The sequence below is a fragment of the Curtobacterium sp. PhB191 genome (assembly GCF_004346515.1).
Lineage (GTDB): Bacteria > Actinomycetota > Actinomycetes > Actinomycetales > Microbacteriaceae > Curtobacterium.
On the sequence record NZ_SMBV01000001.1, the window covers coordinates 169,356 to 226,258 of the forward strand.

53 protein-coding genes (2 of these 53 cut by a window edge) are annotated in these 56,903 nt (G+C 71.6%); 21 read left to right on the plus strand and 32 right to left on the minus strand.

Going from position 1 to position 56,903, the window contains the following annotated elements; all coding sequences use genetic code 11:
* Position 1, plus strand: a 1-nt sliver of a protein-coding gene (gene nagA / locus EDF48_RS00815) for an N-acetylglucosamine-6-phosphate deacetylase (RefSeq protein ID WP_131877537.1). The gene continues 1,166 nt to the left of window position 1, outside the view; just 1 of its 1,167 coding nucleotides falls inside the window; the start codon falls outside the window, past its left edge; only part of the stop codon is in view: it crosses the left edge, with 1 base visible at position 1.
* On the opposite strand, the gene EDF48_RS18965 is transcribed toward nagA, so the two are convergent.
* The 5 genes from EDF48_RS18965 to EDF48_RS00835 all read right to left on the minus strand — a co-directional run bounded on the left by EDF48_RS18965 (position 2) and on the right by EDF48_RS00835 (position 5,569).
* Positions 2–304: a hypothetical protein gene (locus EDF48_RS18965; RefSeq protein ID WP_165932297.1), complete on the minus strand. Its 303-nt coding sequence runs from the start codon at positions 302–304 to the stop codon at positions 2–4.
* A 47-nt stretch (positions 305–351) separates the two neighbouring features.
* Positions 352–915 (minus strand): hypothetical protein, encoded by a 564-nt coding sequence (locus tag EDF48_RS18970; RefSeq protein WP_132099083.1) that lies wholly within the window; start codon positions 913–915, stop codon positions 352–354.
* A complete protein-coding gene (locus EDF48_RS00825; RefSeq protein WP_131877541.1) occupies positions 899–2,770 on the minus strand; it encodes an alpha/beta hydrolase in 1,872 nt (623 codons plus the stop codon). The genes EDF48_RS18970 and EDF48_RS00825 overlap by 17 nt, the downstream gene beginning before the upstream one ends.
* Positions 2,767–3,045 (minus strand): hypothetical protein, encoded by a 279-nt coding sequence (locus EDF48_RS00830; protein WP_131877543.1) that lies wholly within the window; start codon positions 3,043–3,045, stop codon positions 2,767–2,769. Before EDF48_RS00830 ends, EDF48_RS00825 begins: the two co-directional genes overlap by 4 nt.
* 67 nt (positions 3,046–3,112) lie before the next feature.
* Positions 3,113–5,569: a GH92 family glycosyl hydrolase gene (locus tag EDF48_RS00835; protein ID WP_243698003.1), complete on the minus strand. Its 2,457-nt coding sequence runs from the start codon at positions 5,567–5,569 to the stop codon at positions 3,113–3,115.
* 126 nt (positions 5,570–5,695) lie between these two features.
* Between EDF48_RS00835 and EDF48_RS00840 the strand changes: the two genes are divergently transcribed.
* Entirely contained in the window at positions 5,696–6,586 is an 891-nt protein-coding gene (locus EDF48_RS00840) for a hypothetical protein (RefSeq protein WP_131877545.1), read from the plus strand.
* A gap of 8 nt (positions 6,587–6,594) precedes the next feature.
* Here the strand turns inward: EDF48_RS00840 and EDF48_RS00845 are convergent, their stop codons facing one another.
* On the minus strand, positions 6,595–7,491 hold the full coding sequence (locus EDF48_RS00845; protein ID WP_131877547.1) for an SDR family NAD(P)-dependent oxidoreductase: 897 nt from the start codon (positions 7,489–7,491) through the stop codon (positions 6,595–6,597).
* Between the two features lie 77 nt (positions 7,492–7,568).
* Between EDF48_RS00845 and EDF48_RS00850 the strand changes: the two genes are divergently transcribed.
* On the plus strand, positions 7,569–8,144 hold the full coding sequence (locus EDF48_RS00850) for a TetR/AcrR family transcriptional regulator (protein ID WP_131877549.1): 576 nt from the start codon (positions 7,569–7,571) through the stop codon (positions 8,142–8,144).
* On the opposite strand, the gene EDF48_RS00855 is transcribed toward EDF48_RS00850, so the two are convergent.
* Entirely contained in the window at positions 8,086–8,373 is a 288-nt protein-coding gene (locus tag EDF48_RS00855) for a hypothetical protein (protein WP_123293251.1), read from the minus strand. The two genes, EDF48_RS00850 and EDF48_RS00855, sit on opposite strands and share 59 nt — an antisense overlap.
* A gap of 45 nt (positions 8,374–8,418) precedes the next feature.
* On the opposite strand from EDF48_RS00855, the gene EDF48_RS00860 reads away from it, so the two are divergent.
* Positions 8,419–9,606: an aminotransferase class I/II-fold pyridoxal phosphate-dependent enzyme gene (locus tag EDF48_RS00860; protein ID WP_131877551.1), complete on the plus strand. Its 1,188-nt coding sequence runs from the start codon at positions 8,419–8,421 to the stop codon at positions 9,604–9,606.
* Between the two features lie 9 nt (positions 9,607–9,615).
* Here EDF48_RS00860 and nagB read toward each other — a convergent pair whose 3' ends face one another.
* Positions 9,616–10,401: a glucosamine-6-phosphate deaminase gene (gene nagB / locus EDF48_RS00865; RefSeq protein WP_111085323.1), complete on the minus strand. Its 786-nt coding sequence runs from the start codon at positions 10,399–10,401 to the stop codon at positions 9,616–9,618.
* Between the two features lie 59 nt (positions 10,402–10,460).
* Between nagB and EDF48_RS00870 the strand changes: the two genes are divergently transcribed.
* A complete protein-coding gene (locus EDF48_RS00870) occupies positions 10,461–10,940 on the plus strand; it encodes an NUDIX domain-containing protein (RefSeq protein WP_123293248.1) in 480 nt (159 codons plus the stop codon).
* Positions 10,941–11,114: 174 nt separating this feature from the next.
* Here EDF48_RS00870 and EDF48_RS00875 read toward each other — a convergent pair whose 3' ends face one another.
* From EDF48_RS00875 to EDF48_RS00890, 4 genes are read right to left on the minus strand one after another with little or no spacing between them, the layout of a single operon-like run.
* A complete protein-coding gene (locus tag EDF48_RS00875; protein ID WP_131877553.1) occupies positions 11,115–12,185 on the minus strand; it encodes an ABC transporter ATP-binding protein in 1,071 nt (356 codons plus the stop codon).
* Complete coding sequence (locus EDF48_RS00880) at positions 12,182–13,072, minus strand: ABC transporter permease subunit (protein ID WP_131877555.1); 891 nt, start codon at positions 13,070–13,072, stop codon at positions 12,182–12,184. The genes EDF48_RS00875 and EDF48_RS00880 overlap by 4 nt, the downstream gene beginning before the upstream one ends.
* The gene (locus tag EDF48_RS00885; protein ID WP_131877557.1) at positions 13,069–14,046 is read right to left on the minus strand and encodes an ABC transporter permease subunit; all 978 of its coding nucleotides are present in this window, start codon (positions 14,044–14,046) and stop codon (positions 13,069–13,071) included. Before EDF48_RS00885 ends, EDF48_RS00880 begins: the two co-directional genes overlap by 4 nt.
* A gap of 5 nt (positions 14,047–14,051) precedes the next feature.
* Positions 14,052–15,194, minus strand: a complete 1,143-nt coding sequence (locus tag EDF48_RS00890) for an ABC transporter substrate-binding protein (protein WP_131877559.1) — start codon at positions 15,192–15,194, stop codon at positions 14,052–14,054.
* Positions 15,195–15,388: 194 nt separating this feature from the next.
* Here EDF48_RS00890 and EDF48_RS00895 point away from each other — a divergent pair, with 194 nt between their 5' ends.
* A complete protein-coding gene (locus EDF48_RS00895) occupies positions 15,389–15,826 on the plus strand; it encodes a YdeI/OmpD-associated family protein (protein WP_131877561.1) in 438 nt (145 codons plus the stop codon).
* Positions 15,827–15,970: 144 nt separating this feature from the next.
* Here EDF48_RS00895 and EDF48_RS00900 read toward each other — a convergent pair whose 3' ends face one another.
* From EDF48_RS00900 to EDF48_RS00950, 11 genes are all read right to left on the minus strand, one after another.
* The gene (locus tag EDF48_RS00900; protein WP_131877563.1) at positions 15,971–16,834 is read right to left on the minus strand and encodes an NAD(P)H-hydrate dehydratase; all 864 of its coding nucleotides are present in this window, start codon (positions 16,832–16,834) and stop codon (positions 15,971–15,973) included.
* Positions 16,824–17,564 carry a histidine phosphatase family protein gene (locus tag EDF48_RS00905; RefSeq protein ID WP_131877565.1) on the minus strand — a complete coding sequence of 247 codons (741 nt, stop codon included), beginning with the start codon at positions 17,562–17,564 and terminating at the stop codon, positions 16,824–16,826. Before EDF48_RS00905 ends, EDF48_RS00900 begins: the two co-directional genes overlap by 11 nt.
* A gap of 33 nt (positions 17,565–17,597) precedes the next feature.
* Positions 17,598–18,569: a hypothetical protein gene (locus tag EDF48_RS00910; protein WP_131877567.1), complete on the minus strand. Its 972-nt coding sequence runs from the start codon at positions 18,567–18,569 to the stop codon at positions 17,598–17,600.
* A gap of 286 nt (positions 18,570–18,855) precedes the next feature.
* Complete coding sequence (locus tag EDF48_RS00915) at positions 18,856–21,969, minus strand: glycoside hydrolase family 38 C-terminal domain-containing protein (RefSeq protein WP_131877569.1); 3,114 nt, start codon at positions 21,967–21,969, stop codon at positions 18,856–18,858.
* 37 nt (positions 21,970–22,006) lie between these two features.
* A complete protein-coding gene (locus EDF48_RS00920) occupies positions 22,007–22,837 on the minus strand; it encodes a carbohydrate ABC transporter permease (protein ID WP_173169120.1) in 831 nt (276 codons plus the stop codon).
* Between the two features lie 68 nt (positions 22,838–22,905).
* The gene (locus EDF48_RS00925; RefSeq protein WP_228504537.1) at positions 22,906–23,769 is read right to left on the minus strand and encodes a sugar ABC transporter permease; all 864 of its coding nucleotides are present in this window, start codon (positions 23,767–23,769) and stop codon (positions 22,906–22,908) included.
* 195 nt (positions 23,770–23,964) lie between these two features.
* Positions 23,965–25,323, minus strand: a complete 1,359-nt coding sequence (locus EDF48_RS00930) for an extracellular solute-binding protein (protein ID WP_123293238.1) — start codon at positions 25,321–25,323, stop codon at positions 23,965–23,967.
* A gap of 233 nt (positions 25,324–25,556) precedes the next feature.
* A complete protein-coding gene (locus EDF48_RS00935) occupies positions 25,557–26,399 on the minus strand; it encodes a PhzF family phenazine biosynthesis protein (protein ID WP_131877571.1) in 843 nt (280 codons plus the stop codon).
* Positions 26,400–26,521: 122 nt separating this feature from the next.
* Positions 26,522–28,969, minus strand: a complete 2,448-nt coding sequence (locus EDF48_RS00940; protein WP_131877573.1) for a lamin tail domain-containing protein — start codon at positions 28,967–28,969, stop codon at positions 26,522–26,524.
* Between the two features lie 42 nt (positions 28,970–29,011).
* On the minus strand, positions 29,012–30,010 hold the full coding sequence (locus tag EDF48_RS00945) for a hypothetical protein (protein ID WP_131877575.1): 999 nt from the start codon (positions 30,008–30,010) through the stop codon (positions 29,012–29,014).
* Positions 30,011–30,092: 82 nt separating this feature from the next.
* The gene (locus EDF48_RS00950; protein ID WP_131877577.1) at positions 30,093–31,406 is read right to left on the minus strand and encodes an ROK family transcriptional regulator; all 1,314 of its coding nucleotides are present in this window, start codon (positions 31,404–31,406) and stop codon (positions 30,093–30,095) included.
* Between the two features lie 85 nt (positions 31,407–31,491).
* On the opposite strand from EDF48_RS00950, the gene EDF48_RS00955 reads away from it, so the two are divergent.
* Both EDF48_RS00955 and EDF48_RS00960 read left to right on the plus strand, forming a co-directional pair.
* Positions 31,492–31,947: a GNAT family N-acetyltransferase gene (locus EDF48_RS00955; protein WP_111085338.1), complete on the plus strand. Its 456-nt coding sequence runs from the start codon at positions 31,492–31,494 to the stop codon at positions 31,945–31,947.
* Between the two features lie 30 nt (positions 31,948–31,977).
* Positions 31,978–32,325 (plus strand): MGMT family protein, encoded by a 348-nt coding sequence (locus EDF48_RS00960; protein ID WP_131877579.1) that lies wholly within the window; start codon positions 31,978–31,980, stop codon positions 32,323–32,325.
* A 39-nt stretch (positions 32,326–32,364) separates the two neighbouring features.
* Here the strand turns inward: EDF48_RS00960 and EDF48_RS00965 are convergent, their stop codons facing one another.
* From EDF48_RS00965 to sucC, 8 genes are all read right to left on the minus strand, one after another.
* Positions 32,365–32,790 carry a DUF805 domain-containing protein gene (locus tag EDF48_RS00965; RefSeq protein ID WP_123293233.1) on the minus strand — a complete coding sequence of 142 codons (426 nt, stop codon included), beginning with the start codon at positions 32,788–32,790 and terminating at the stop codon, positions 32,365–32,367.
* 37 nt (positions 32,791–32,827) lie between these two features.
* The gene (locus EDF48_RS00970; protein WP_243648924.1) at positions 32,828–34,750 is read right to left on the minus strand and encodes an ABC transporter ATP-binding protein; all 1,923 of its coding nucleotides are present in this window, start codon (positions 34,748–34,750) and stop codon (positions 32,828–32,830) included.
* On the minus strand, positions 34,747–36,555 hold the full coding sequence (locus tag EDF48_RS00975) for an ABC transporter ATP-binding protein (RefSeq protein WP_131877582.1): 1,809 nt from the start codon (positions 36,553–36,555) through the stop codon (positions 34,747–34,749). Before EDF48_RS00975 ends, EDF48_RS00970 begins: the two co-directional genes overlap by 4 nt.
* 545 nt (positions 36,556–37,100) lie before the next feature.
* Positions 37,101–38,735 carry a bifunctional phosphoribosylaminoimidazolecarboxamide formyltransferase/IMP cyclohydrolase gene (purH, locus tag EDF48_RS00980; protein WP_123936913.1) on the minus strand — a complete coding sequence of 545 codons (1,635 nt, stop codon included), beginning with the start codon at positions 38,733–38,735 and terminating at the stop codon, positions 37,101–37,103.
* Positions 38,732–39,325: a phosphoribosylglycinamide formyltransferase gene (purN, locus tag EDF48_RS00985; RefSeq protein WP_111085342.1), complete on the minus strand. Its 594-nt coding sequence runs from the start codon at positions 39,323–39,325 to the stop codon at positions 38,732–38,734. The genes purH and purN overlap by 4 nt, the downstream gene beginning before the upstream one ends.
* Before the next feature lie 41 nt (positions 39,326–39,366).
* Positions 39,367–41,349, minus strand: coding sequence for a DUF6350 family protein (locus EDF48_RS00990; RefSeq protein ID WP_131877584.1), 1,983 nt, complete (start codon positions 41,347–41,349; stop codon positions 39,367–39,369).
* Positions 41,350–41,453: 104 nt separating this feature from the next.
* The gene (gene sucD / locus EDF48_RS00995) at positions 41,454–42,341 is read right to left on the minus strand and encodes a succinate--CoA ligase subunit alpha (RefSeq protein ID WP_123340958.1); all 888 of its coding nucleotides are present in this window, start codon (positions 42,339–42,341) and stop codon (positions 41,454–41,456) included.
* Between the two features lie 11 nt (positions 42,342–42,352).
* On the minus strand, positions 42,353–43,522 hold the full coding sequence (sucC, locus tag EDF48_RS01000) for an ADP-forming succinate--CoA ligase subunit beta (protein WP_123671459.1): 1,170 nt from the start codon (positions 43,520–43,522) through the stop codon (positions 42,353–42,355).
* 340 nt (positions 43,523–43,862) lie between these two features.
* On the opposite strand from sucC, the gene EDF48_RS01005 reads away from it, so the two are divergent.
* The 6 genes from EDF48_RS01005 (at position 43,863) to EDF48_RS01030 (ending at position 47,181) form a co-directional block, all read left to right on the plus strand.
* Positions 43,863–44,297 (plus strand): ester cyclase, encoded by a 435-nt coding sequence (locus tag EDF48_RS01005; RefSeq protein WP_123293224.1) that lies wholly within the window; start codon positions 43,863–43,865, stop codon positions 44,295–44,297.
* A gap of 43 nt (positions 44,298–44,340) precedes the next feature.
* Complete coding sequence (locus EDF48_RS01010; RefSeq protein ID WP_131877586.1) at positions 44,341–44,634, plus strand: hypothetical protein; 294 nt, start codon at positions 44,341–44,343, stop codon at positions 44,632–44,634.
* Between the two features lie 63 nt (positions 44,635–44,697).
* The gene (locus EDF48_RS01015) at positions 44,698–45,063 is read left to right on the plus strand and encodes a hypothetical protein (protein WP_131877588.1); all 366 of its coding nucleotides are present in this window, start codon (positions 44,698–44,700) and stop codon (positions 45,061–45,063) included.
* A 92-nt stretch (positions 45,064–45,155) separates the two neighbouring features.
* A complete protein-coding gene (locus tag EDF48_RS01020; RefSeq protein WP_165932298.1) occupies positions 45,156–45,959 on the plus strand; it encodes an oxygenase MpaB family protein in 804 nt (267 codons plus the stop codon).
* Positions 45,960–45,964: 5 nt separating this feature from the next.
* On the plus strand, positions 45,965–46,573 hold the full coding sequence (locus tag EDF48_RS01025) for a hypothetical protein (RefSeq protein WP_131877592.1): 609 nt from the start codon (positions 45,965–45,967) through the stop codon (positions 46,571–46,573).
* Positions 46,573–47,181 (plus strand): FHA domain-containing protein, encoded by a 609-nt coding sequence (locus EDF48_RS01030; RefSeq protein ID WP_123293218.1) that lies wholly within the window; start codon positions 46,573–46,575, stop codon positions 47,179–47,181. The genes EDF48_RS01025 and EDF48_RS01030 overlap by 1 nt, the downstream gene beginning before the upstream one ends.
* A 52-nt stretch (positions 47,182–47,233) precedes the next feature.
* On the opposite strand, the gene EDF48_RS01035 is transcribed toward EDF48_RS01030, so the two are convergent.
* Positions 47,234–51,655, minus strand: coding sequence for an FtsK/SpoIIIE domain-containing protein (locus EDF48_RS01035; protein WP_131877594.1), 4,422 nt, complete (start codon positions 51,653–51,655; stop codon positions 47,234–47,236).
* A gap of 107 nt (positions 51,656–51,762) precedes the next feature.
* On the opposite strand from EDF48_RS01035, the gene EDF48_RS01040 reads away from it, so the two are divergent.
* From EDF48_RS01040 to EDF48_RS01070, 7 genes are all read left to right on the plus strand, one after another.
* A complete protein-coding gene (locus tag EDF48_RS01040) occupies positions 51,763–52,059 on the plus strand; it encodes a WXG100 family type VII secretion target (RefSeq protein ID WP_071404660.1) in 297 nt (98 codons plus the stop codon).
* 100 nt (positions 52,060–52,159) lie between these two features.
* Positions 52,160–52,489: a hypothetical protein gene (locus EDF48_RS01045; protein WP_123936922.1), complete on the plus strand. Its 330-nt coding sequence runs from the start codon at positions 52,160–52,162 to the stop codon at positions 52,487–52,489.
* A 2-nt stretch (positions 52,490–52,491) separates the two neighbouring features.
* Positions 52,492–54,378, plus strand: a complete 1,887-nt coding sequence (locus EDF48_RS01050; RefSeq protein WP_347812842.1) for a putative T7SS-secreted protein — start codon at positions 52,492–52,494, stop codon at positions 54,376–54,378.
* A complete protein-coding gene (locus EDF48_RS01055) occupies positions 54,375–55,238 on the plus strand; it encodes a hypothetical protein (protein WP_131877598.1) in 864 nt (287 codons plus the stop codon). Before EDF48_RS01050 ends, EDF48_RS01055 begins: the two co-directional genes overlap by 4 nt.
* The gene (locus EDF48_RS01060; RefSeq protein ID WP_131877600.1) at positions 55,238–55,918 is read left to right on the plus strand and encodes a hypothetical protein; all 681 of its coding nucleotides are present in this window, start codon (positions 55,238–55,240) and stop codon (positions 55,916–55,918) included. Before EDF48_RS01055 ends, EDF48_RS01060 begins: the two co-directional genes overlap by 1 nt.
* A gap of 5 nt (positions 55,919–55,923) precedes the next feature.
* A complete protein-coding gene (locus EDF48_RS01065) occupies positions 55,924–56,514 on the plus strand; it encodes a hypothetical protein (protein WP_131877602.1) in 591 nt (196 codons plus the stop codon).
* A 24-nt stretch (positions 56,515–56,538) separates the two neighbouring features.
* Positions 56,539–56,903, plus strand: partial view of a phosphoribosyltransferase family protein gene (locus EDF48_RS01070; protein WP_131877604.1) — the beginning only. 487 nt of this gene lie beyond the right edge of the window; the window shows 365 of its 852 coding nt (coding positions 1–365); the start codon lies at positions 56,539–56,541; its stop codon lies beyond the right edge, outside the window.

Genomic DNA, 56,903 nt, shown 5'->3' on the forward strand with positions numbered 1-56,903 from the left:
ATCAGCGCCGGACGAGTGCCCCTGCGACGAGCCGGAGCAGCAGGGCGACCGCACCGACCACGGCGGCGGCGACCCCGATGACGACGACGATCACGAGTCGGGCGAGAGCGTGCGCCTCGGTCTCGTCCTCGCGCACGCCGAGGGACGACGCACCCACGAACACGAACACCGCCGCGATGAGCAGCAGCCCCCCGATCCAGGTCGTGGCGCGCAGGGCGGCCGGTGCTGGTGGCCGGTTGCGATCGTCCGGGGTCGTCGGTCGGGCCTTGGCGCCCTCGGTCTCCCAGTCGGCGAGTTCGGTCATGGTGGTCCCCTCTGTCGGGTCGATCGTAGGGCCTGCCGGCCCGTCGGTCAGGGCAGGTCCGTGGGCCGGGGGTTCAGTGGTTCGCCGAACTTCGGTGCCTTCCCCGGCACGCAGTGCCCGTCGATGGACACGTCGGCGTAGGAGTCGAACGCCTGGAAGAAGATCGCGAACCCGTCCGGAGCGGTGCCGCGGAGGTATCCCTGTGGGTAGCTGATGACGGTTCGCCGCGGCGTGAGCTCCTCGTCGTGCTCCACCACCGCACCGTCGTACCCGATCCCGGCGAGCGCCGTCACGACCCGCTCGGCGACCTCGTCGGGCGTCCCGGGGAGCGGGAGTCTCCGGGTGCTGGCGTACGTGTACTGGGCTGCGTCTTCGCCGTCGCTGCCACAGATGAGCCATGCGGGATCGTCATCGCCCCAGCCGTCCTCGCCGACGACCGACCGGACGGCAGCGAAGACGTCCAAGACGTCCTGGTGGGATTCTTCGACGTTCATCGACGTGTCCTTCCGCATCGGGGAGTACGGGGCAACGTCGGCGCACCCGGCCAACAGCATCGTGACGGCGATCGATGCCACGACGGCTCCGCCCCACCGTTCAGAGCCTCGGGTCACCGGTGAGTCCTGTCTGCCAGCCGTACATGAGCCAATCGTCCTTCGTCTGCTGCCGCATCCGGTCGAAGGGACCGCCCTGTTCGGGGATCTCGTCGCCACGCCCCATGGCGGCCAGCGCGCTGTTGTGCTGCGCCGTGGTGCCGTCGTCGAAGTACGAGTACCGGCCGTCGCCGTTCCCACCGACGTAGGGGCCGTGCTGCGTGACGCCGTGCAGCGTGCCGTCACTGCCCCGCTGGGTCTCCGAGCTGAACTCGTGCGCGTCCCACGAGGACTCGGTCGGATCCCGCCGACCCGACAGGTTCTGGCCGGTGACGGCCCAGCCGTCCTTGGCGCCCTGGCTGGCGAAGACCTCGCCCGCCGGCACGTGCAGCGCCGAAGCCTTCGGTGCGACGTCCGTGACCCCGGCCGAGCCGAGCAGCACCACGTGGTCGGCGTGGGTCCTCGTCAACGCGATCGTCGCCACGTTCGTGCCGTAGGAGTGCCCCATCACGGTCAGGTCCGCGTCGTGCCCGGCAGCCGCTCGGACTGCGTGGAATCCGTCGAGGTCGGCCACGAGCCGGTCAGCGCCCTCGTGCGCCCGGCCGTTCGCGACCACGGCCGCGAACGACGGGTCGTCGGCCATCGGCGGGTGGTAGCCGATCCAGGACACCACGGCGATGTCACTGCGTCGGACACCACCCACGCGAGCTTGCTCGCGGCGCATGCCCCGTGCGATCGCGCTGTAGTTCTGCACCGTTCCGCGCTGGTCCGTCGCGGTGTTCATGCCCGGCACGATGACGCTGACGTGCGCGGCGCGGTCGAGGTCACCAGCGACGATCTGCGCGAGTGGTGGACGGTCGTCGACGAGTGACACGAGCGACACCGGGGTCGTGTCGAGGGTGTCCTGGATGTTCCGGTAGGCATCGCGCTGCCGCGACCACGTGGACAGCTCCGCTCGGGCGGCGGCAGCTCCGGCCGGGGTCTTCGCGGCGTCGAGCTGCTCCCGCCAGTGCGCGACCTGCCGTTCCGCGTGGGCGAGCCGGTCGACCAGCACCGTCGTGTTCGCCCGAACCCGTGCCCAGTACGCGACGCCGTTCAGGTTCCCGATCACCGTGGGCAACGCCACGACGAACGCCCGCTGGGCTGCCGACGGCGCTCCGTCCGGGCCGGACATCGCCTGCCACCACCCGGCGACGTCGGTGGCGTCGAGCCCTGCGAGACGCCGGGCGATGCGCGGGTCGTCCCGCAGCGCCGCGATGCTCTCGTGGTCGAGGGTGCCGAGCCAGGTCGTGAACTGCCCGTCGCTCATCGCCCGGGCGGCCGCAGTCGAGACCAGGCCGCCGAGCACCGCTCGGTCGTCGAGCGCAGACGCAGCCGCACGGTCCGCGGCAGCGCGTCGGGCGACGAGCTCGTCCCACTGCGCCGACAACCGCGCCTCGAGCCCCGCGAGCCAGACGCCGCTGTTCTGCACCTGCTGCAGGAGGACCTCGTCCGCCTCGACCGCATCGGGCCCGGCCGCCGTCCGGGTCGCGGCGCGGACCGCCCGCGCGTTCACCGCGATGTCGTCGGCCGTGTTCCGGAGCGCCGTCTGCAGGCGAGCGGCATCGTCCTGGATCTGCTGGACCTCGCGCGCGTAGTCGGCGAGCGCCGTCGCCGCGGCGTCCAACCGTGCGGCGACGCGGTGCGCACTCGCCGGCACCGTCGCTGCGACCGTGAGGAACTGCTGCTGCGCTGCACCCTGCCACCCGGCCGCCGCGGACTCCGCCGCGACGAGCACCTGACGGGCTCCGTCGCGGACGGCATCCGCGTGGTCGTCGTGCAGGCGCGCGACGCGTTGGATGCCGTCCGGGTCTCCGGCGGTGGGGTCGGCACTCACCGGACCCGCCGGGCGAGGTCGGCGTCGGCGCGCAGGACCGCTTCGGCAGCGGTGGTCACGTACGCGCGCAGGGTGTCCGCGTCGTCGCCGAGCGAACGGATCATCGCGTCGAGGGCCCGGGCCGACTGGACGAACGCCGACTCGACCGTCGCCGACCCGAACGTGCCGCTGTCCGCCCCGGACAGCGCACGCTCGGACCGGAAGTCACCAGCCGCCTGCAGGCCCCCTCGTGACACCGCCTGCATCGTCGACAGGTCGACCACCAGATCCCCCATGCTGCCCCTTCCGCCCTCCGGACGGGGTCAACATATCAGTACTGGAGTACGACGTGTCAAGCGGTGTTCAGCGGTCGACCGGGCGCCCCCGAGCACCGCTCGCCCACGTCGTGTCCGCCGCGTCTGCGACCCGGAGCGACAGCGCGCCACCCCGGGTGACGAAGGACGCCGGCACCCACGACTTCTCGAGGGTGCGCCCGTCCAACCGAGCACCGTGCACGTACGGCGCGGTGCCGGAGGACCGAACGACGATCCGCTCCCCGCTCGACCGCCGGATGTCGACCGTGCTGAACGTCGGGCTGCCGATGAGCATCTCCGCCCGCCCCGGCGTCTGCGGGAACAACCCGATCGACGCGAAGACGTACCAGGCACTCATCGTGCCCAGGTCGTCGTTGCCCGGCAGCCCGCTCGGCCCGGTCGTGTAGGCGTCGTCGACGACCCGGCGCACGGTCTCCTGCGTCTTCCACGGCTTCCCGAGCGCGTTGTACATCCACGGCGTGTGGATGTCCGGCTCGTTGGTCGGGTCGAACTTCGTGGCGTCGCCGCCGGTCACCGCGAACGCACCAGTGTTGTCGTGGAAGAACGCATCGAGTCGCGCGACCGCCGCGTCGTCGCCACCCAAGGCCGTCGACAGCCCCTGCACGTCCTGCGGCACGAGCCACGTGTACTGCGCGCTCGTCCCCTGTGCGAACCCGGTGCCGGTCGAGGGCGACCAGTCGGGCGTCCACGATCCGTCGGCCTGCCGCGCGGCCTGGTACCCGACGGCGGCGTTGAAGGTGTTCTTCCAGTACTCGCCACGAACGCTGAACATCCGGGCATCGGAGCGCAGCCCGAGGGAACCCGCCCAGTACCCGAGCGCACTGTCGGAGATCGAGTCCTCGAGCGTCTCGGCAGCGCCGCCCCAGCACGAGCAGTCGTCGTTCGCGGCGTACTGGCGCTGCAGGTACTCGTCGAGCGCCGGGCGTTGCGCCAGGCACTGGCCCGGGCACCCGATGTCGCTCTCGGCGTCGGCGTTCTCGACGGTCGCCTGGTGCTTCAGCGAGGCGTAGGCGGCCCGCACGTCGAAGTTCCGGACCCCCATCGCGTACCAGGTGGCGAGGGTCGCGGCCGAGGGGTCACCCGTCATCACGTGCGTCGGCGCCCCGAGGTGGAGCCAGCGGTCCCACACCCCACCGTTCTGCTGCGCGAACCGCAGCATCGACTGCGCCATGTCCCCGGCGACGTCCGGCCGCAGCAGTGCGAGCAGTTGGATCTGCGCCCGGTACTGGTCCCACCCGGAGTACGTGCCGTAGACGGCGCGGTGCCCTCGGTCCATGCGGTGCACCCGCTGGTCCGGCCCCAGGTAGCGGCCGTCGCGGTCGTTCAGCGTGTTCGGCTGCATGAGCGCGTGGTACACGGACGTGTACAGCTGGGTGGTGCGGTCCGCGGTGCCGCCTCCGACGCGCAGACGCGACAGTTCGCGGTTCCAGGAGGCCCGTGTGCCGTCCGCCACGCTGGCGACGGTCGAGCGCTGGGTCACCTCGCCGTCGCGGTTCGCGATCGCTCCTGCGGCGCTCACGTACGAGATGCCGATCTTCGCGTGCACCGTCGCACCGCGACGCGCGTCGAACCCGACCCACGCGCCGGAGCCGCGTCCGGCACGGTCGGCGCCGGTCAGGTAGCCCTCTCCACCGGAGGAGGACGTGCCTCCCGGTCGGACCGTACCGTCCTGCCAGGCGCCGGTGCTCGTGAACGCCTTGTCGAAGGTGGCCGTGAAGAACAGCCGGTAGTAGCTGCGCCGGTCGGGGTTGGTGGCCCCGCCGCCGTTCGCCCGGCGGCTGCAGAAGCCGCCGGTGAGGACGCTGCCGCTCACAGTGCGGGTGCGGGCATCGACGCGGGTGGTCGCGGCCTCGCTGCCGTTGATCGAGTTCGAGGTGCGGAAGAGCAGGTTCGCGGCCTTCCCGGCGGGGAACGCGAACTCGCCGACGCCGGCCCGGGTGGTGACGGCGAGGTCGGTGCGGACGCCGTTGTCGAGTGCGACGCCGTAGCGCCCGGGGCTCGCGGACTCGTCGTCGTGCGAGTAGCCGGCGGCGTAGACCGCGTCGGTGCTGTCGGCCGACGGCGACGTCGTGATCGGGGTCGTGACCGGCATGATCGGCACGTCACCGGCGGCCCCCGGCGCGCAGCCGGCACCGTTCAGGTGCGTCAGGCTGAACCCGCGCAGCCGGTTCACGTCGTACGAGTAGCCGTTCGCGACCGGCGTCGAGGTCTGGTCACCCGCGGTGCCGGTGGGACTCCACTGGAGCATGCCGAACGGTGCGGTCGCGCCGGGCCAGGTGTTGCCGTCGCCGCTCGTGCCGATGAACGGGTCGACGTACCGAGCCGGGTCGGAGACGGTCCTCCCCGCCTGCGCTGCCTGTTCCGAAGGCGATGCGACGGCCGGTGCCGCGACGACCCCCGTCCCGAGCAGCGCGGCGATCGTGGCCACCGCGGCGAGCGGGAGCGGGCGGACGAGCGGGCGACGGTGCACGCGAGAACGGTTCACGTCGGCGACGCTAGCCCCCTCGGACGGGGGACGCGCGATCCGTCACCGAGCCCTCTCCTGCTGTTCACCACGGTCGGCGTGTTCGGGACCCACAGGCGGGTTCGCCGCCGCTGGTAGCGTCCGGGCATGGTGTCGACGACCGACGAACCGGCCCGAGGACGCGTCCGCGACCTGCTCGGGCTGCCGTCCCCTGACGAGCTCCGTCCGGTGGCGGTCCGCCTGGAGCCGCTCGGACGCGACGGGTCGGTGCGGTGGGCACGCGTCGAGCTGGACACGGCCGACGGCGACACCATCCCGTGCTTCCTCCTGACCCCGGACCACGGCACGGGAACGGACGTCATCGCCGTCCACCAGCACGCGGGCGACTTCACCTCCGGGAAGAGCGAGGCCGCCGGGCGGGCGGGGGATCCGACTCTCGCCTACGGCGTGGTGCTCGCTCGCGGTGGGGCCCGCGTGGTCATCCCCGATCTGATCGGTTTCGAGGAACGCCGACGCGACTGGACTGACGACCCGGCGGCCGACGAACGCCTCGACGCGCTCTTCCGTGTGGCGGACGGCAGCAGCCTGCAGGCGAAGCACTCGCGTGACATCGCCACGGTGACGTCCTGGATGATCGAGACGAGTACTGCCGACACCGAACTCGGCATCGTCGGACACTCCCTCGGCGGACAGGTGGCGCTGTTCGCACTCGCCGTGGACGCCCGACTCACGCGGGGCGTGGTCAGCTGCGGACTCGGGACGCTGGCCTCGTTCGAGGACGCTCGGATCCGCCACAACCCGGCCTGGTTCGTCCCGGGACTCACCGCCGCTGGCGACGTCCCCCTGGTCGCGTCGGCCGTTGATCAACCGGTCCTCGTCGCGGCGGGACGGGACGACGGACTGTTCCCCCTCGCCGGCGTCCGGCGCGTCCTCGACGCGTTCCCTCCGGGTGTCGCGACGACCGAGGTGTTCGACGGCGGCCACACGATGCCGGCGCGCATCACGGAAGCGGCACTCCGGCACCTGCTGTCCACGTGAACGGATGATCAGGACCCGTCGCGCACCGCGACCTGGTCCACGAAGGCCCGGACTCGAGCGCGGAACGCCGGGTCCGCCGCCGGGCCCTGCACCGGCACGACGTGCAGCCGCCGGTCACCACGGCGGAGGGCAGGTCCGACGAACACCCCCTCGGTGACGTCCGGGGCGGTGGCTGCCCAGAGGGTCGAACGAGCGCCGTCCGCAGCGGTCCGGGCCAAGCTGCGTGCGACCATGCCGCCGAGGCGCTGTGTCAGGGTCTCCGCCTGGTCGTTCATCCCCGTCGCCGCGATGCCGGGGTGCGCGATCACCGACCGGATGTCCGAACCGGCAGCACGGAGTCGTTCACCGAGGTCGACGCTCAGCGCTGCGGCCGCGGTCTTGGCGTCGGTGTACACACCGAACTGCGAGTAGCCGTCCGGACCGTCGACCCCGCCCGGACCAGGCACGCGGCGGGTGCGCTGCGACAGGTTCGAGCCGACGAGCACGATGCGGGGCGACGGCCCGCCGAGCAGCGGGAGCACCGCCTCGGCGAGCACGGCGGGCCCGACGACGTTCGTCGCCCAGGTGCGCTCGATTCCTTCGTCGGTGCGCCCGAACGTGCCGATCGTCGCACCGGCGTTGTTGACGAGGGCATCCACGACGATGCCGTCCTCGGCGAGCTGCCGGGCGAACGCCGTGACGGACGCGACGGACGCGGTGTCGACGAGCCGCGCCTCCAGGTCGAGACCCACGGGGAGGACGCGAGCCGCCTTGTCGAGGTCGCGCACCCCGGCGACGACGCGGGCGCCGGCCGAGGCGAGGGTCGTGGCGACGACGAGGCCGAGCCCACCGGTCGCGCCGGTGACCACCACGGTCCTGCCGTGCTGGTCGGGCATCGCTGCCGGTTCCCACTCGAAGCTGTCCATCGTCGTCTCCTGCTCGTTCGGCGCACCCAATCGGATGATTCATCCGGAACGCTAGCACAACCGGATAGAGTGTCCACATGACGATCGCGATGGCCCGACCCGAGGCGCTGCGCTCCGATGCCCAGCGCAACCGGACGGCACTGCTCGACGTCGCCCGCACCTTCGTCGACCGGGGCGAACCGGCCCTGCTCAACGCCGTCGCGCACGAGGCCGGAGTGGGGGTCGGGACGGCCTACCGGCACTTCCCGAGCCAGCAGCACCTGCTCGAAGCGCTCGCGATCGACGCGCTCGAGGACATGCTCGACCAGGTCCGCGACGCCGTCGTGCTGCCGGACGCAGCCGATGCGCTCCGCGGGGTCGTCACGGCCGCGTTCCGGAGCATGGTGGACGACGCAGCCCTCGGTGACCTGCTGACCAACGGCGGGTTCTCCTGTGCGGACACCGCTGCCCTCGCCGGCGACCTGGTGGTGTCCGTCGACGCGCTGCTCGCGAGGGGACGCACCGAGGGGATCGTCCGGACCGACGTCGACGCCGACGACCTCCGCCGTCTGCTGTGCGGGCTGCGCGAAGCGGCCGTCGCCGGCGGCACCCCGGTCAGCGATCCGGAGCGCTACGTCGAGATCCTGCTCGCCGGGCTCCGTCCGACGAGCTGACCGACGCCCTGATCGCGGCGAGACCGACGAGCGCCCCGAACCCGCAGACGGCCACCGCCGCCACCGCGACCGCGATGTAGGCCGCTTCGGTCGAGGACCCCCGGTAGGGCATGTCGTCGAGCCATCCCAGTCCGGCGATCACGATCACCAGGCCGATCGCGACGCTGCCGGCCACCACCAGCACCGCATCACGGGCGGCCCGGAGCACGGTGCGCGAGCGGTGTTCCACGGGTTCATCCTGCCGGGCGGCGGCGGGCACTGTCAGGATGGGCGCATGAGCGTCATGGTCTCCGTGTTCGATGCGCACCGCAGCCGTACGAGCGAGAAGTACACCGCGTACCCGCCGGACGTCCTGCCGATGTTCGTCGCCGAGATGGACTCGATGCTCGCGGAGCCGGTGCGCGACGCCCTCGTCGCCGCGGTCACCAACGGTGACACCGGGTACGTCGGCCACGGTCGTGCGCTGCCCGAGGCGTTCGCGGACTTCGCCGAGAGCCGGTGGGCCTGGCGCGTCGACCCCGACCTCGTCCGCACCACCACCGACGTGTCGGTCGCTGCGGTGGAGATGCTCCGCCGGATCATCGAGCCAGGCGACCAGGTCGTCATCATGCCGCCCGTGTACCCGCCGTTCTGGGAGTACGTGTCCGAGGCCGGGGGCACCGTGACCGAGGTCCCGTTGCTCGCGCCCGACGGCCGTGCTGACCCGTTCGACACCACGGCCGGTTGGCGGATGGACCTGGACGGCCTCGCGCAGGCGTTCGCCGACGGCGCCCGCACGGTGCTGCTCTGCAACCCGCACAACCCCCTCGGCCTGGTGCACGAACGCTCGGCGCTCGTCGCACTCGCGAAGCTCGCCGCCGAGTGGGACGCCGTGGTCGTCTCGGACGAGATCCACGCGCCGCTCGTGCACGCCGACGCGGTCTTCACGCCGTTCCTGGAGTCCTGCCCCGAGGCAGCCGCGATCGGGGTCTCGTTGACGAGCGCGAGCAAGGCCTGGAACCTCGCGGGCACGAAGTGCGCGTTGATCGTCGGCGCCTCGGAGCGGGCCCGTGCCTGGTTCGACGCCCTGCCGACCGAGATCGTCGAGCGCACCGGGATCCTCGGGTACACCGCGAGCGTCGCCGCGTTCAGCGAAGGCGGACCGTGGCTCGCGTCCCTGCTCACCGAACTCGCCGCGAACCGCCGCACCCTGGCCGAGCGGATCGGTGACGTCCTGCCCGGGGCGGAGTACCGGCAGCCGCAGGCGTCCTACCTGGCGTGGCTGGACCTGCGCGCCCTGCCGTGGGGCGACGACCCCGCGGCACTGCTGGTCGACGAGGCGAAGGTGGCGCTCGCCTCCGGCCCGGCGTTCGGACGCCAGGGTCAGGGCTTCGCGCGGCTGAACTTCGGGTGCTCGGCCGAGACCCTCGATGACGGCCTCAGCCGCCTGCACACCGCGTTCCGGCAGCGTGCAGACGGCTGATCGTCGGTCCTACTCGAACACCTGCCACGCCGGCTTGTTCGCGTACGTGTAGCGGTAGTAGTCGGCGAGCTGCAGGCCGGCCGCGGCTTCCTCGTCGACGACGACCGTCGCGTGCTCGTGCAGCTGCAGCGCAGAACCGGGGACGAACGAGCTGAGCGGCCCCTCGACCGCGGCGGCGACCGCGTCGGCCTTGGCGGAGCCCTGCGCGACGAGGACGAGCTGCTGGGCGTCGAGGATGGTGCCGAGCCCCTGCGTCATGCAGTGCGTCGGGACCTGCTCGGGCGAGTCGAAGAACCGCGCGTTGGCGTCACGGGTCGACGGCGCCAGGGTCTTGATCCGGGTGCGCGAGGCGAACGAGGACGTCGGCTCGTTGAACCCGATGTGCCCGTTCGCGCCGATCCCCAGGATCTGCACGTCGATCCCGCCGGCGGCACGGATCGCGGCGTCGTACTCCTTCGCCGCGAACTCGAGGTCGTCGGCACGACCGTCGGGCACCCGCACCCGCGAGGGGTCGAACCCGAGCGGCGCCACGACGTCGCGCGCGATGACGCTGGCGTACGACTCCGGGTGCTCGAGCGGGATGCCGACGTACTCGTCGAGGGCGAACCCGCGAGCCTCGGCGAACGAGATCTCGCCCGCACCGACCCGACGCTGCAGGTCGGTGTAGATGCCCTGCGGGCTGGATCCGGTGGCGAGACCGATGACGGCGGACGGCTTCTTGGCGACGACGGACGCGATCTTGGCCGCGGCGACGCGACCGACCTCAGCCGGCGTGGGCAGGATGATGATCTCCACATGCCCATGCTACTGGTCATGACCAGTCTCCGACAGGGCGGGATCGGTAGCGTGGGGACATGCCCACCCCCGACTTCGTCCTGTCCCTCCGCTCGAGGATCGGCACCGATCCGCTGTGGCTGACGGGCGTCACCGCCGTGGTCACGCGGGGTTCCGGTGCCGACCAGGAGCTCCTCGTGGTCCGTCGTGCGGACAACGGCGCCTTCACCCCGGTGACCGGCATCGTCGACCCGGGCGAGGAACCCGCCGTCGCCGCCGAGCGCGAGGTCCTGGAAGAGGCCGACGTCGTCGCCGTCGCCGAACGGCTGGCGTGGGTGCAGGTGCTGCCGGAGATGACGTACCCGAACGGCGACCGGGCGCAGTACCTCGACCTGGTGTTCGCCTGCCGGTACGTCTCGGGTACGCCGAACCCGGCGGACGGCGAGAACACCGAGGCGTTCTGGGCCCGGCTCGACGACCTGCCCGACATGCCCGCGAACATGCGTGCCCGTGTCGCGGCGGCGTTGGCCGACGAGCGCGAGGCGCGCTTCCAGCGCTGACCCCACCGGACGGGAGGCCCGGTGCCAGGCCGTCACGCGCCTCCCGTCCGCCCGTGGTCGCGTCCACCCCGCGAAAGCGACAGTGTGCCGCCGACGTTCCGCGGGGAACCGTCGCTTTCGCGGAGCGGACGGGCCCGGCCCGGCCCGGTCCGGCGAGGACTGTCGCTTCGCCGGTCAGGTGAGCGGGGCGACCGCGACGGGGGCGCCGAGCAGGCGGACGGCGACGGACTCGCCGGCGGCGCGACGGTCGCCGACCTCGTGCTGCACGATCACGACGGTGTCGTCGTCGAGCCGGACCGTGGTGCGGCGGATCGAGCCGAGGAAGCTCGACGACACGACGGTGCCGCTGATGCCCTCCGGGGCGAAGGCGACGTCCTCCGGTCGGACGTAGGCGAGCACCGGCCCGTCGGCGACCGAGGCGTCGAGCGCGGGCACGCGGAACCCGTACACGAACACGTCGCCGCCGCGCAGGTCGCCCTGCAGCCGGTTGGACTGGCCGACGAAGTCCGCCGTGAACGCCGACGACGGGGAGCGGTAGAGCTCCTCCGGCGTGCCGATCTGCTCGATGTCGCCGGCGCTCATCACGGCGATGCGGTCGGAGACGGCGAGCGCCTCTTCCTGGTCGTGGGTGACGAACACCGTGGTGATGCCGAGGTCGCTCTGGATGCGGCGGATCTCCTCACGGAGCGAGACGCGCACCTTGGCGTCGAGGGCGGACAGCGGCTCGTCGAGCAGGAGGACGCGGGGCCGCGTGACCAGGGCTCGGGCGAGGGCGACGCGCTGCTGCTGGCCACCCGACAGCTGGTGCGGGTAGCGCTCGGCGAACTCGCCCAGGTGCACCATGTCGAGTGCCTCGACGACGCGGCTCCTGCGCTCGGCGGCGGGGACACGGCGCATCTCGAGGCCGAACGCGACGTTCTGCCGCACCGTCATGTGCGGGAACAACGAGTACTGCTGGAACACCATCCCGATGTCGCGCTTGTTCACCGGGGTGGCGGCGACGTCCTGGCCGTCGATGCGGATGGCTCCGGCGTCGATGGCCTCGAGGCCGGCGAGCGCTCGGAGCGCCGTCGTCTTGCCGCAGCCCGACGGGCCGAGCAGGGACACGAACTCGCCCGGTTCGACGCGGAGCGAGAGTCCGGCCAGGGCCCGGTGCGTGCCGTAGTGCTTCTCGACGGCTTCGAGCTCGACGACGGCGCCGGCGGAGGCGAGGGACGCCGGGGCTGCCGGTGCGGTGACGGTCATGCGGACTCCTTGACGCGGGTGGTGCGGACGGTGCGGGTACGGCCGGCACGACGGCCCGTCCCGATGCGGCCGATGACGACGAGCAGGACGAAGCCGAACACGAGGGCCGCGACCGAGAAGATCGCGGCGACGTACGGGTCGGTCTGCTGCACGAGCACGAGGGCGGTCTGGAAGGTGGTGCGGGACAGGAACGCGGCGAGCGTGTACTCGCCGAGGACCACCGTGATGGTGAGGAAGCACGCGGCGGTGATGCCCCGGCGGAGGTTCGGCAGGAGCACCCGCCAGGTGACCGTCCACCACGAGGCGCCGAGCGACCGGGCGGCCTCGGACAGCACCGTCAGGTCCGTCGCGGTGATGGCGGCGGCGATCGGGCGGAACGCGAACGGCAGCGTGACGATGCCGATCGCGAAGGCCAGCGTCCACGCCCCGGACCCGAAGACCCGCGAGACCACCTGGTACACGGGGATGAAGCCGACGACGAGCACCACGACGGGGACGGTGATCGGCACGATGCAGACGAACTCGAGGACGCGGCGGAGCCTCGGGTAGCGCAACGCCGTGATGATCTGGGTGGGCAGCAGGACGAACAGCACGATGCCGACGGTGATGACCGCGATGAGCAGCGATGCCCCGAGGCCGTCGAACACCGGCTGGTAGGTGAACGCGTTGACCGGGTCGACGATGGCCGCCCAGTGCGCGAAGGTCAGACCGTCGTCGGTGCCCTGGCGGAAGGTGAACTGCACCAGCGCGGCCAGCGGGACGGCGAAGACGATCCCGACGACCGTGAGCACGGCCGTGGCGGTGCCCCGTGACGGGGCCGTGCCGAAGCGGCCGACGCGGGACGGGCCTCCCGGCCTCACCGGACGCACCGGGGCCGCCCCGCTCATCGCTGCCACCTGGCTGCCCGGCGCTGCAGCAGTGCGTACGCACCCATCACGACCGCCATCACGACGACCATCCCGAACGCGAGCACCCCGGCGACGTTCTGCAGACCGATGAGCGTTTCGCTGGTGAGCTGCGTGCGGATCGTGAGCGGCACGATGCCGCCCTGCGAGATGAGTGCCGCGGCGGTGGCGAACGACGAGAAGCCGTTCGCGAAGAGCAGGAGCAACGAGCCCCAGAACGCCGGTGCGAGCACGGGCAGGGCGATCCGGCGCCAGTACGTGGCGCGGGAGGCGCCGAGGGTGGCGGCGGCCTCGCCCCACTGCGTCTTCACGCCCTCGAGCGCGGGCATGAACGTGAGGACCATCAGCGGCACCTGGAAGTAGACGTAGGGGATCACGAGACCGGGCACCGTGTAGAGGAAGGCGCCGGTCGCGTTGCGGTCCACGCCGACGAGGGACACCAGCCACGTCGTGACGAGGCCCTGCACGCCGATCGTGGCGATGAACGCGAACGCGAGCATGACGCCGCCGAACTGGGCGAGGACGCTCGCGGCCGAGTCGATCATCGACCGGACGAGCCCGTCGGGCCGTAGTGCCGACAGCGCCCAGCAGACGAGCGCTCCGATGACGGCGCCGATCACGGCGGACACGGCGGACAGGCCGAACGAGCCGCCGAAGGCCCGCAGGACGGAGGGCTCGGCGAACGCTGCGAGGTTCGCGAGGGTGAACGCGCCGTCGTCGGTGAAGAACCCGCTGCCGACCGCGATCACCGCGGGGACGGCGAGGAAGAGCAGGACGTACGCGGCGAACGGGGTGAGGCCGAGCCAGGCCAGGCCGACGCGGCGCCGGACACGGGGTCCGGCGCCGTGGGTGGCATCGGCGGACGCTCGTGCGGACGTCGGGAGCACGGGGCTCGTCGCGCTCGTCGCCGGTGCGCTCGCCGCTGGCGCGGGCGCGCCCGCCGATGCGGTGGTCATGCTGGTCAGGACCCCATGGTCGAGGACCACTTGGCCGACAGCACCTTCGCGGCGTCTGCCACCTGCGCGTCGGTCAGCTCGACGTAGTCCTTCGGCGCACCACCGGCGGCGTCGAGGGCGTCCTGGTCGACCTTGCCGGAGTCCTCGAGGGCGGCGAGGGTCGACGGGAACGCACCGGCCTGCAGGTACAGGTTCTGCGCCTCGGGGCTCGCGATGTACTCCTGCCACAGGCGCGCTGCGGCAGGGTGCGGGGCGTCCTTGTTGATGGCCTGCGAGTAGTACGAACCGAGCGCCTGACCCTCGGGCACAACGGTCTTCCAGTTCTTGTTGCCGCTCGCACCCGCTGCGGGGCCCCACGCGAGGTTGTTGTACGACCACTGGATGACCACGGGGGTCTCACCCGAGGCGACCGTGGCCTGCGTGGGCAGCACGTTCTGGAAGTTGCCGGCCTGCTTGAGCTTGCCGAAGTAGTCGACGCCCTTGGTGATGTCGTCGGCCGAGCCGCCGTTCTCGAGCGCGGCCAGGTAGACCGCGGACGCAGCCTGGTTCGCCTGCGTCGGGTCGCCCGCGATGGAGACCTTGCCCTTGTACTCGGAGCCGAGCAGGTCCGTCAGGTCCTTCGGGGCGTCCGTGATCTTCGACGAGTCGTAGCCGATCGACATCAGGCCCGTGTAGTCGCGGGTCCAGGCGCCGTCCTGCTCCTTGAGCGTGTCCGGGATGTCGCTCCAGTTCGCGACCTTGTAGTCCGTCAGCAGGTCGAGGTTCTCCTGCAGCACGGCGTTGCCGAGGTCGAGCACGTCGGGAGCGGTGGACTGCCCCTTCTGCGACTTCACCGCGGCGACCTCGTCGGCGCTGGAGCCGTTCGGGTTCGCGGAGTTGACCTTGATGTCGTACTTCTTCGTGAAACCGTCGATGATCTTGCCGTAGTTGGCCCACGACGGCGGCAGCGCGATGACGTTGAGCTGTCCCTCGGCCTTCGCGGCCTTCACGAGGGCGTCCATGCCACCGGAGGCCTCGGCGCTCGTGGCGGTCTTCCAGTTCGTGTCGTCCTTCGTCGTGCTGGCCGAGCTCGTGGCCGAGCATCCGGCGAGGGTGACGATCGCTGCGGCGGCGAGGGCGATGCCGGCGATGGTGCGCTTGTGCTGCACGGGAGGTGCCTTTCGGGTGGGTGCTGCGGGTGCTTCAGGCGGGGCCGCGGTTCTCGGCCCGGGACGATCGTGGAGGCGGCCGGTTTCCGGCCCGTGCTGCGCCGGTGAACGGCTGCGGAACAGCGGGTGCGGCTGTACGATCTCGCCTGGCGGCACGCTCGGTGCGTGCTCCGGTTCACGGCCTGGAGGCACGGATGCAGTTCACGACGACGGTCCTGCTGGCGAGGAAGACGGCGACAGGGCTCCCGGTCCCGTCGTCCGTGATCGATGCGTTGGGTGCGGGGAAGCGCCCGCCAGTGGTGGTCACGATCAACGGCGGCTACACCTACCGGTCCACCGTCGGGGTCATGGACGAGCAGTTCCTGGTGCCGCTGTCCGCGTCGCACCGCGAGGCCGCGGGCATCGCTGCCGGGGACACCGTCGAGGTCACGCTCGTCGTCGACACGCAGCCCCGGGTCATCGACCTGCCCGACGACCTGGCGGCGGCGCTGCAGGAGGCCGGGGTCCGTGCGGCCTTCGACACCCTGTCGAACTCGCGGCAGCGAGCGCTCGCCGACCCGGTGTCGCAGGCGAAGGCGCCGGAGACCCGAGCGCGGCGCATCGCGAAGGCCGTGGAGGCGCTGCGGGGCTGAGCGGCGCGGGGCGGGGCGGCGCGGGGCGGGCGGCGCGGGGCGGCGGCGTACCTGGTCGATTCGGGCATACCTGGTCAGAAGTTCCTGGCAGGTATGCCCGAGAGCATGAGGTATCGCGCGCGCTCTGGGAAAGAACGGGCGAGCTCAGGCGCCGAGTTCGACGAGCACCCGCGGGATCTCGGTCACGAGTTCGCTCGCCAGGTACCCGAGGGGCCCGACCTGCACCGCGAGCCGATCACCGGCAGCCGCGTGCACGTAGGACGCCCACGCCACCGCCTGTGCCGGTTCCGCGCCACGAGCGAGCAGGCCGGCGACCGCACCCGACAGGACGTCGCCACTGCCGCTGGTGCCGAGTCCTCCGGAGCCGGTGCCCTTGATCCAGCTCCGCCCCTGGGGAGTCGCGATGGCGTCCCCCAGGGCCACGACCGCACCGAACCGCTGCGCGATCGCCATCGCGTCGGCCACGTCGTCGTCGCTGCCCTCCCGACCGAGGAGCCGTTCGGCTTCGCCGGAGTTGGGCGTCATCACCAGCCGACCCCGGAGCGGTTCCAGACGGTCCCGCACGTCGGCCGCCACCCCGAGGGCGAACGCATCGAGCACGACGGTGGTCTGTGGTCCGACGACGTCGGCGAGTCCGGCCACCAGGTCACGGGTGCCGTTCGGCTCGTCGAGTCCCGGGCCGACCAGCAGCGCGTCCGCACTCGCGGCGGAGGTGGCGATGCCCTCGATGGCGCCCACGGCGACGTGACCGTCCGCGTCTTCGACGAGCGGTTCGACACCGGACTCGGGCACGGCGACCGCGACCTCGTTCGCGATGCTCCGCCCCACCGCGAGGGTGAGCCGCCCCGCTCCCACCCGGAGTGCAGCGAGCGCCGAGAGCATCGCGGCGCCGGGCGTCCGCGCTGCGCCGCCGACCACGAGCACCTGCCCGCGACCGTACTTGCCGGCGCCGGGCTCGGGGAGCGGCCAGTCCCGCAGGAAGTTCGGGGTGACGGTCTCAGCGGACATGCTCGTCGTCCTTCCGGCCGGTGTGCGCCGTGACCTCGTCGTCGTCGAGGTGCCCGACGGAGGAGAACTCCTCGAGCACCCACGGTGCGCCCGCCCGCTCGCGGCGGAGTCGGGTGAGGGAGGCGTTCGCGACCGCGTGCGTCCGAGCGAACTCCATGAGCGCCGGCTCGTCGAGGTCGAGGCACACCGCCACGACCAGCATCACGACGGCATCGTGCGCCGCGACGACGAGCCGCTCGGTGCCCTCGATCCGTTCGACGTCGACCAGTGCCGATCGGAGCCGGAGCATCACGTCGGCCCAGGACTCGCCGCCCGCTGGCCGGTGGTAGTACTTGCCGAGCCACTGCCGTCGACGTTCCTCGTCGGGGTACCGGTTCCGGACACCCTGCAGGGTGAGCAGGTCGAGCACACCGAGCTCGCGGTCGCGGAGCCGCTCGTCCACCCGCCTGTCGGGCTCGGCCAGCCCGCCGGCCCCGAGCGCGATCTCGATGGTCTGCTTCGCACGCAGGTACGGCGAGACCCACAGCGCCACGGGGACGTCGTCGATGCCACGATCGGCGAGTTCCTGTCCGAGCGACCGCGACTGCGACTCGCCGAGCGGGCTCAGCGGGACGTCGGCGTCCCGGTACTCGACGTCGATGACGTCGTCGCCCGCGGCCTCTGCTCGGGCGGCGGCGACGTTCGCGAGCGATTCACCGTGGCGGACGAGCCAGATCTCCTGCACTGCCATGCCGCCACGCTAACCACGCCGCGCTGAGCCGGCTCACCGACGCCCACCGACTGCGGTGCGGCGGGCGCTCCGGACCGGGCGGATCGCACACGGCAACCCCGCGGCGCGGAACCGGAGCGCCAGCGCATCGAGGTCGAACAGGTCCCGCCACTCGAGCCGGATGATCGTCCGCACACCCGGCACCGTGAGCAGCCTGGCGTGGCGACGTTTCTCGTCCAGGAACACCTCGGTCTGGCTGCGACCGCCGAAGTACCGGTCCTGCGTGTACTTCGCGCGTCCGTCGATCTCGACGACGACGCCTTCTGCGGGGAACCAGAAGTCGACGGCGGACCGGCGACCGTCGACGACGAACTCCTGCTGCAGCACGGGAGCGGGCAACCCGAGCTCGCGGAAGACCACGCGCGCGAGTGACTCCGCCGGCGACCCCGAACGCCCGTCGGCCAGGTCGAGGACCTGCGCGGCCCGGGCCCGCCCGCGAGCACGCGGGTGCACCGCTCGCCACAGCTCGTCGCGCTCGGTCCCGTTGCGCAGCGCAGCGTCTGCCACGACGACCCCCGTACGCAGGTCCCCGCTCATCGCGATGTCGATCACCGTCCGCGGGACCGCGGTCACGGCGAGGTCGCCGATCCGGACCCGTTCGGCGCCGGACACCGGTCTCGTGTGCAGGACCAGCTCGGGGGTCCTGCCCCGGTACATCGAATCCGGCACGGTGGCGTGCACCGGGACGCTCCACCCGCCGAGCGCGGGCAGCCCGTGCACCGCGGCCGCTGAGTCGTGCGATGCCGTCGCCCGCGGGCCGAGCCGGCCGAGCCGCGCGTACACGCGGGTGACGTACCGCTGCCGTGGCCCGGCCGCGTCCCACGCTGCTCCGTCGACGAACGCGTTCGGCCCTGCCCGGACGAGTCGGCCCGGGCCCTGGAGTCGGGTCCGGCGGCGCAGGGTGGTGGCGTCGAGTCCGGCCTCACGCGTGGCCGAGGCTCGGAGGATGGGCAGCGGTTCGTTCATGGAGGAGACGTTGCCCGACCCGCCATGCGCCCAGCGGGCTGACGTCGAGGTCTGTGGACGGGCCTCCAGGCCTGCCCGCCTGTGGAGGGAGGACGTTCCTTCCCAGAACGGCCGCGATGCCAAGCGGAATCGGGCGTACCTGGTCGGAACTTTCGACCAGGTACGCCCGAGTCGACCAGGTACCCACCCACCCCACGCACCACACGCAGAGCGGCGCCGGACGGAACGCACCCGTGTCCCGTCCGGCGCCGCGGTCTCTCCCCCGAGGGGGACCGGCCCCGCTGCCTCAGGCCCGGCGTACCCGCAGGGTCACGATCTCGAAGGGCCGGAGCGTGAGCACGACCGGCTCCCCCGAGTCCCACGAGTCCCCCAGCGGGCGTTCCAGCAGGTCCACCGTCGCCACCGAAGCGACGTCGAACCCGAACGACACCCCGACGTCGGTCGCCCGACCGCCGGAGGCCTCGTACAGTCGCACGACCACGTCACCGGAGCGGTCCTCGGCGAGCTTCACGGCCTCGACCAAGACCTGCGGCGACGACACCGAGACCAGCGGCGAAACCGCGGTCGAACCGGCGACGGTCCGCACCGGCAGGTTCAGCCGGTAGCCGGAGTCGGCGGCGTCGAGCACCGACGCCCCCACCCGCAGCACCGTCCGGAACACGTGGTGCCCCTGGTCGGCGTTCGGGTCCGGGAACGTCGGCCCGCGCAGCAGCGACTCGCGCACGAGCGTCGTGGTCCCGCCGTCGGGCCGCGTCGAGCGTGTGATGTCGTGTCCGTAGGTGGAGTCGTTCGCCACCGCGACGCCGAACCCGGGCTCGGCGACGTGCACCCAGCGGTGCGCCGACGTCTCGAAGCGGGCGTGGTCCCACGAGGTGTTCTGGTGGGTCGGCCGGTCGATGTGGCCGAACTGGATCTCGCTCGAGGCGGACGACGCTCGGACGTCCACCGGGAATGCGAGCTTCAGCAGCTTCTGGTGCTCGTGCCAGTCGACCTCGGTCTCGATCACCAGCTCTGCGAGCCCGGCGACCGCCGAGTACCGGGTCGTGAGCGTCGACGACCCGAAGGACCGTTCCACCACGAGCGAGGAGCCGTCGATCGCGACCGACGAGGCCGACAGCACGGTGCCGTTGCGCTGGTACGCACGGTCGATGTCCCACGCCTCCCACTGGTTCGGGGTGTCGCGGAAGACGGTGTACTCGGCAGCTGCCGCACCCGGTGCGATCGCGTCGCGCCCGCTGGCGCGGTCGACGAGCGACACGACGTGGCCGGCGCCGTCGATGGTCGCCGTGACGACGCCGGTGTCGAACACGAAGTGGTCGCCGGAGCGGACGGGAGGCACGGGTCGCGGTTCCGAGCCGAGCGAACCGCCCAGGGCGGCCGCGTCTCCCGCCGCGACCGGCGAGGCGTTGAAGCGCACGACGTTCCCGGACGAGCCGCTCCCGCCGACGGCGTCGGCGCCGGACGGCGCGTCGAGCAGCGCGCTGCTGCCGCCGGCGGCGGCCGACGACGAGGCCCCGACCCCGGCGAGCGCCGCAGCGCCCCCGTTCGCGAGGGCGGTCGTCGCGTTGCCGATCAGCCCCTCGAGCACCTGGGCGATCTGCGCGTAGTTCTCCTCGGCGTTCTCGTAGACCCAGGCGATCGAGGACCCCGGCAGGATGTCGTGGAACTGCTGCAGCAGGACGGTGTGCCAGGCGCGCTCGAGCTCTTCGTAGGGGTAGTCCAGCCCGAGGCGCACGGCCGCGGTCGACGCCCAGAGCTCGGCTTCGCGGAGCAGGTGCTCGGAGCGACGGTTGCCCTGCTTCGTGCGGATCTGCGACGTGTAGGTGCCGCGGTGGAACTCGAGGTACATCTCGCCGGACCACACGCCGGGGGTCGGCAGCACCCGTTCGAGCTCCTCGAAGACCTGGGCGGGGGTGCCGAGCTGCACGCGCGGCGAGCCGTCCAGGTCGTGCTGGCGTCGGGCGGCCGCGACCATCTCGCGGGTGGGTCCGCCGCCGCCGTCACCGAAGCCGTAGAGCAGCATCGAGGTGTTCGCGACGCCGCGCTCCTTGTTGTTCCGTTCGCCGCGGTGCAGATCGGCGGCGGAGACGTCCGAGTTGTAGGTGTCCGCCGGCGGCAGGTGCGTCAGGACGCGGGAGCCGTCGATGCCCTCCCAGTGGAAGGACGTGTGCGGGATGACGTTCGTCTCGTTCCACGACGGCTTCTGGGTGACGAACCACTTCGAGCCGGCGGCGCGGACGATCTGGGGCAGGGCGCCGGAGTAGCCGAACGAGTCGGGCAGCCAGGCCTCGGGCGTGTCGATGCCGAACTCCTCGAGGAAGAAGCGCTTGCCGGCGACGAACTGTCGTGCGAGCGCTTCACCACCGGGCAGGTTCGTGTCCGACTCGACCCACATGCCACCGACCGGGATCCACCGGCCCTCGGCGACGCGCTGCTTGATCCGGGCCCAGATCGACGGGTAGCCGTCGCGGATCCACGCGTACTGCTGCGCCGACGAGCACGCGAAGGTGAAGTCCGGGTCGCGGTCCATCAGGTCGAGGACGTTCGAGAAGGTGCGGGCGCACTTGCGGATCGTCTCGCGCACCGGCCAGAGCCAGGCGGAGTCGATGTGGGCGTGGCCGACGGCGATCGCCCGGTGTGCGGCGGCGCTGGCGGGGACGGCCAGCACTGGTGCGAGCACCTGACGAGCATCGGCTGCGGTGCCGGCGACGTCGTCGGGGTCGAGGGCGTCCGCTGCCAGCTCGAGCGCGTGCAGGATGTCGGCGCCGCGGGTGCCGTCCGTGGGGAGTTCCGCCATCAGGCCGCGCAGGACCCAGAAGTCCTGCTGCAGCTCCCACACGGTGTCGTCGCGCTCGACGAGTTCGAGGGCACGCACGCGGTAGATCGGCTTGTCACCCGCGGTGGAGCGCGACCCGAGGGGCGTCGCGCCCTGGAACGAGTCGCCGCCGATGTCCGGGTTCGCGCCGGCCTCGACGTACAGCTCGAACGACTCCCCTGCGCCGACCTCGACGGGCACGGTGTCGTTCCGCGGCTCGACGCCCTTGATCGTGGAGCCGTCGGGCCGGTACGCCAGTCCCTCGGCCTGGAACCCCGGGTGCCGCTTCGTGAACCCGAGGTCGACGAGCAGTTCCGCAGTGGTCCCCGGCGCGGTACCGAAGTCGGCGGGGACGGTGCCGGTGATCCGGAACCAGGTGGTCCCCCACGGTCGACCACCCCAGGCGCTGCCCACGGTGAACGGTGTGTACGCCTGCTGGACGGCGGAGTCGAACGGCACCGGCTCGTCCGGCACCTCCCACGCCTCGATCGTCACCGGCGCCGAGCGGCGGTGGACGGCGGGGTCGACACGGTCGCGGACGAGGCGGGCGATCCGTGCCTCGACGAGCGGTTCGTCCTGGTGCATGTGGTTCCTTTCGAGAGAGCCGGCCGGGGCCAGCAGATCAGCCCTTGATGCCGCCGGCGAGGGCGTTGCCGCCGCCGAGGCCTCGGGACACGATCACGTAGAGGGCGATGACGGGCACGGAGTAGACGATGGAGAACGCGGCGAGCTGTCCGTACGCGACCGCCCCGTTCTGCCCGAAGAAGTTGAAGATGCTCACCGCGGCGGGCACCTTGTCGGGCGAGAGCAGCAGGACGAACGGGACGAAGAAGTTCCCCCACGCCTGGATGAACACGAAGATGAACACGACGGCGATGCCCGGACGCATGAGCGGGACGACGATGCGCGTCAGGGTGGTCATCATCGAGGCCCCGTCGGTCCACGCAGCTTCTTCGAGCGAGATCGGCACGGAGTCCATGAAGTTCTTCGCCATCCAGATCGCCATCGGCAGCGACGTGGCGGCGAGGAAGAAGATGCAGCCCCACACGTTGTCGATCAGGTTGAGCGACACGAACAGCGCGTAGACGGGCACCATCATGGCGGTGATCGGCAGGCCGGTCCCGAACAGGATGCTGTACAGGAACGGCTTGTTGACCCGCATCTTGTAGCGGGACAGCGGGTACGCGGCGAGCAGTGCGAAGACCACGGTGACGACCGCCGTGCCACCGGAGAGCAGCAGGCTGTTCGCGAGCGGGATGAACGACAGCTCGGGCGTGAGCACCTTCGTGAAGTTGTCGAGCGTGAACTGCGTCGGCAGCTTCACGGACAGCGACGCCTGGGTGTCGACCGAGGCGAGGACGAGCCAGAGCAGCGGGACCGCGAAGCACACCGCGATGACGAGCAGCACGGTGTTCGCCACCCACCGCATGGTGCGGCCGCGGGGCGACGTCATGTGCAGCGAACCGGGAGCGGTCACCGAGCGGGTGGTGGTCGGGTCGAGGGACGGGGCAGTGATGGCCATCAGTCCACCTCCGGCTTGAGGGCTCGGATGTAGATGATCGAGAAGACCGCCCCCACCACGAGCAGGATGGTCGCGATCGCGGTCCCGAAGCCGAGCTGCGAGAACTTGAACGCCTCTTGGTAGGCGAGGATCGGCAGGGTCGACGAGTTCGTGCCCGGCCCACCCCCGGTCATCACGAAGATGAGGGTGAAGACCGACAGCGTCTGCAGCGTCGTCAGCATCAGGTTGGTGGAGATGCTCCGTCGGATCACCGGCAGGGTGATGTAGACGAGGCGCTGCCACCCGGTGGCACCGTCGACCTCGGCGGACTCGGTGATCTCCTCGGGGACCTCCTGCACGGCGGCGGAGTAGACGAGCATCGAGAAGGCCGTACCGCGCCAGATGTTCGCCAGGATCACGGCGAACATCGGGAACGTGTAGAGCCAGTTCGGTCCGCTGATGCCGATGGACTTCAGGAACTCGTTGAGCGTGCCCTCGTCGTTGAAGAAGGCGTACGCGGCGAACGAGGCGACGATCTCGGGCAGGACCCAGGCGGCGACGACGAAGGTGCCGACGATCGCGCGGACGGCCTTGTTGGCCGAGCGCATCAGGAGTGCGAGGCCGAGCCCCAGCACGTTCTGTCCCACGACCGCCGAGGCGAGCAGGAACACGACCGTCAGGATGACGGACTTCGGGAAGTCCGGGTCCTGGAACAGTTCGACGTAGTTCTGGAAGCCGACGAACTGCTGGTCGGCAGCGCCGGCGCCGGTGAGTGCGGAGTTCGTGAACGACCCGTAGAACGACGAGATGACGGGGCCGAGCAGGAAGATGACGAGCAGGACGAGGGCGGGCAGGAGCGGGACCGCTCGACCGACGTTCCGCAGTGGTCGCCGCTTGCGCGGTACGGGTGGATCGGTGCGCTTCGGCGCACCGGGCGCCGACAACGTCGGCGCGAGGGGGGTGCTGGACACGATGGGTGCCTTCCGGGTGCGGAGGGGTTCCGAAGGTGGGGAAGGACGGACCGGGAGGCGCGGTGCGGGGCCGCCCCGCGCCTCCCGTCCGTCAGTGGGTGACGTCCGTCAACCAGCCGAGACGGTGTTCTCCTTGCCGACCACCTGCGTGACGGCCTTGTCGTACACGGCAGCCGCCTGCTTCGGTGTCTGCTGTCCGGTCATGACCGACTCCATCGCGACCTGGATCGCGTTCGACACCTGCGAGTAGTCACTCGTCGCCGGGCGGAAGTTCGTGTTCTCCACCAGTCCGGAGAAGAACTTGAACGTCGGGTTGGCGTCGGTGTAGGCGGTGTCGTCCGCGACGTCCTTTCGGACGGCGATCTGGCTGTTCTCGGTGTCGTACTTCAGCGAGCCGTCCTTGTCGAGGAAGCTCGTGATGAAGTCGAACGCCGCCTGCGGGTTCTTCGACTTCGCGCCGACCGCCAGGGTCCAGCCACCGGACATCGAGTTGTAGCCCGGGTCCTGACCGTTCTGCGTCGGCATCGGTGCCTGACCCATCACGTCGTTCCACTCGGCCCACGGCGCGGTGCCGGACTTGAGCCACGTGCCGGACTGCCACGAACCGTCGAGGTCGATCGCGAGCTTGCCCTTCGGCAGCCACGTCTGCGCGATGGTCGTGCCGACGTTCGTGTCGAGCGCCTGCTGCGGTGTCGGGCCGAGGCCGCCCTGGTAGACGTCCTTCACGAACTGCAGCGAGTCCTCGAACTGCTTCGAGCCCGTGACCCACTTCTTGTCCTTGTAGAGCGTGTTGCCGGAGCCGTCCGCCCCGTACAGGAGCATCTCGAAGCCCTGCATGGTCGACGCCTCGCCCTGCGCCTTGCCCGAGTAGATGTTGAACGGGATGAGGTCGGGCTTCTTGTCCTTGATCGTCTTCGCCGCGGCGAGCACGTCGTCCCAGGTCTTCGGCTGCCACGGCACGGGCAGGCCGACGGACTTGAAGATGTCCTTGTTGTACCAAAGAGCGCGGGTGTCGGTACCCATCGGGACGCCGTAGATCTTGCCGTCGTCACCCTGGCCGGCCTGCTTGGCGTTGTCGAAGAACTGGTCCCAGTCCTTCCACTTCGCCGTGTACTTGTCGAGCGGCAGGAGGTAGCCGGCCTCGGCGTCGGCCTTGACGAGGAACGTGTCCTCGTACATGACGTCGGGAGCCGTCGCGGGCGCCTTGTTCATGAGCGCGAGCTTCGTGTAGTAGTCGTTGCCCTGGGCCTGGATCGGGACGAGCGTGACCTTCTTGCCCGGGTTGTCCTTCTCGTACTCCTTCTTGACGACCTTCATCTGGGCGTCGAGCTGCTGGAAGGCTCCGAACTTCTGGTACGCGATCTTGATCGTGTCGCTCGAGGCGGACCCCGAGGCTGAGCAGCCTGCCAGGCCGACCGCGGCGACGGCCACGGCTGCGAGTCCGGCGATGATGCGGGTGCGTTTCATCGGTGCTCCTTTGCACGGGTGACATCCGCGGGCTCCATCGCCCGCGCGCAGGATTAGTCCAGCGTATGGACTTATCCGTGTCAAGGAGTTTTTCGTGCCGCGCGCGTCGGGGCGCTGCTGGTCGGGGTGGCTGGTGGGCGTACCGTGCCGAATCGGGCGTACCTGGTCGGAACTTTCGACCAGGTACGCCCGATTCCGCTTCCCATCGCACGCGCTCTGGGAAGGAACGCCCGTCAGTCGATCGGTGTCGCGCTCCCCGTCACGGTGATCCCGCCGGACTCCGGCACGTCGACGAGCAGCAGGCTCGGACGACCGACGTGCCGCCCCTGCCGGATGACGACGCGGTCCCCCGGCTCGACGGCACCGACCTCGCGCAGGTACGCCCCGGTCGACGCCGCAGCCGAACCCGTCGCCGGGTCCTCGGTGATGCGGCCGGCGGGGAACAGGTTCCGCGCCTCGTACTCGCGCTCCCCGGTCCGGAGCAGCACCGTGACCGTCCCCTGCCAGTCGGCCTCGCGCTTGAGGTCCGCGAGCGGGCCGGGTGCGAACCGGAACTGGTGGAAGAGCTCCCGGTCGTGCAGCACGAGCACCGGGTGCCAGTTGCCGGCGAAGGACTCGAGCACCGGGAAGCCCGGCGCGATGTCGTCGGCCGTGAGCCCGAGCAGGTCGAACAACCGCGTGAGGAGCGCCGGGTCGATGTCCCGCGTCGCCGGTTCGACACTCGTCATCGCGACCTGGACCACTCCGTCCGGGCCGGTGGTGGCGTCGAGGGCGACCTCGCCGGCGGCCGTCGTGAACACTCGGCGGCCGAGCCCCTGCCGTTCGGCGAGCGCCACCGCGAGCGCGACCGTCGCGTGCCCGCAGAACGGCACCTCGGCGGCGGGCGAGAAGTAGCGGACGTGCGGGCCCGTCGCCGTGGCGCCGACGACGAACGCGGTCTCGGGGTAGCCGACCTCGCGGGCGACGGCGAGCATCTCGTCGTCGGAAAGCGCTGCTGCGTCGAGGACCAGGCCGGCGGGGTTGCCGCCCCCGGGCTCGGCGGCGAAGGCGGTGTACCGGAGGACGTCGATGCTCATGGTGCGACGCTACTGCGGAGGCAGCGCGGACTGCTGATCACGCTCGGTGAGCAGGAATGGTCGGGTCCGCTGAGCGAACCCGACCATTCCTGCTCACGAAGTGCGCCCGTGGGGCGTGGGGGCTACTCCGCGGCCGCCCGGCGGCGACGGACGATCAGCACACCCGCGCCCGCGGCGAGCAGCAGGAACGCGATGAGTGCGCCGGCACCGAGGCCCTCGGCACCCGTGAACGCGAGCTGCCCGTCAGCGGTGATCGTGATCGGGGTCCAGCCCAGCACCGTGCCGTCCTCCGCGGTCACGACGATGCGGTGCTCGCCAGCCGGAGCATCGGCCGGGATCGTGACGCGCACCGTGCCGTCAGCGCCGACCGTGACGGTGCCGAGCAGCGTCGGGGTCGAGTACAGCCACACGTTCACCCGGTCGCCGGCGTACTGCGTGCCCACCGTGACCGTGATGGTCTCCCCCGCACGAGCGGACGACGGGGCCGAGACGCCCCCACGGTTCGTGTCCGTCAGGCCGGTCTCCGAGGGAGCGACCGGGGCGATCGGCGCGGCCGGAGCGGTCGACGACGGGGTCGGCGTCGGCGTCGGCGTCGGCGTCGGCGTCGATCCACCGGTCCCGGGGTTCGGCGCAGGCGTCGATCCGCCGTCACCCGGAGCGGGGGTGGGCGTGGGGGTCGGAGTCGGCGTGGGAGTCGGCGTCGGGTCGGTGCCTGGTTCCGTGCCGCCGCCCTCGCACGGGTACGTCCCGGTGCGGAGCGAGAACCCGTCCGTGTCGTTGTCGTCGGCGTAGAACGTTGCGCGCTCCCCGTCGGCGCAGACGCCGGAGATCGCGAAGCCCTCGTTGGCGAGCGTCCGGTCCGCGTTCGACGGTGCCTCGAAGACCTTCGCGGCGGTGAAGGCACCGTCGGTCAGCTCGTACAGCGCGGTGCGTCCGGCGCAGGCGTCGTCGCACACCACCCAGAGCGCGTCGAGGGTCGGGTCGAACTGCACGTCGGCGACGACCGCGAACGGCGAACCGATGGTGGCAACGCGCTGGGACGAACCGTCCGCCATCAGGGCGTAGGCGTAGACGCTCGCGGTGCCCTCGACGCCGACGAAGAAGAGCCCCTCGCCGTGCCCGGCGTACGTCGACGGTGCGTAGGCCGCGCCGGTGTGCTCGTCGGCGAAGCCCTGCTCGGTGAGCCACGAGTCCGGGATCCAGGTGACGCCCTCGAGGCCGGCGTTCGCACCGAGCCCCGGGAAGTCGGCTGCGAGGTCCCACTCGTCGGTGGCGCGCAGGGTCGACTCGGACCCGTCGGTGGTGGCGTACCGCAGGACCGACGGACGGCTGGTCTTCGACACGTCGTTGTCCCGCTCGGTCGACACGTACACGGCGCCCGGGTCGTCGCTCGTGACGGTGACGCCCTCGGCGTCCGGGGTCCCCGTGCCGTCGGCGTACCGCAGGTCCGTGCCCGCGGCGTTCGACGGTGCCCAGCCGCCCTGCCCGTCCGAGGTCAGGTGGTAGAGCAGGCCGTCGCCGTTCTGCACGGCCCACAGCTGGCCGTCCTCGGACGTGCTGGACGTGGTCCAGTCGATGCCGCTCAGGTCACCGGTGAAGGTGTCCTCGTCGTCGAGCACGGTCTCGTCCGGGCCGCCGGGCCACGGCTCGGCGGTGACGACTCCGGCGAACCGGTTCGCGGTGCCCTTCGTCGACTCGGCGGTCTCGGCGAAGTCGCCGGTGCCGTCCGGGTTGCGGCCGTACGTGGCGGCAGCGTGGGCCGTCCACGAGTACGAGTCGACCAGCGCACCCCGCGGATCGAAGACCCGGGCGGAGTCGGCCTTGCCGAGTCCGAAGGCGAAGTCCGCCTCGTCGAGGACGGTGAAGCCCCCGGCCGCGATCGTCGTGCCGGCGGGGATCGTGTACGCGTGGTCGTCCTCGCTGTCCTTGAGGACGTACCCGCCCAGGTCGACCGTGGTGCTGCCGACGTTGGTCAGCTCCACCCAGTCGCCGGGGGTGCCGTCCTGCGACTCGACCTCGTTGATGCGCACGGGCGAGGAGCAGTCGTTGGCGGCCCCCTTCGTCGACGCGGTGGTGTCGACCAGCGCACCGGTCCCGTCGGCGCACCGGCCGTACGTGACGACCGCGTGGCTCGTCCACGAGTACCGGAGCACCAGGTCGCCGGCGGGGTCGTACACCCGCGCGGTGTCGGCGCCGCCGAGTCCGAAGTCGAACCCGGGCGCGGTCGCCGAGAGCTGGTCGATGACGAAGTACCCGCCGGGGGCGATCGTCGAGCCGGCGGGCAGGACGTAGGCGTCGTGGGTGCTGTCGTCGTCGAGGAACGCGTACCCGGTCAGGTCGATCGACGCCGACGACGTGTTCGCGAGCTCGACCCAGTCGGTGTCGTCGCCGTTCGACTCGACCTCGTTGACGACGAGGCCGTTCGGGGCGGCGGCGCCGACGCTCGGGTCGTCGTCACCGACGGCGGCGAGTGCCGGGCTGGCCGTGACGACACCGGCGCCGAGGGCCAGCGCGGAGACGATGGCAGCACCGATCCGCACGGAGCGGGGGCGCAGGGCAGGAGTGCGCATGCAGGTCCTTCTCGGGAGGGGAGGGGAGACCTGCACGACTGTTCAGCACCCGGGCATCCGACCGGTGGCCGCCCGGTGAACGACAGGTGTCGCGCGGCGCCCGAGCGCGGGATCCCTCAGCCCTGCGCGACCCCGGAGAAGTCGGGCGACCCGTCGGGCAGCGCCGGCAGTGGCGTGCCGTCGACGTACCGCGGCCACGCCAGGGCACGCCAGGGCACGCGGCTCGTACCGGTACCGGTCCGCGCCGACCGGGCCGGCAGCCGTGACAGCCGTGGCAGCCGTCGGGGCATCGGGCACCGGAGTGGCGGCCCACGTCGCGATCGGTGCCGCGGGCGCCATCGGGGGTGCTGCCGGCGGCGCTTCCGGCGTCGGCCACGCTCCGACCGCCCCCGCCGGGACGGCGCCCCGCGGGCGGAAGAGCGCGTTGCTGAGCGGGACGACGACCGTTCCGAGCAGGTCGAGGATGACCACCACCCAGACGAGTCGCCAGTAGCCGCGGGCGTAGTCCACGTCGGGCGCGAGCAGCGGGATCGACAGCAGCAGTGCGAGCAGGGCGATGACCCCGACGGTGGCCTTCGCGACGACCTGGAGTGCCGGTGTCGGGTAGCGGCGGTGGATGACGAGCAGCAGGTGCACGTGCAGGAGCGCCACGCGGGCGACCCCGACGAGCCAGATCCAGTGCCAGAACCGCTCGCCGACGAGCCAGAGGCCGTCATCGCCGGAGGAGTCCGTCGGGGCGAGCCACACCTTGTACAGCCCCGCGACGAGCAGGTACATCGACGTGGCGATGCTGACGAACGCGAACGTGCCCGATCGGCGTGACGAGACGTCGGCGTCGTACCAGGACAGCAGGGCGAAGACGACCACCACGACGATCGTCAGGAGCAGCTGTACCGCGACCCGTCCGAAGTCGCCGACCAGCACCGCCACGATGCCGACGAGCCCGGCTGCGACGACCGCGCCGATGATCGTCCGGAACACCAGTGGCCGGACCTTCGCCCAGCGTCGGTCGATCGTGCCCGCGGCGCCGTTGTCCGTCATGTGTCCCCCGTCGTTCGCCGCCCACCTGGCGGATCCGTCGGTTCGCAGCGTAGCGGGCGGTGCGAGCCACCCCCGACCGCCGTCAGCGGCGGATGAGCAGCCCGCTCGCCCGCGGGGACAACGCGGCGTCGAGCACCAGGCACGCGGCCCCCACCGCGGCGACGTCGGCACCGCGGTCACTCTCGACCACGTCGACCGCGTGCTTCGGCACGAGCAACGGCGACCCGACGATCGCCGCGCGGGCGGCCGGCAGTGCGGCACTCGCGATGCGGGACCAGAACGGTCCGCCGAACACGACCCGGTCGATGTCGAGCAGGTTCACGATGACGACGGCGGCGTCGCCCATGACGGTGCCGGCCTCGGCGGCGAGCGTGATCGCGGCCTCGTCGCCGGCAGCGATGGCCTCGGCGAGCTCGTCCCAGGCACGGTTCACCGCATCGACCGACCCGTCGGACGGGACCGACCCGTCGGACGCGGCCGCACCACCGGACGAGACCGCACCGGCAGCAGCGTCGCCGCCGCCGCCGGACAACGCCACCCCCCGCTCCCGCGCGATCCGCACGAGCCGGTCCGGCGCCACGGCCGCACCCACCTCGCCCCGGGTGCCGGACCCGTCCGGGGTGCCGGCGAGCGATCGCTGGTCGACCATGATGTGCCCGGCGTCGCCGGCGTTCGACCCGACCCCGCGCACGGGTTCGTGGTCGACGACGAGCCCGACGCCGAACCCGGTGCCGAAGTACACGAACGCGAAGTTCCGCGCCGACGACTCCCCCGCCAGGAACATCTCGCCGACCGCGGCGGCCGTGACGTCCTTCTCGAGCAGGACGGGGTAGCCCGTGGCCTCGGCGAGCGCGTCGCGCAGGGGCACGTCCCGCCACCGGGGCAGGAACGGCGGGTCGACGACGATGCCGGCGTCGACGTCGATGGGGCCGGGGCTGGCGATCCCGACGCCGAGCACTCCGTCGACGTCCACGCCGGCGTCGGCGATCAGGCCGTCGACGGCGGAGCCGATGGTGCGGACGACCTCGGACGGGTCGTCGGCGGTCGGCGTCGAGGTGGTGGACGAGGCGACGACGGTACCGGCCAGGTCGAGCAGCACGTAGGTGACGACGGCCGGGTCGACGTGCACGCCGACGGCGTAGCGGCTGCCGGGTTCGAGCCGCAGGATGGTGCGCGGCTTGCCCCGACCGGCGACGACGGTGCCGGACTCGACGATCATGCCGGCCTCGATCAGGAACCGGGTGACGTTCGACACCGTCTGCGCGCTGAGGCCGGTTCGCGAGGCGAGTTCGACACGGCTCAGGCCGTCCGGCGAGCGTCGGACGGCATCGAGCACGACCGTGCGGTTGAACCCGCCGATCGACGGGAGGTTCGCTCCACGCCGATGTTCTGCCATTCCGCGACCATACCGCGGCAACGGTGCGGTCTCGGTCTGCCGTCCGCGCTGGCCCCCACACGGGTCGCACCGTTACCCTGGCCGCATGGCCGACCTGCGTCTCGAAGAACTCTCCGCGAAGACCGCTGCCGCGGCGAACTCCCTGACGCTCAAGCCGGGTCAGGAACAGTTCGTGCAGCCGACCACCTACGGGGTCGCCGAGTCCGACGTCAAGCCGAGCTCCGCGTGGACCCGGGTGGTCCTGGACGGCGACGAGGTCCTGGGCCTCATCATCGGTTCGTTCGACGCGGACAACGCGCAGGAAGAGCTGCGCAGCGCCATCTGGCGGGTCAACGTCGCCGGCACGGCGCAGGGTCGCGGCGTCGGCCGCTTCGCCGTGCACGGCCTGGCGGACGAGGCCCGCAGCCGCGGGCAGGAACGCCTGACGGTCGTGTACGAGCCCGGTGGCGACGACAGCCCCGAGGCGTTCTTCCGCGCCGTGGGCTTCGAGGTCGTCCGCGAGACCCAGTACGGCGACCACTTCGCGGTCCTGACGCTCTAGTACGTCTCCGACGACGTACTCTCCGACGACGTGACCGAGGACGACGCCCCCGCGCCGGAGCAGGACTTCGGGTCGGCGGTGGCCGAGGTGGTCCGGATGATCCCGCCGGGTCACGTCATGACGTACGGCGACGTCGCCGCGGCGCTCGGCTCACGCGCGTCGCGTGCGGTCGGCAAGGTGATGGCGCACGAGGGCGCCGACCTGCCCTGGTGGCGCGTGGTGCGCGCGGGTGGGCACCCGCCGCTGCACCACGAGGCCCGGGCGCTCCAGCACTACCGCGCGGAGGGGACGCCGCTCGTGCAGGGGACGGCGGCCTGGAGGCTCGACATGCGTCGTGCCCGCTGGTCGCCGTCCACGGATGCGGACGACCCGTTCTGATGCCCGGCCCGCGCACGTCGGCCGTGCGTCCGCCGGCGGTCAGCGGTCGAAGCGCTCGCCCTTCGGGCTCGTCGGGATCAGGCACAGCACGTACACGACGAGCGAGCCGATGCCGGGCACGACGTGCAGGAACTGCCAGAAGCCGGACAGGCCGGCGTCGTGCAGCCGTCGGGCGCCGAGGGCGAGCGACCCGATCAGGGTCGCGAGGCCCCAGAGGACGAACAGGTAGGACCCGACGGGGTTCTCGAACAGCGCGGTGTCCGGCGTGAACGCCTGCGGGACGAGCTGCAGGACGAGTCCGATCGCGAGCGACGTGATCCACCACCACCAGAACTCGGCACGCGAGGCCCGTCCGGTGAACACGGTGTACTTCCGCCAGAACCGCCGGACGGCCTCGGTGAAGGGTGCGCCGTAGAAGGGGTCGCGCAGGGCGACGCCGCCGGGCTGCACGCTGTCGTTGCTCATGGAGCAAGCCAACCACGTGGTGCAGCCCGACTACGTCCTACACGAGCGAGTCGCGCCAGGCCGCGTGCAGCTGGGCGAACCGTCCGGTACCCGAGATGAGGTCGGCGGGGGTGCCGTCCTCGACGATCTTCCCGTGTTCCATCACGAGCACGCGGTGCGCGATCGCGACCGTGGACAGGCGGTGCGCGATGATCACCGCGGTGCGGTCGGCGAGCAGGGTCTCCAGCCCTTCCTGCACCAGCCGCTCCGAGGGGATGTCGAGCGACGCCGTGGCCTCGTCGAGGATGAGCACCTTCGGGTCCGCGATGAACGCCCGCGCGAACGAGAGCAGCTGCCGCTGTCCCGCCGAGACACGACCACCGCGCTTGTTCACGTCGGTGTCGTACCCGTCGGGGAGCGCCATGATGAACTCGTGCGCGCCGACCGCCTTGGCGGACGCCTCGATCTCGGCGCGGGAGGCCCCCGGCTTGCCGAGCGCGATGTTGTCCGCGACCGTGCCGGAGAACAAGTAGGCCTCTTGCGTGACCATGACGATCGCGCGGCGCATGTCCTTCGTGTCGAGGTCGCGCAGGTCCACGCCGTCGAGCCGCACGGAACCGTGCGACGGGTCGTAGAAGCGCGCCATGAGCTTGGCGAGCGTCGACTTGCCCGCGCCGGTGGACCCGACGAGCGCGATGGTCTGCCCGGACGGGATGTGCAGGTCGAACTCCGGCAGGACGACCTTGCCCGCGTTGTAGGCGAACACGACCTCGTCGAAGTCCATCTTGCCCGTGGCGTCGGCCAGCTTGGTCGGCTTCACGGGGTCCGGCACGCTCGGCCGTTCCTCGAGGACGCCGGAGATCTTCTCCATCGCCGCCGAGGCCGACTGGTACCCGTTGTAGAACATCGCGAGCTCCTGCGCCGGGTCGAAGAAGCGCTTGGCGTACAGCGCGACCGCGAGCAGCGCACCGACCTCGAGCGTCCCGCCGACGATCCGGAAGCCGCCGACGACGACCACCGCAGCGAGCGTGGCGTTGCCGATGAGCACGAGCACCGGGTCGAACGTCCCGAACAGGTTGAACACCTTCGTGTTCGCCAGCCGGTAGTCCTCGACGAAGCCGCCGTACTCGTCCTTGTTGCGGGACTCCTTGCGGAACGCCTGTACGGCGCGGATGCCCGTCATGGTCTCGACGAAGTGCACGATCACGCGCGCCGAGGTGACGCGGGTGGCGCGGAACAGCGTCTGCGAGTTCTTCTGGAACCAGCGGATCAGGAACCAGAGCGGCACGAGCGACACCGCGAGCACGAGCCCGGACGTCGGGTCGAGCAGCACCAGGGCCACGGCGGTGAACACCATGTAGAGCACGCCCTGGATGAGCTGGTTCAGGCCGGAGTCGAGCAGCTCACGGATCGAGTCGAGGTCACTCGTCTGGCGGGAGATGATCCGGCCGGACGTGTAGGTCTCGTGGAACTCGAGCGACAGCCGCTGCGTGTGCAGGAACACCCGCTTGCGCAGGTCGAACAGGATCGCCTGGCTGATCCGTGCGGCGAGCACGGTGTACCAGGCGGTGAGCACCGCGCCGAGGACGGCCACGACGATGTACGTCGCGACGACGCCGAACGCCGGCACCCAGTCGTTCTGGTCCATCACGGCGGGCAGCGCGTTGTCGATGCCCCACGCGATGAGCGCCGGGCCCGCGACGGTGCCCGCCGTGGAGACCACGACGACGATCCCGAGCAGCACGAGGCGGAGCTTCAGCGGGGCCGCGAGGGAACCGAGCAGGGCGAGGGAGCGACGCCGCAGGCGCTTGCTCTCCGCCTTGGTGAAGTCCTCGCGCTCCTCGCCGCGCACGCCCAGGGTGGTGATCGAGGCGGTGACGGGCGCGGCAGACTGCGCGTCGGCGATGTCGTCGACGACGGGATCCGCGCCTCCCGGCCCGGCCGCCGTGTCCAGCGGCAGGTTCTTCTCTTGCTGGCTCATGCCATCGCCTCCTGTCGTGCGGTCGCGTCGTCGTCGTCGAGCGACGAGATGACGTAGCGGTAGTGCTCGTTGGTGGCCATCAGGTCGTGGTGGGTCCCGACGGCGGTGACGACGCCGTTCTCCATCAGGGCGACCCGGTCGGCCAGCGTCACCGTCGACGGACGGTGCGCCACGATGAGCGACGTGGTGTCGGCGAGCACGCGCCGCAGGCCCGCCTCGACCCGCGCCTCGGTGTCGACGTCGAGCGCCGACAGTGGGTCGTCGAGGACCAGCACCGACGGCCGCGCGGCGATCGCGCGAGCGAGCGCCAGGCGCTGGCGTTGTCCACCGGACAGCGACAGCCCCTCTTCGCCCACCCGGGTGTCCACGCCGTCGGGCAGGTCGTCCACGAAGGACGCCTGCGCGATGTCGAGTGCCTCGCGCATGAGCGCCTCGGCCTCGGCACCCTGCACGTCCGGTCGACCGAGCAGCACGTTCTCACGCACGGTCGACGAGAACAGGGTGGCGTCCTCGAAGGCGACGCCGACGTGCCGGCGCAGTTCTTCGCGGGTGAGGTCGCGGATGTCGACCCCGTCGATCGTCACCGATCCGCCGGTCACGTCGTACAGGCGCGGCACCAGCGAGAGCAGCGTCGTCTTGCCGCAGCCCGTGAGCCCGACGAGCGCCATGGTCTCGCCCGGCTGCAGCTGCAGCTCGACGCCGTTGATCAGGTCCGGGTACTGCGGCGCGGAGTCCTGGTACCGGAAGTGCACGCCGTTGAACGACAGTGCCCCGTGCGGCTCCGCGATCGTCTTCGGGTCCTTCGGGTCCGTGATGGTGTTCTCGGAGTCCATGACCTCGAAGAAGCGGTCGACCGCCGTGCGGGTGTCGAACGTCATCGAGAGCAGGAAGCCGATCGACTCGATCGGGAACCGCAGCACCGTCGCCGTCGCGAAGAACGCGAACAGCTGACCGACGGTCATCTCGCCCTGCGACGCCAGCCAGATGCCGGCGAGCAGGCACAGCGCGAACGCGACGTCCGGCACGAGCAGCAGCCACAGCCAGATGCTCGCGATGGCCTTCGCCTTCTTGATCTCCGTGCCGCGCAGGGCTTCGGCCTGCTCGCTGAACTCCTCGAGCTTCGACCCGCCGCGGCCGAACGCCTTGAGCACGCGGATGCCGTGCACCGACTGCTCGACACTCGTCGCGAGGTCACCGACCTGGTCCTGGCTGCGGCGCGCGACGACGGAGTACCGACGCTCGAACAGCAGCCCGTTGATCCACAGCGGGATCGACGCGATCAGGAAGATCAGCCCGAGCAGCCACCCGAAGGTGAACAGCACGACGAAGCCGACGACGATCGTCACGACGTTCACGACGAGCAGGACGACACCGAAGGCCAGCCAGCGGCGGATCAACGACAGGTCCGACACGGAACGGGACAGCAGCTGCCCCGACTCCCACCGGTCGTGGAACGCGACGGGCAGGTCCTGCAGCTTCGCGTACAGCGAGTTCCGCATGCTGGCCTCGATCCGCGTCGAGGGGCGCATCACCATCCGGCGGCGCGAGGCGATGAAGAACGCCTCGAGCACACCGAGGGCGAGCACGCCGAGGCCGGCGGGCCAGATCTGTGCGCCGTCCTTCGATGACAGCGGGCCGTCGACGAGCCACTGCAGGACGTAGGGGATTGCGAGCGCCACCAAGGAGGCTCCCATCGCTGCGGCCATGCCGCCGATGAGGCGCCCCTGGTAGGGCTTCACGTAGGGGTAGATCCGCGCGATCGCGCGGAAGGTGGACGGGCGCGCCGTGGTGGGCGACTTGGACATGCGTTGCGTCCTCATGCGTCTGCCGGGTCCCCGGGTCGCGCTGCGCCCTGGCCGCCTGCTGCTTGCTTGCTCTGGCGTGCGGTGCGTGCGCGGCCTCGACCTGGAGGCTCGGTGTGGCGTTGCGTGGTGATCATCGGCCGGGCGCGTGGTCGCGCCTCCGCCGTCACTCGCGTGACGTCGGTCGGGCCGGAGGGCACCGGGAGACACTCGTCCCCCGGGTTCAGGCGGGTGGTTCGCGGACGCTGGTCGTGCGGCGCCGCGAGGCCGTGGGAACGGCCTGGCTAGACGGCGGCCGCGACGCGCGGTCGCGGTGCGATCAGGGATCGCCGTGCGGGAGTGGTCCCCACGACGGACACGAGACCTGCACGGGCGGCCGTCGCCACGGTTCCGGTCATGTTGTCCATCGTCACTCCAGTCGTCGTCTTCGTCACCGTTGTGTCCGCGGTGCCACCGGTCCCGAGGGACCGTCGGCTGCCTGTCGCGGAGCCTTACAGACTATTCACAGTGACTCTCAGCGCGCAATAGGGTGCCGCGATTTGTTCACTTCAGTGGAAGAAGTGGCGCTCGCCCGTGAAGTACATCGTGACGCCCGCGGCCGTCGCCGCGGCGATGACCTCGTCGTCGCGGACGCTGCCACCGGGCTGGGCCACCGCGCGCACACCGGCGTCGAGCAGCACCTGCAGGCCGTCGGCGAACGGGAAGAACGCATCGGACGCCGCGACGCTGCCGGTCGCGCGGTCACCGGCACGGTTCACCGCGAGGTGGCACGAGTCCACCCGGTTGACCTGGCCCATGCCGACCCCGACGCTCGCGCCCTGGTTCGCCAGCAGGATGGCGTTCGACTTGACCGAACGGCTCGCCTTCCACGCGAAGGCCAGGTCGGCGAGGGTCTGGTCGTCGGCGGGCGCGCCGGCGACCAGGGTCCACGTGGACTGGTCGAACGCCGTGAAGCGGTCGGCGTCCTGCACCAGGAAGCCGCCGGAGATCTGCTTGACCTCGCGCGGTGCCAGGGCGAAGTCGGCCGGCAGCGTGAGCAGGCGGATGTTCTTCTTGCGCGACAGGATCTCGAGCGCCTCGGGGTCGAAGCCCGGGGCGACGACGACCTCGGTGAAGATGTCCTTCACGGTCTCGGCCATCGCCACGGTGACCGGACGGTTCGCGGCGATGACCCCACCGAACGCCGACAGCGGGTCGCAGGCGTGCGCGGCGGCGTGGGCCGAGGCGATCGGGTCGGCGGCGTCCGCCGGGGCGATCGCGATGCCGCACGGGTTGGCGTGCTTGATGATCGCGACCGCGGGGGTGTCGAAGTCGAACGCCGCACGGACGGCCGCGTCGGCGTCGACGTAGTTGTTGTACGACATCTCCTTGCCGTGCAGCTGCGTCGCCTGCGCGATGCCGGCGCCGTCGGTGCTCGTGTACAACGCGGCTGCCTGGTGCGCGTTCTCGCCGTAGCGGAGCGTGGCCGACAGGTCGGCGGTGAAGCCGAGGTGCTCGTCGAACGCGCCGGGCGTCTGGATGTCGCCGCTGGTCGTCGGCGCCGCAGCGGCCGCGACGACGTCGCTGGCGAAGTAGGACGCCACCGCGGTGTCGTACGCCGCGGTGTGCGCGAAGGCCTGGGCCGCCAGACGCTTGCGGAGTTCGAGCGAGGTGCCGCCGGCGCGGACGGCCTCGACGACCTCGGCGTAGGACGACGGCGAGACGACGATCGCGACGTTCGGGTGGTTCTTCGCCGACGCACGGACCATCGCGGGGCCGCCGATGTCGACGTTCTCGACCACGGTCGCGGTGTCGGCACCAGAGGCCACCGTCTCGACGAACGGGTACAGGTTCACGACGACGAGCTCGAACGCCGCGATCCCGAGGTCGGCGAGCTGCTGCTCGTGCGACTCGAGGCGCAGGTCGGCGAGCAGGCCCGCGTGCACCGAGGGGTGCAGCGTCTTGACCCGGCCGTCGAGCGACTCCGGGAAGCCGGTGACGCTCGCGACGTCGGTGACGGCGTACCCGGCGTCACGGATCGTCTGGGCGGTGGACCCCGTCGACACGATCTCGACACCCGACTCGGCGAGGGCACCGGCGAGCTCGAGCAGGCCGGACTTGTCGCTCACCGAGATGAGTGCGCGGCGGACCGGCACCACGTCACGGTCGCGGTAGAGGCTGGGGTCGGCTGCGTGCACGCTCATGCGCTCGGGGTGCCCTTCAGGTCGGTGGTGCCGTTGGCGATGTCGAGGATGGTCTGGATGAGCAGGCGGCGCTCGACCGGCTTGATGCGGTCGTGCAGCGTCGACTCGGAGTCACCCGGGAGCACGGGGACGCGCTCCTGGGCCAGGATCGGGCCGGTGTCCACGCCGTCGTCGACCGCGATGACGCTCGCGCCGGTCTCGGTGACGCCGGCTGCCAGGGCGTCCCGCACGCCGTGGGCGCCGGGGAACTCGGGCAGGTACGCCGGGTGGGTGTTGATGATGCCCGGGGCGAACTCGGACACCACGGCCGGGGGCAGCAGGCGCATCAGGCCGGAGAGCACGAGCAGGTCGGGCGACCACGGGCGGATCTGCTCGGCGAGGGACTGTCCCCACTCGGCGCGGGTCTCGTAGCGCGAGAACGGCACCGTGAAGGTCGGGATCGAGAACTCCTCGCCCAGACCGAGACCCTCGGCATCGCGGTCGGCACCGATGGCGACGACACGGGCGGGGTACTCGGCGTCGAAGGTCGCTTCGAGCAGGGCTCGGAGGTTCGACCCGGTACCGGAGATCAGGACGACCAGTTCGAGCACGGCACCAACCCTACCGGGACCCGCGCGGCATGACGTCGGCGCTAGCGATCGTCCTTCGGGCGGCGCCACCAGGGCAGCTCCTCGTCGGGGATCTGGTCGGTGACGTCCCAGTTCGTGGGACGGGCCGCCTGGGTGGGAGCGGCGGCGGGGGCCTCGGGTGCGGCCGGTTCGTCGTCGACGTCGTCCCGACCGGCGACGAACTCCTCGGTGCTCCACGGGAACGCCGGCTGCGCGTCGGTGTGGTCGGGTACGGGCGTCGACGTGGCGGGCCGTTCCGGAGCGGGCGCAGGGCGCTGCTGCTCCGCTACGGCGTCGGCACCGGTCACGCGGTCGCGGAGTCCACCGGCTCGCTCGCGGAGTCCACCGGCACGCTCCCGCACACCGTCGGCGGCACCGTGCAGTCGATCGCGCAGGGCACCCATCGCGGCACGTCCCGACGAGCGGGGCTCGGTCGGGCTCTCGTCCGCCAGACGCTCCGAGGCGACGGCGTCGGTCTTCGCCCAGGCCGGCAGTTCCACGTCGTGGTCCGGGTCGCGCGGGGGCGTCCGAGGCGCTGCGATGGGCGCAGGCGCGACCGGTTCGTCGGCGATCGGTTCCGTCGGGCTGTCCACGGCGGTGCGGGGGCGGGCAGCGGTCGACCCGTCGTGCGTCTCCTCGACCACGAACCGGTGCACGTCGGTGGTCCGTCCCGCGCCGGCCTGGTCGAGCGCGGCGAGCAGCGATCCCGCCCCGGCCTCGGCTCCGGTCCGGTCTGCGTCGTCGTCGTCCGCCTCGGTCCAGCGCTCCCGTGTCCAGCCCCGGTCCGGCAGGCGGACGAGGTCGCTGCCCGCGGCGAGGGCGATGACCGCCGGCAGGCCGATCTCGAGCGCGGCGAACCCACCCACCACCAGGGCGTGCGGGCCGACGTCGGCCAGTCGTCCGGGGCCGAACGATCCGGACGACACCCAGGCGATCAGCCCGGTCAGGACACCGGCGACGATGCCCGTCGCGACACCGGCGAGCGCCCGGTGGAGTGCGGAGTCGGCGCTCCCCAGCGCACGGACGAGTCGCGGGCGCATCGAGCCGCCGATCGCGAAGCCGGCGACCACCGGCACCAGGATCCAGACCAGGCCGAAGGTGTGGCCCGAGGTCGGCAGTGCGCCGAACACCGGCAGTCCGGGGATCGGTCCGAGGGTGGTGGCGATCGGGGAAACGCTCGAACCGGTGCCGATGGCGAACCCGGGGCCGATCAGCCACGACGTCGCCCACCCGACGAAGTCCGGCAGGAACGCGAGCTGCCCGACGGTGAGGGCGATGCCGCCGATCACGCCGGCGTGGGACTGCTCGTACAGGGTGATCACCTCGGCGAACGAGGTGAAGAGCAGGAGCGCGACGACGACCCCGGCGAACGCGACGACGACTCCGGTGGCGGCGGTCCCGGCACGGAGACCGAACCCGGCGATCGCACGCCAGAGCACGGGCGCACGGTCGAGCAGGTCGAGCACACGCTGGGTGGCGGGGTCCGCCGGCAGGTCGCGCCGTCGTCGGCAGACCTCCGAGCTGATGAGCGCCGGGATCCCGAACCACAGTGCGGGCAGGACCACGGCCTGCCAGATCGTCGGCTGCGTGACGGCGGAGGTCGACGACAACGCGACGCCCAGGCCGAGCGCCGCGACGACCGCCGTCCCGACCAGCAGGCCGGTGGTCCGGTGCTCGGTCTCCGCGAAGCGTCGACCGGCGCGGGCGCCGAGCCAGGCGGTCACGACCGCGAAGCCGAGCGCCGCGAGCGTCACGTGGATGGGATCGGCGGCACCGCTGACCCCGGAGCTCTTCGCCAGTGCCGACCCGAGCAGGAACGAGACGTCGACGCCGTGGCCGACGAGCCAGACGCTGCCGGTGGCCTTCCAGAACACGTCCCAGTCGATCTGCAGGCCGTACTCGAAGCCCCACAGCAGGGTGAGCGGCACAAGTGCGATCCCGATGCCGACGCCGACCGTCACGACCGCCTCGATCGCGGCGAGCAGAGCGGTTCCCAGGCGGTTCATCGCAGCGAGGATACGTGAGCCGACCCCCGAACGACGGGAGGCTCGGCGCGGAACCCGCACCGAGCCTCCCGGCTTCGTCCCGACCGTGTGCCGGGCGATGGCTACTAGCGGGCGGCGACGACCTCACGCAGCAGCGCAGCGGTTTCGGACGGCGTCTTGCCGACCTTGACGCCGGCGGCCTCGAGCGCCTGCTTCTTCGCCTCGGCGGTGCCGGCGGAACCGGACACGATCGCTCCGGCGTGGCCCATCGTCTTGCCCTCGGGGGCGGTGAAGCCCGCGACGTACCCGACGACCGGCTTCGTGACGTGCGCCTTGATGAACTCGGCCGCGCGCTCCTCGGCGTCGCCACCGATCTCACCGATCATCACGATGGCCTCGGTCTCGGGGTCGGCCTCGAACGCGGCGAGCGCGTCGATGTGCGTCGTCCCGATGACCGGGTCGCCGCCGATACCGATGGCGGTCGAGAAGCCCAGGTCCCGCAGCTCGTACATCATCTGGTAGGTCAGGGTGCCCGACTTCGAGACGAGGCCGATCGGTCCCTTGCCGGTGATCGTCGCCGGGGTGATGCCGACGAGCGACTCCCCCGGGGTGATGATGCCGGGGCAGTTCGGGCCGATGATGCGGGTCGTCCCGCCGAGCGCCTTGGCGTGTGCCCAGAACTCGGCGGCGTCCTGCACGGGGATGCCCTCGGTGATGACGACGACGAGCGGGATCGCGGCATCGATGGCCTCGAGCACGGCGTCCTTGGCGAACGCCGGCGGCACGAAGACGATGGAGACGTCGGCACCGGTGGTGTCGATGGCCTCGCGCACGGTGCCGAAGACGGGCAGCGACACGTCACCGTGGGTGACGGTGGTGCCGGCCTTGCGGGCGTTGACGCCACCGACGACCTGGGTGCCGGCCTTGAGCATGAGGGCGGTGTGCTTGGTGCCCTCGCCGCCGGTGATGCCCTGGACGATGACCTTGGAGTCCTTGTTGAGGAAGATCGACATGGTCAGTCCCTTCAGGCCGCGGCAGCGGCGAGTTCGGCGGCCTGCTCGGCCGCGTCGTCCATGGTCGCGGCGACGGTGACGAGCGGGTGCGCTGCCTCCGCCAGGATCCGTCGGCCCTCTTCCACGTTGTTGCCGTCCAGGCGCACGACGAGCGGCTTGGTGGCCGCGTCGCCGAGGATCCCGAGGGCGGCGACGATGCCGTTCGCGACGGCGTCGCAGGCGGTGATGCCGCCGAAGACGTTCACGAACACGCTCTTCACCTGCGGGTCGCCGAGGATGACGTCGAGGCCGTTGGCCATGACCTCGGCCGAGGCGCCGCCGCCGATGTCGAGGAAGTTCGCGGGCTTCACGCCGCCGTGGCGCTCACCGGCGTAGGCGACGACGTCGAGCGTCGACATGACGAGGCCCGCACCGTTGCCGATGACGCCGACCTGGCCGTCGAGCTTGACGTAGTTCAGGCCGTGGGCCTTCGCCTTGGCCTCGAGCGGGTCCTCGCTGGCGGAGTCCTCGAGGTCCTTGTGCGCGGGGTGGCGGAAGTCGGCGTTCTCGTCGAGCGAGACCTTGCCGTCGAGCGCCAGGATCTGGCCGTCGCCGGTGCGGACGAGGGGGTTCACCTCGACGAGCGTGGCGTCCTCGCCCTTGTAGACGTCGTAGAGCTTCGAGAAGACGTCGGCCACCTGGTCGACGAGTTCCGCCGGGAACCCGGCCTGCTCGGCGATCGCGCGACCGGCGGCCGCGTCGATCCCGGTGAGCGGGTCGACCTCGACGCGGGCGAGCGCCTCGGGCTTCTCGACGGCGAGCTGCTCGATCTCCATGCCGCCCTCGACGCTGGTGAGCGAGAGGTAGGAGCGGTTGGCCCGGTCGAGCAGCACGGAGAAGTAGAACTCCTCGGCGATGTCGGCGCCCTGGGCGATCATGACGCGCTGCACGGTGTGGCCCTTGATGTCGAGCCCGAGGATGGCCTGGGCGTGCTCGAACGCTTCGTCGGGGGTCTTCGCGACCTTGACGCCGCCGGCCTTGCCGCGCCCGCCGACCTTCACCTGGGCCTTGACGACCACGACGCCACCGATCTTCTCGGCCGCCGCTCTCGCCTCTTCCGGGGTGTCGGCGATGATCCCCTGGAGGACGGGGACGCCGTAGGACTCGAAGAGGTCCCTGGCCTGATACTCGAAAAGATCCACGCTGTTCTTCTTCCCGCACGGTTCGTGCGATCGGCATCGGTTTCCCGGTCGCGCACTCCACATCGAGGGTCGCTCGATGTCGAGACAACGGCCGTCACGCAGCCTAGCGCGGCGACATGGACGTCGAGACAACGGGCGGCGCGGGACGCAGGGGAAGGCGCGGTCGCTCGACCACCCGTCGGCGACCGCGCTCCACTCCCCCGAGCACCGGCAGTGTGCACGGCCGTCGTGACGGGGAGGTGTCCCGAAGGTGAACTCGCGCACCCTGGACGCCGCTCTCACCGACCCGGCGTACACCGGAAGGCCCGAACCACCGGATGGCCCGAACGAAGGAGCGCGCATGACCGCGGAACAGAACCAGCAGGCACAGGAACGACTCGGCGAGATCCTGGAGGCGCGGGCCTTCGACCGCTTCCCCGAGGTGTGGGCCGAGGACGTCGTGGACCACGACCCCGCGCCCGACCAGCAGCCCGGTCTCGCGGGGATCGTCGACTTCTGGACCGAGTTCACCACCGCGTTCCCGGACCTCACGCTCGAGCCCGACCCGCTCGTCGTCACGGACGACTACATCACCGCGGTGTTCACGATCCGCGGCACCCACACCGGTCCGTTCCAGGGCCACGCTCCGACGGGTCGCACCTTCGAGGTCCGCGGCATCCAGGTCTCGAAGTTCCGTGACGGCAAGATCGCCGAACGCTGGGGCGCGACCGACGAGAAGGGCCTGGCGGAGCAGCTCGCGCTCGGCTCCGGCGACGTCCACTTCGTCAGCGCCTGAACACCATCGGACACCCGGCACCACCCACACCCAGGAGGACACCATGAGCGATCCCGGCATCAGCCCCGTCGACGACTTCGAGGCCCAGCAGCGCCGCGACGACGACATCGACCGCGAGCACGTCGGCCCGTACGAGGTGGACGAGTCCGAGGAGTCCCTCGAGACCGTGACGAACGACGCCGTCGCCGGCGAGACCGTCGAGCCGCAGCGCGGTGACGGTACCGACGACGGCCCGACCGGCGGCTCCCCGCGCGAGGGGTCGCCCGACCTGTGGGAGCACGACGCCGACGAGGACCGGCCGGACCTGGGGGGCGACCTCGGCACCAAGCCGCTCTGATCCGCACCGCCTGATCAGCGCCTCCCCCAGGGATCCGCGGAACACGGCCCGTAGCATCGGGCCGTGTTCCGTCGTGTCCGAGCCAGCGTCCGCAGCATGCCGTCGGCCGCCCGCCTGGTGGCCATCGCGGCGATGCTGCTCGTCGCGGCCTCCGCACACCTCGCCGCGCAGTCGGAGCCGGCAGGTCGATGGGTCCCGCTCCTCGCGGTCGCGGTGGTCGGAGCCGTCGTCACCGGAGCACCGAGCCGCCTCTGGCCGCTCCCCGCGATCTGGCTCGTCGCGACCCTGCTCGCCCTGACGGGCGACGTCCGGGTCGACGGCACGTACCTGGTGGCCGCCCTCGTGACCGGCGCGGTCGCGCTCGTCGCGGCGATCGTCGCTGATCTCGTCCCCGTCCTGCGGGCGCGACGCCGACGGGGTGGACCGTGACCACCCCACGGCCTGGAGGCCCGGTGCCGGGCCCGCCACGTCCCTCCAGTCACGGCCGTCACCCCGCTGGCGCGGTGCGCCGGAACCGGCTGGTGGGGCCCACCTCCCGTCCGTCGTCCGGTCGCGTCCACGACCGCAGCCTGCGTCGGTTCCTCGGTGACAGCACGCCCGTGGCCGCGGGTGGCCGCGCCATCCTGCTGCAGATCGCCGACCCGGTCGTCGCGGCGGGGGTCCGTCGGCACTCGGACTTCGCCCGTCGACCGCAGCAGCGGCTGGCCCACACCCTGATGTTCGTGTACGCCGTCGTCTCCGGCACGGAGCGTGACGCCGCGATCGCCGCGGGTTTCGTGAACCGTGCCCACGTGCCCGTGACCGGCGCGGACGACGTCGACCGGCAGCTGTGGGTGGCCGCGACCCTGTTCGACTCGGCTCGTCGGGCGCACGACCTGTTCGGCGCTCCCGTCACGGCGGAACGCGCCGAGGCCGTGCTCGCCGCGTACGCCCCGATCGCGACGACGCTGCGGGTGCCCGCCGAGCGCTGGCCGACCTCGGTGGCGGCCTTCGACGAGTACTGGGCCGACGCCCTCGACCGGCTCGAGGTCACCGACGACGCCCGCGGGGTGGTGCGTGACCTGCTCCACCCGCGGTTCGCGCCGCTCTGGGTGCGTGCCGCGATGCCGCTCGTCCGGATCGTCACGGTCGGGATGCTGCCGGAACGGCTGCGGACCGCGTACGGGTTCGCGTGGGGGCCGCGCGAGCAACGGCGGTTCCAGCGGACGGTCGCCGTGGTCAGCGGGGTGCGGTCGGTCCTGCCCGGGGCCCTGCTGCGGCTGCCGGGTCCGCTGCTGCTGCGGGCGATGCGCCGGACGGCCGGGCGACACGCCACGGTACGGTAGCGGGCATGTCGGTCGACCACTTCGCCATCACGGTCCCGCGCTCCTGGTTCGAGCTGCCCGTCGAGCCGGAGCGCCGCGACGACCGGATCAGCGCCCTCGTGCAGGAACGCATCGAGGACCAGCGCGACCTCTGGGACCACCGCACCGAGATCGTCCGGGCCCTCCGTCGGTTCGCGCGGTCGGCGTGGGACAGCGGTGCGCGGTACTGCGCGGCCTTCGCCGAGCCGAGCGAGGACGGCATCGTCTCCGGCGCACTGACTGTCACCGTCCTGCCCGCTCCCGAGGCCGGCGGCGACCCGCTCGCCGCCCTGACCGACCACGTCGCCGCGCTCGGCGGTGACGACGACGGCATGCACGTCGACGTGCACGAGGTCCCCCGCGTCGGCCGGGTGCCGCGCGTCTGGGGCGTCTCGACCGTGCAGGCGCCGGACGGCCGCGGCTCGTTCGACGTCGTGCTCATGCAGACGTTCGTGCCGGCCGGTGACCAGGTCGCGCTGGTGAGCGTGTCCTCGCCCGCGACCGACCTGGCCGAGCCGCTGTACGAACTGTTCGAGACCGTGACCGACACCTTCGAGCTCATCGACTCGGCCACGGTCGGCGGCGGGGTCGACTGATGCGGATCTGGCCGTTCCGGAAGCGTCGGAAACCCGTCGAGCCCGTCGTCGAGCGGGTCACCGTCGACGACCTCGCGCGGATGGCGCAGCGCGGCGAACTCGCCCGCGCGGTCGTCACGCCGCCGCCGGCTCCCCGCGCCAGCGCCGACCGGGTGCGGGCGACCGTCGCGCAGCTGCCCGGGCGTCCCCTGGGCTCCGCCGGTGGCACGGCTCGCCGTGACGCGGCTCCGGCCCGGCAGACCGCGGCGGCCGTCCTGGTGCTCGACGACCACCAGCGGGTGACCGTGTCCGGTGGCGGGCTGATCGGCCGTGACCCGGCGAGCGCCCACCCGGACGGCGGCTACGCGCACATGATCGCGCTCGAGGACCCGGACAAGCTGCTCAGCCGCACGCACCTGGAGTTCGGCTTCGGTGCCGAGGGCTCGCTCTGGGTGCTCGACACGGCGTCGGCGAACGGGGTCGAGCTGCAGCGGCCGGGGTTCCCGGCGACGATGGTGCCGCCGGCGCAGCGAACCGTGGTGCAGCCGGGCGACGTGGTCGTGTTCGGCGGCCACACGCTGCGCGCCGAGCCGCAGACCGCGCTGGTCGGCGAAGCCCCACTCGGCTGACGCCGAGCGGCGCAGCGGCGCGACGCTGGCGCGCGACGTCGCGCTGTCCCCGTCAGTCGGCGGGCACCTGCACCAGCCGCAGCGCCTGGTCGGCGTCGTTGAGCAGCGCCCGACCCGGCACCCGGTCCTGCGTCACCAGGCTCTTCGACAGCTTCGTCCCGATCAGGTCGCCGTCGACGGTGCTGAGCGGCGCGAGCAGCATTCCGCGACGGGCCTTCTTCGCGTCGACCTGCCAGCCACGGAACCCGCTCGCGACGCCCTCGACGTCGCCGGCGATGACGAGCCCGACCGAACGGCCCCGGTCGGAGTCCATGACCGCCCGGAACACCGGTTCGGCCGGGGTCTCCTTGAGCGCCTCGGCGTCGTCGACGAGCACGAGCGTGAAGCCGTCCGAGCCGGTGTCGATCGCGGCGGAGAGGCCCTCGGCCCCGATCCCGCCGTCGGTGACCACGGTCGCGCGCGGGGCGCCCTCGAGTGCCCGGAGCGGGGAGTCCCGCGGCGTGACCGCGACGACCGACCCACCCGCGGACAGGACGTGCCGGGCCATCGCGACGAGCGCGGTGCTCTTGCCGGAGCGCGGGCTGCCGGCGACGATGAACACCGGGGTGTCCTGCACGAAGTCGTGGGTGAAGAGCCGGAGCTCGTCGCCGCCGACGCCGAGCGCGACCCGACCGACCGAGGCGTCCGCCGAGGGCAGGTACCGCACGGCCTCCTCGAACGTGATGGACCGCGGCAGCACGTCGATCCGGAACGGCTTCGGCACGGTCGCGGGGACGTGGGCGCGGACCTCGTCGCCGATGCCACGGATCGCCGCCGCCTGGTCACGGCCGCCGAGGCCACCGGGCAGCACGGCGACCTGGGTCTCCGTCGCAGTGGCGTTCCGGAAGCCGCGGCCGGGCGGGATCGACTCCGGCAGCTTCTTGCCGTTGATGCCCTCGTAGTTGTAGTCGCCGCGGTCGGCCAGGGCGAGCAGCAGCTTCCGCTCCACCTGGCTCGACATCCGGCCGGAGGTCAGCGTGCGGTCCCCGGAGACGATCAGGTGCACGCCGACGCCGACGCCCTCGCGCAGCAGCGTCTGGACGGCGTCGTGCAGCGCACCGTTCTCGGCGTCGGCCAGGGTCGCCATGAAGCTCTCCCACTGGTCCAGGAACACGACGACGTGCGGCAGCGGGGTGGTGTGCTCGTCGGACCGCTGCTCGGCGATGGACGAGTACCCGCCGCTCGCGAAGGCGGCCTGGCGCTCCTGCACGGTGCGGAGCAGGATGCCGAGCAGCCGCGAGACCCGGTCGGGCTCGTGCCGCTGCACCACGGCACCGCAGTGCGGCAGGGCCCCGAGCGCGAGCAGGGCGCCGTTGCCGCAGTCGATCCCGTACATGTGCACGTCACCGACGCCGAGGCGCAGGGCCATCGCACCGGCCAGGGTGCGGAGCGTCTGGCTGCGGCCGGAGCGCGGCGACCCGATGACGAACAGGTGGCCGTCGGCGTCGAGGTCGAACACGGCGGGGCGCTGCTGCTGGTCGGCGGGGTGGTCCTCGACACCCCAGGCCACGGCGAGCGGCGGCAGCTCGGCGGCACCTGCGGCACCGGCGGCTTCGACGTCGTCGAGTCCGACGACCGCACCGAGGGGCGGCAGCCACGGCTTCCGCTGCTCGGGGGTGCCGAGGGCGCGGGTGGCGTCGCCGATCGACGCGACGAGGACGCTCAGGTCGGTGACCTCCACGTCGCTGGCGGCGGCCTCGACGGCTGCCGGGCGGGGGGCTGGTTCGCTGTACGAGGCGAAGGTGAGTTCGCGGACCAGGGCGGGCCGGGCCTCCTGGTCGCCCGTGCCGGGCCGACGCCCGCCCACCCGACCGGACTGGAAGGGCAGCAACGAGGCCGCGCCGAGCCGCACGTACGCGCGACCGGGAGTGGTCTTCGCGATCCGCGCGGCGTCGTTCGCGCCGATGACGTCCTGGCTCTCCGACTGGTCGGTGACGCGCAACGCGATCCGCAGGTTCGTGTTGGCGCGGATCTCGGGCGACACGACACCGCCGGGGCGCTGGGTGGCGAGCACGAGGTGGATGCCGAGCGAGCGCCCGCGTTGGGCGATGTTCACCAGGCCCTTGACGAAGTCCGGGAGCTCGCGGGCGAGCGAGGCGAACTCGTCGATGACGATGAGCAGCCGCGGCAGGCTCGGGATCGCGTCGCCCGACGCCGCGCGCTTCGCCTGCAGGTCCTGGTAGTCCTCCAGGTCCTTCGCGCCGACCTCGGCCAGGGCGTGCTCGCGGGTGCGCAGTTCTGCTCCGAGCGACTCCAGCGCCCGCTCCACCTGGTGGGTGTCGAGGTCGGTGACCATGCCGACCGTGTGCGGCAGGTCGACGCAGTCCTTGAACGCCGCACCGCCCTTGTAGTCGACGAGCACGAAGTTCATCTCGTCCGGCCGGTTCGCGACGGCGAGCGACGCGACGATCGTCTGCAGCAGCTCGGACTTGCCGGAACCGGTCGTGCCGGCGACGAGTCCGTGCGGACCGTCGTTCCGCAGGTCGATCGCGAACGGCCCGTCGATCGAGGCGCCGATGACGGCAGTCGTGCTGCGTCCACCGAGCAGCCAGCGGGCCTGCACGGCCTCGGACGTCGGCGGTTCGAGCTGGAGGACGTCGAGCAGCCGCGCCGACGACGGGATGGCGCCGTCCTGCACGTCCGGGCTGGCGTCGACGATCGGCGACAGCGACCGGGCGACCCACTCGAGCCAGTCCTGGTCGACCAAGTCGGGTCGGGCATCGTCGATCCGCTCGCTGCGCTGCTGCGTGACCCGGATCCGGTCGTCGCGGACCACGACCACGGCGTCGCACTCCTCGGGCAGGAGCCGCTCGTCCAGGTCGAGGCAGATGCTGAACACCCCGACCGACGGCCCCTCCTTGAGCACCTGCACGAGCGACGGCATCGCACGCAGGCGTCGGGCGCCGTCCATCACGACCACGATCTCGTCGGCCGGCGGCGTCTTCTTGCCGATGCCGGCTTCCTTCCGGGCGTCGATGACCGCCGCGAGCTCGGCGATGGCCCGCGCGGTCGTCGCGGCGTTCGAGGCGATGCTCGTCATCGGCTGGTCGGCGCCGTCGCGGCGGACGTGCGGCAACCAGGACATCCACTCCCACAGCGCGGTCCGGGTGGTGTCGGTGAGCAGCGTGAAGGTGACGTCCTTCGGGCTCTGCAGCGTCGCGAGCTGCGCGACCACCCAGTTCGCCAGCCGTCGGGCGTCGTCGTCCGGGCCGGCGATGCCGATCACGCCACGCTCCGCCAGGCGGATCCGGACCGGCACGTCGGTCGCGTCCCACGCGACGGTCCGCTTGTGCGACAGCTGTTCCGGGTCCTCGATGGTCACCTCGGACCGCTGCGTCGCCGTGCCGACACGGACGAGCAGGTGGTCGGGGTCGGTCCGACGCCGCTCCCACAGGCGCGGCAGCGGCGTGACCGCCGTCTCGTAGACGGCAGCCGGGTCGGGGGCGCTCGCGATCCAGCGTGCCCGTTCGGACTGGAGGCTCTCGGTCGCGTCCGCCTCGATGCGCGCCTTGGTGTCCTCGTACTCCACGATCCGCTGGCGGTACGTCTTCTTGCCCTGACGGCGACCCTGGAGGCCCGTGATGATCATCAGGATCGGCGACAGCAGGGCGATGAGCAGGTAGATCCAGCGACCGGTGGTCGACACGAACATCACGGCCATGCCCATCGGCGCCAGCGCCATCAGGATGGGCAGCGCCCGCGCCGGGGGTTCGGTCGGCGGGGCCGGCAGCTGGAAGCGGGTGTGCTCGTCGGGCGGCAGGATGCGCGGCGGGCGGTTGTACTCGAGCGACATGCCGTCGTCGGCCAGGGACAGGTGCGCCCCACGGTCCGGCGCCCGACCGAAGCCGAGCAGGACCCCGCCGATCGCCAGCTGCGCGGTCTCCGGCCAGTCGGTCTCCTCGGTGACGGCAGCACCGTCGAGCACCGCCCCGGCGAAGCCGTTCGCCGGACGGACCTTCGCGCCGTCGGCCGTGACCGACACGAGCAGGGCGACCTCCGGTACGGTCTCGGCCCCGGTGGCCTCGGCCTCGACCTCGGCGGTGGTGCTCACCGGGATGCGCACCGTGGCGTTCGTCGCCGTGCCGATCGTCACCGTGCCGGTGCCCACCCGCACGATGGTGCCGGCGTGCAGGCCCGAGACGATCCGGATCTCGGCGTCGGTCAGTGGACGGAGCGGCTGCGGCGGCACCTGCTCGAGGCTGCGGGCCACGACCACGCCCTCGCGCACACCGGACTCGGCGACCGTCGCCGCCAGGTCGAGCGGCTGCTCGCCGACGAAGTACGCCGGGGTCCGTCCGGAGGCCACGACGTCCGTCGCGATGAGGCGTTCGGCCTCGGCGACGAGCTCGCCGACCGCACGGGTGTCGTCCCCGTCGACGTAGACGTTGGCGGTCTGACCGCTCTCGCGGTCGACCATCGTGAACGTGAAGGTCATGGCATCCCCCGTAGCATTGACTACATGTCGCAGGACGATGGTAGTGTCCCCTCCAACACGCCCCGTTGGGGGGACATGACGAAACTCCGGGGAAAGGGAGTCACACCGTGGCGAACATCAACGTCTCGTACGCAGACCTCGAGGCAGCAGCCTCCGACCTCAAGGCGGGTCAGGCGGACATCGAAGACCGTCTCTCCGCCCTGCAGCGCAAGATCCAGCAGCTCATCTCCGACGGCTACGTCACCGACAAGTCGTCCGTCGCGTTCGGCGAGTCCTACGACGAGTTCAACCGTGGCGTGACCCAGACCGTCCAGGGACTCGAGGGCCTGTCGACGTTCCTGTCGAAGGCGTCGCAGACCCTGTCCGAGACGGACGAGTCGCTCGCTTCCGGCCTCAAGGGCTGACACCGCTGACGACCCCGTGTCCCGCGATCGCGTGGGGCACGGGGTCGACGCGGTTCCGGTGGCGGTGGCTTCCGGTTCGTGATCGGGGAGGGATTGTTCCGTGGCTTCGAGACTGCTCGTTGACCTGATGGGGCTCGGGGAGCTCCAGACCGACCTGTCGACCGTGCACAGCACGCTCGAACAGGCGCACAAGCGCGTCGACGCGTCCGACGACGAGATCGGCTCGGGCACCGTGCAGGACGCCCTGCACGACTTCGACCACCGTTGGGGCGACAAGCGCGACAAGATCAGCGACTCGACGAAGGCGCTGGCGGACATGCTCAGCGCGTCCGTCGAGACCTACACCGAGACCGACGAGCAGCTCGCACAGGCACTGCAGGTCAACGACGAGAACGGCGGCGGCGGACCCGCTGCCTCGAGGGCGGAGTAGTCATGGGGCGGCCGTCGGGGTGGGATGTCGTCGATCAGGGTGATGATCCGGTCAAGGGGGATCCGTCGACGTTGCGGATGATGTCGCGGGAGTACCAGCGCATCTCCGACGCAGCCGATGACGCCTCGACCCGGCTGCAGTCGGTGAAGGGGTCGGGGTGGCTGACCGACTGGGAGGGTGAAGCCGCCGACGTGTTCGTCGACGCGATCGAGGACACCCCGTCGGACCTGACCAAGCTCGTCGACTCGTACGAACTCGCCGCGACCGCGTTGTCGGGGTGGGCGGACACGGTCGATGACACCCAGTACCGGGCTGATGGTGCGCTCGCGGATGCGAAGGACGCGTCCGGGGACCTCGCCGCGGCGCAGGACCGGCTCTCCGATGCGCAGTCGAACCTGTCGCACTACCAGTCGGCGTCGTCCGACCTGTCGAAGGTCGCGGAGAAGTACCCGGCTGGCTCCGAGGTGCCGGACGGGGTGGACGTGCCGTCGCCGGCGCAGTTGCGGGCGGCGTCCGACAACGCTTCCGTCGCGCAGGGGTCCGTGTCGTCCGCGCAGGGCGACATCGCGGCGGCGCAGTCGCGGATCGACGCGGCGAAGCGGCTCGTGGCGGATGCGAAGGGTGACTGGCAGGACGCGGAGCAGCGGACCGCGACGAAGATCGGTGAAGCGGCCGACGCGGGGCTGGGGAAGCAGTCCACGTGGGACAAGATCTTCGGGTCCGAGGCGTGGGAGACCATCGTCTCCATCGCGAAGGTCGTCGTCGCCGTGGGCGGCATCATCGTCATGATCATCGGCGGGCCACTCGCCTGGATCGTGCTCGGGGCAGCCCTGCTCGTCCTCGCCGACACCCTGTACAAGATGTCGAAGGGCACCGCCGATGGGTGGGACCTCGCCTTCGCGCTGCTCGACTGCATCCCGGGGATGAAGGGGATCACCACCGCGGCGAAGATCGGCGAGGAGTTCGCGAAGGGCGCCTCACTCGCTGCCAAGTTCAGCTCGGCCGGTCGACACGTCGCCTCGGAGAGCCGACAGCTGTTCGCGCCGGGTCTGCACCTCGTCAACAACCTGCGCCACGGTGCAGCCCTCCGCTCGGTCGAGTCGCTCCGCGCCCTCGCCGTGCACGGCGGTTCCGCGGCGGTCGGTGCACTCCGACGTCCGGGCGACGGCTTCATCGCCTCGGTCCGGTCGATGCCGGAGATCGCGAACAAGGCCACGCAGGCGTACTGGGACAACGGCGGGTCCTCCCTCGCCGAGCTCGCGCGGCACTGGCAGGGTGGCAAGGGCGGCTTCCAGAGTGGCTACCTCGGTGTCGACCGCTGGGCGAACGGCGACGCCGACTCGCTCGTCGGGCAGACGCTCCAGATCAGCGGTCCTGGCCACGGCAACTTCTACGTCCCCGACGGCACCATGCACGCCGGCGGCAGCGCCTCGAACTACAGCGAGTCCGTGCAGGTGGGCGTCCAGTCCCACGCCGGTCACGACGGCGTCCCGGCAGGAGCGTCCACGCACCCCGACTACCGCAACACCGGCGACAGCTACCTGGTGAACCAACCGCTGCCACACGCCGAGGGCACCGCGCAGGCGAACACCCAGTTCGGCGGTGGCGGGCAGCACCAGCTCTTCACGGACAAGTCGACGAGCGACCTGGTGAACACCGGCGTGCTCAGCCCGGTCGACCAGGCGGGGAACGTCGTCCCCGACGGGATGAACCAGGTGCTGATGGACCCGGCCACGCGGAGTCCACAGCCGGGGGTCCTCACGACGAACCAGTACGCGAACGCGCTGCACGACCTCGGCTCGCGCGGGCCGGCCGTCGCGGCGGGCATCGTGACGGCGCCGTGGGACATCAGCGAGGCGACGCAGTCCGTCCAGGACCGACTGCGGTGACCCGCAGCGGCGTCACCCGGGCGGGTCACGAGCTCCTGGACCGTTCACCGTCCTGGAACGCCCTGCCCGAGCGCGCCGCGGACGGCCGGTGGACCATCACCGACACCGTCGACCCACTGTGGCCGGAGTACGGCGCGAGCCTGCGACTGCTCAACGCCCTGTCGGACGATGGCCACGAGGTCGAGGACCTCGACGGCACGCTGTTCGAACGCGGGCGACAGGTCGTCGTCCCGCGCGCGGCGCTCGTCCACACGACTTCCGCACCCGCGGTCCTCGAGTCGGTGGCCCTGCCGGACTCGTTCCACGTCGCATCGTTCGCCGTCGACGGCCGGACCGACGCGAACATCGAGGACGGCTGGCGGAACGAGTACGAACCGCGCCGCTTCCGCACGACGTTGAGCCCGGACCGAGCAGCGATCGACCGCCACGAACCCGGGGTGGTGCCGACGACGGTGTCCCGCATCGAGAAGACCGTGGAACCCCTGCCGGCCGATGCCCGCGGAACGTACACCGTGCCGTCGACCGGCCCGTACGAACAGGGTTGGGGCAGACTCGCTCCGATCGTCCGCACGATCGGCGACCTCGGGTACGACGTGCGTCCCGACCTCGGCGCGTACGCGACGCTGTCCGGTGTCGTCCGCCCGACGTGGGGCACCGAGATCCGCGGAGCCGACGACTGGGCCGAACTGCTCGCCCGGTTCGTGTTCCCGCAGGGCGTCCAGTCAGAGGTACTCTCCGACGGGTACGCGATCATCCGCGACATCCCCCACCCCGGCGACCCGCTGCACCCGACGTTCGCGCTCGTGTTCACACCCCCGTCGGCGGCACGACCGAGCCTGTTCGCGAGGATCTTCTCCTGATGAGCACCACCACGAACCTCACCTCCGCACAGCGACGCGCCCTGATGGTGCGCTCGCGGTTCGCGTTCGCAGCTGCCGAGGTCGTCGCGCTCCGACACGACGAGCAGGGAATCCCACTCGGCGTCGTCAGCCCCGAGGGCATCCCCCTCGCGCTGGCCTTCACCGATCCCGCAGCGGCCGTCGCCCGCATCCCGGCCGGGGTCGCTGCGACGCCGCTGTCACTGCCGATGTCACGTCTGGTCGCTGGCCTGCCCGCTGACTGGGGTCTCGTGCTCGACATCGACCAGCCCTACCCGCAGGTCGTGCAGCCCGACGAGAAGCAGACGGTCATCGCCGCCGGCGGTCCGTTCCCCGACGGAGCCGAGGTCACGCTCCGCCCGGCACCGTCCGCGTCCCAGGGGTTCTCCGACGCGCTCGCCGAACGAGCCCCGCTCACGCCTGGCGTGGTCCGCGTGTGGCTGTTCCGCCACGGCGTCGACATCGTGCCCGAGGACCTCATGGTCGTGGTGGCGACGGCGGACCGTGACGCCGCGTTCGCCTTCTCCGAGATCGTGTTCGAGGTCGCACGCGCGTACGACGTGCCGGTGCCGGTCCTCACCGCCTGGATCGACGAGCTCCCCGTCGAGCACGCCACGTGGGTGCGTCAGCAGCCGCCGCTCGCGCACGTCGAACGGCACTGAGCCCGATGCACCGTGGACACCCGGCGGTCGTGGTCCAGCGGGTCGGCGTCCCGGTCGAACTGCACGTGGTCGTCGACTCGCGCGGCCGGCCGGAACGGGAGCAGCTCGACCACGGTGCCGCGGTGCACTGGGCCTACAGCGATCCGACCGACCGTCCGACCGACTTCGGTGCTGGGACGCAGTGCATCTCCAGCGACACACTCCGCCAGCGCGAGGCCACGGGCTCGGTACGGTTCGTCATCGACCCGGCGGGCCCGTCCCGCGCCGGTACGGAGTTCCTCCCACCTCCTCGGCCGCCGGTGCTCGCCACGCTCCGGTCCGTGACGCCGACGCCGCTCGGGACGGCCGCCGGCCTCTGGGCCGCGATCACCGCCGACACCGTCTCGCCCGGGCGGTCGCTCATGCTCCGTTCGGGTCGGTGGTCGCTCCCCGTGGTGCTGGCCCGAGACCCCCGGGCGACGGCTGCGGCGATCAGACACGCCCTCGGCGACCGCCCGCACCCGGCGATCTTCGTGGTGGAACGTCCCTCAGGGCTGCCGCGGCCGTGGCGGGCTGGAGCGCAGGCAGCGATCGAGACTGCGTTCTTGTCCTCCTGACAAATACCGTGGTACGGTCGAGCCATGGCAGTCGAACTCAGCACCTGGGACGCCCAGGGCAACCAGACGACAGCGACGTTCTCCACCATGCGGTTCCCCGCCGGTGAAGCCCACGTCAAGGTCGCGAACGACACCGCCGAGCCGGGGAGACTCATCGAGATCGCGACCCTGCGCGGCACGAGCGGCGACGACCTGATCATGCTCGGCATGTGGGCGGACGCCGTGCGGCAGCGCGGATCGAGGTCCGTCGCGCTCGTCCCCTACCTGCCCGGAGCCCGGCAGGACCGCGGCTTGCCGTTCGGCGCGAAGGTCTACGCGGACGTCCTCAACGGCTTCCACCTCGACCAGGTCATCGCGTTCGACCCGCACTCGCCGGTCATCGTCGGCCT

Excerpts from the sequence above, each read along its gene's own strand:
- EDF48_RS18965 (WP_165932297.1), bottom strand. The coding sequence starts at position 304 with ATGACCGAACTCGCCGACTGGGAGACCGAGGGCGCCAAGGCCCGACCG.
- EDF48_RS00830 (WP_131877543.1), bottom strand. The coding sequence starts at position 3,045 with ATGGGGGATCTGGTGGTCGACCTGTCGACGATGCAGGCGGTGTCACGA.
- EDF48_RS00840 (WP_131877545.1), top strand. The coding sequence starts at position 5,696 with ATGGTGTCGACGACCGACGAACCGGCCCGAGGACGCGTCCGCGACCTG.
- EDF48_RS00845 (WP_131877547.1), bottom strand. The coding sequence starts at position 7,491 with ATGGACAGCTTCGAGTGGGAACCGGCAGCGATGCCCGACCAGCACGGC.
- EDF48_RS00850 (WP_131877549.1), top strand. The coding sequence starts at position 7,569 with ATGACGATCGCGATGGCCCGACCCGAGGCGCTGCGCTCCGATGCCCAG.
- EDF48_RS00860 (WP_131877551.1), top strand. The coding sequence starts at position 8,419 with ATGAGCGTCATGGTCTCCGTGTTCGATGCGCACCGCAGCCGTACGAGC.
- EDF48_RS00870 (WP_123293248.1), top strand. The coding sequence starts at position 10,461 with ATGCCCACCCCCGACTTCGTCCTGTCCCTCCGCTCGAGGATCGGCACC.
- EDF48_RS00875 (WP_131877553.1), bottom strand. The coding sequence starts at position 12,185 with ATGACCGTCACCGCACCGGCAGCCCCGGCGTCCCTCGCCTCCGCCGGC.
- EDF48_RS00880 (WP_131877555.1), bottom strand. The coding sequence starts at position 13,072 with ATGAGCGGGGCGGCCCCGGTGCGTCCGGTGAGGCCGGGAGGCCCGTCC.
- EDF48_RS00885 (WP_131877557.1), bottom strand. The coding sequence starts at position 14,046 with ATGACCACCGCATCGGCGGGCGCGCCCGCGCCAGCGGCGAGCGCACCG.
- EDF48_RS00895 (WP_131877561.1), top strand. The coding sequence starts at position 15,389 with ATGCAGTTCACGACGACGGTCCTGCTGGCGAGGAAGACGGCGACAGGG.
- EDF48_RS00900 (WP_131877563.1), bottom strand. The coding sequence starts at position 16,834 with ATGTCCGCTGAGACCGTCACCCCGAACTTCCTGCGGGACTGGCCGCTC.
- EDF48_RS00905 (WP_131877565.1), bottom strand. The coding sequence starts at position 17,564 with ATGGCAGTGCAGGAGATCTGGCTCGTCCGCCACGGTGAATCGCTCGCG.
- EDF48_RS00910 (WP_131877567.1), bottom strand. The coding sequence starts at position 18,569 with ATGAACGAACCGCTGCCCATCCTCCGAGCCTCGGCCACGCGTGAGGCC.
- EDF48_RS00915 (WP_131877569.1), bottom strand. The coding sequence starts at position 21,969 with ATGCACCAGGACGAACCGCTCGTCGAGGCACGGATCGCCCGCCTCGTC.
- EDF48_RS00920 (WP_173169120.1), bottom strand. The coding sequence starts at position 22,837 with ATGACGTCGCCCCGCGGCCGCACCATGCGGTGGGTGGCGAACACCGTG.
- EDF48_RS00930 (WP_123293238.1), bottom strand. The coding sequence starts at position 25,323 with ATGAAACGCACCCGCATCATCGCCGGACTCGCAGCCGTGGCCGTCGCC.
- EDF48_RS00935 (WP_131877571.1), bottom strand. The coding sequence starts at position 26,399 with ATGAGCATCGACGTCCTCCGGTACACCGCCTTCGCCGCCGAGCCCGGG.
- EDF48_RS00940 (WP_131877573.1), bottom strand. The coding sequence starts at position 28,969 with ATGCGCACTCCTGCCCTGCGCCCCCGCTCCGTGCGGATCGGTGCTGCC.
- EDF48_RS00945 (WP_131877575.1), bottom strand. The coding sequence starts at position 30,010 with ATGACGGACAACGGCGCCGCGGGCACGATCGACCGACGCTGGGCGAAG.
- EDF48_RS00950 (WP_131877577.1), bottom strand. The coding sequence starts at position 31,406 with ATGGCAGAACATCGGCGTGGAGCGAACCTCCCGTCGATCGGCGGGTTC.
- EDF48_RS00955 (WP_111085338.1), top strand. The coding sequence starts at position 31,492 with ATGGCCGACCTGCGTCTCGAAGAACTCTCCGCGAAGACCGCTGCCGCG.
- EDF48_RS00965 (WP_123293233.1), bottom strand. The coding sequence starts at position 32,790 with ATGAGCAACGACAGCGTGCAGCCCGGCGGCGTCGCCCTGCGCGACCCC.
- EDF48_RS00970 (WP_243648924.1), bottom strand. The coding sequence starts at position 34,750 with ATGAGCCAGCAAGAGAAGAACCTGCCGCTGGACACGGCGGCCGGGCCG.
- EDF48_RS00975 (WP_131877582.1), bottom strand. The coding sequence starts at position 36,555 with ATGTCCAAGTCGCCCACCACGGCGCGCCCGTCCACCTTCCGCGCGATC.
- purH (WP_123936913.1), bottom strand. The coding sequence starts at position 38,735 with ATGAGCGTGCACGCAGCCGACCCCAGCCTCTACCGCGACCGTGACGTG.
- EDF48_RS00990 (WP_131877584.1), bottom strand. The coding sequence starts at position 41,349 with ATGAACCGCCTGGGAACCGCTCTGCTCGCCGCGATCGAGGCGGTCGTG.
- sucD (WP_123340958.1), bottom strand. The coding sequence starts at position 42,341 with ATGTCGATCTTCCTCAACAAGGACTCCAAGGTCATCGTCCAGGGCATC.
- EDF48_RS01005 (WP_123293224.1), top strand. The coding sequence starts at position 43,863 with ATGACCGCGGAACAGAACCAGCAGGCACAGGAACGACTCGGCGAGATC.
- EDF48_RS01010 (WP_131877586.1), top strand. The coding sequence starts at position 44,341 with ATGAGCGATCCCGGCATCAGCCCCGTCGACGACTTCGAGGCCCAGCAG.
- EDF48_RS01025 (WP_131877592.1), top strand. The coding sequence starts at position 45,965 with ATGTCGGTCGACCACTTCGCCATCACGGTCCCGCGCTCCTGGTTCGAG.
- EDF48_RS01030 (WP_123293218.1), top strand. The coding sequence starts at position 46,573 with ATGCGGATCTGGCCGTTCCGGAAGCGTCGGAAACCCGTCGAGCCCGTC.
- EDF48_RS01035 (WP_131877594.1), bottom strand. The coding sequence starts at position 51,655 with ATGACCTTCACGTTCACGATGGTCGACCGCGAGAGCGGTCAGACCGCC.
- EDF48_RS01050 (WP_347812842.1), top strand. The coding sequence starts at position 52,492 with ATGGGGCGGCCGTCGGGGTGGGATGTCGTCGATCAGGGTGATGATCCG.
- EDF48_RS01060 (WP_131877600.1), top strand. The coding sequence starts at position 55,238 with ATGAGCACCACCACGAACCTCACCTCCGCACAGCGACGCGCCCTGATG.
- EDF48_RS01065 (WP_131877602.1), top strand. The coding sequence starts at position 55,924 with ATGCACCGTGGACACCCGGCGGTCGTGGTCCAGCGGGTCGGCGTCCCG.